Genomic DNA, 56,881 nt, shown 5'->3' with positions numbered 1-56,881 from the left:
CGGCTGGTGGATCGCCACGCCATCCGCGGCGAAATATTCCAGTTGCGCCAGGGGACCCATCGCCGCCATCACCTCACCCGCGTTCAGCGCCGCCATCGCCGCTTGCATGGACGGATAGCGCCGCACCCCGGCCGCAGTCTGCCCGCCGGCAAAGGAGGTCAGGTAGAAATCGGCGATCGAATCGTTCTCGACCGCAACCGTGTCGAAACGGAAATAGGCCGGCACCGGCTTGCTGTCCGGATAAGACGCCTCGGAATAGGCGATGGCCAGCGATTCCACCTGGTACTGGCCGGGAAACACGACCTGCTCGACCCGGCATTGAAAGCTGGAATCGTAAGGCACGCGCAGCATGACATTGCTGACCGCCCCGCCCAGGATCGGCCCCTGCCAGATGTTGTGGCGCAGGTCGGCATCCAGGTTCTCGCCCGCGGCGACAAAGCGGAAACGCGCCTCGACACCGATATACGCCGCGATCAGCCGGGCGATTTCCACGTCGACGCCGCGCGGTTGACCGCGGTCTTCCCAGCTGTAGGGCGCATGATCCTCGTAGACCGCGAAGGTCATGTAGCCGCGCTCGGTGATCTGGTCGATGTCCTGACCGACGATGTCACGGCTGGCATTCTGCGGCTTGGGCTGGGGCACATGATCGGCGCACGGATCCGCCGCCAGAGCAGCCCCGGCCGTCAGCGCCGCAAAGGCCGCCGGCGCGAAAAGCCTTGCAAGGCTTTTGCAAAAATCTGACCAGATTTTTGTCACCCGGCTCTCCCCTGCCGCGTTGACGAACGCTGTCAGTTTGCCGCCGACAAGCCGATGGTCAAGGCCTCGGCCGCCCGTGCATAGGCACCTTCCGTACCGTCGATCAGCGCGTAGGCGCGGCTGGCCGCACTGTCGGCCACCGGCGCGCCCGACAAGGTCTCGATGCTGCCCGCGATCTCGTCGAGCCGCGTCTTCACGGCGTCGGGATCGGCGCCGCCGGGATCGGTCGCCCAGCCTGCAAGCGTGTCGCGGATGGCCTTCAACTCGTCCGCCACGTCTTCCATGCTGCCATCGTCGGGGCGCGTCTCGATATAGGTGCGGATCGCCCAGGCGGCTTCCTGCCCCAGCAATTCGCCGAAGGCCGGCATCTTGGTGATGCCATTCTGGGTGTAGCCCTCCCTGAAACGCTCGACATACCATTCGTCGCCGTATTCCTCGGCCTCCAGATAGCGCAGGTCCGGTGCGAGCCCGCCCGAAATCGCCTCGAGCCCGTGGCACCGCGCGCAGTTCTGGTTGTAGCCGGACGCGCCGATCTCGATCGCCAGCGCCCAGGTCTCCTCGCCCACCGCCTCGGCCCGATAGGGGTTTTCGGTCAGCCATTCCTCGCCCGTTTCCGGCAGACCCGTGGTGTCCACAGCCTGCGGCGCGACATCGCCATGACCCAGGCCCTGCCCCGCCATCGCAACCGACATCGCCGTCGCCAGCGCCGTGATCCGCATCGTCTTTCCCATCTTTCCGTCTCCTCTTTGCACGCGCCCGTTTGCACGCGCCTGCGCCTTGACGCCTTGATAGGAAACCGCGCGCGATGCGGAAATGGGACTTTCGTGGCGCGCCCGCGGGAACCGGCGCCACCGCGCTGCGACATTGGTCGTATTGAGCGCGCGCCCGCAACCGATACCGTCCTCGAAAAGGGAGGCGCGATGAAAACCCTGCTGGCCGCATTGTCGGTCCTGGTCGGTCTGTCCGCTGCGGCGGCAAGTGCGGTCGAGGTGTCGATGCACTACCTCCGCCTCGAGGTGGAGCCGCCGCCGACCTTGTCCAATCTCGATCCGATCCCGGAAGACCTGGGGCTGGCCGGGGCGCTTCTGGCGGTGGACGACAACGCCACGACCGGGCGCTTTCTGGGGCAAAGCCACACGCTCGCGGTCACCTCGGTCGCACCGGGCGGAGATCTGTTGGCCGCGGCGCGCGCGGCGCTCGGCGAAAGCCGGCTGCTGGTGCTGGATGCGCCGGCGGCGACCCAGCAGGCCATCGCCGATCTGCCCGAAGCCGCCGGGGCGTTGCTGTTCAACACCAGCGCCGCCGAAACCGACCTGCGCGATACGGGCTGCCGCGCCAATCTGCTTCATACCCTGCCCTCGCGCGCGATGCTGGCCGACGCGCTGATGCAGTTCCTGGTCGCCCGTCGATGGACCGCATTGGCGCTTGTCCGGGGCCAATCACCCGGTGACGCTGCATTCGCGGAGGCGCTCGACCGCTCGGCCACCAAGTTCGGCCTGAAGATCGGCGCGGCCAAGGTCTGGGCCTTCGACGCCGACATGCGCCGCAACGCGGCCCAGGAAGTGCCGCTTTTCACCCAGGATCTCGGCCGTCACGACGTTCTGCTGGTCGCCGACGAGGCCAACGATTTCGCCCGCTACATCGCCTACAACACGTGGGAGCCGCGCCCGGTCGCCGGGTCCGAAGGGCTGATGCCGGTGGCGTGGGACCGGGTGGTCGAACAATGGGGTGCTGCGCAGCTTCAATCGCGCTTCGTCAAGGCCAATGCCCGCGCCATGCAAAGCCGCGACTACGCCGCCTGGGCCGCCGTGCGCGCCATCGGCGAGGCGGTGACGCGCACCGGTTCGGCCGACCCCGCCACCCTGCGCGCCTTTCTGCTGGGCCCGGATTTCGAACTGGCCGGCTTCAAGGGCCGGCCGATGACCTTCCGGCCCTGGAACGGCCAGTTGCGCCAGCCGATCCCGCTGGTCACCGGCTCGGCGCTGGTGGCACAGGCGCCGCTCGAGGGGTTCCTGCATCAGGTCAATGAACAGGACACGCTCGGCGTCGATGCCCCGGAAAGCCGCTGCGAGGCCTTCACGCCATGATCTTCTTCTCTTTCGAAAATACGCGGCGCAACACCGGCCAGTGGACCCACGCAATGAACCTTTCCCCGATCCTGCTGATGCTTGCTTTCGCGTCCCCGGCCCTGGCGGACGAAATCTGGGTGACCAACGAAAAGGACGACACGATCAGCGTGATCGATATCGAGACGCTGGAAGTGACCCGCACCATCCCGACCGGCGAGCGCCCGCGCGGCATCACCTTCTCCAAGGATCATTCGGTGGTCTATATCTGCGCGTCGGACAGCGACGCGGTGCAGGTCATGGACCCTGATACAGGAGAAATCCTGCACGACCTGCCCTCGGGCGAGGACCCCGAGCAATTCGTGCTGCATCCCGACAACCGCCATCTCTATATCGCCAACGAGGATGACGCGATCACAACGGTGGTCGACACGCAGACCCGCACCGTGGTGGCGCAGATAGATGTCGGCATCGAACCCGAAGGCATGGCGGTCAGCCCCGACGGCAAGATCGCCATCACCACGTCGGAAACCACCAACATGGCGCATTGGATCGACACCGAAAGCCAGTCGCTTTTTGCCAACACGCTGGTCGCTTCGCGTCCGCGCCACGCCGAGTTCGTCAAGGACGGCACGGAATTGTGGGTGTCTTCCGAAATCGGCGGCACGATCACGATCTTCGACGTCGCCACACAGGCCGAAAAGGCCAAGATCGAATTCGCGGTCAAGGGCGTGCATCCCGACCGCGTCCAGCCGGTCGGGTTCGAATTCACCGCCGGCGACAGCCACGCCTTCGTGGCTCTTGGACCCTCGAACCATGTCGCGGTCGTGAACGCCGCGACATACGCGGTCGAGGACTACATCCTGGTGGGCCGCAGGGTCTGGCACATGGAATTCAATGCCGACCGGTCGCTGTTGTTCACGACCAACGGCGTGTCGGGCGATGTGACCGTGGTCGACGTGGCCAAGCGCGAGGCGATCAAGACCATCAAGGTCGGCCGTTTTCCCTGGGGCGCGGCCTTTCGGCCCACCGATTGAACCGCCGGGCACGGTGGGGTGGAAAACCACCCTACACCCGGCCCCCCGGGGACCTGCGACCCCGGACAGCCACCGCAAGGACACGACCATGACCAAGACGACACTCTCCGCCCTGTTGATCGCCGCGCTGCCGTTCGGCGCCCTGGCAGACGATGATGACGACCGCGGCTTCGGCCTGGCGGGATTGTTGTCGGCCAAGAACAAACAGGACCTCGAGCCGATCCAGCTTTCCGCGGGCATGCCGCTGACCGGCGCGCCCTGGGTGCTCAAATCCGGCACCTATTACGAATTCGAGATCCAGGGCGACGGCAGCCAGGAGCTGGCGCTGGTCGGGCCGGAATTCTTCCGGGCGATCTGGATCGACGAGATCGTGGTGGAGGGGCTGGAGATCCGGCCGCTGGGACTGGACAGCATCGAATTCGACGAGGCGGGCGAGATGGAGATCGGGTTCGTGGCGATCAAACCGGGTTCCTATTACCTCAAGGTGCCCGGTTCGACCGGCGAGACGCAACGGCTGGAGATCACCATCGAATGAGGGATTGCGCCGCGCCTTGCGCGTCGCCCGGGGGCGGGCGCCGGGCGGATGCCCGGCGCCCGCCTCGTCTCTCGGCCTCGAACGCCCTGTCCGGTGTCACGGGTGCGGGGGGCGCTGCCCCCGTCCGCCAGGGGCGGACTCCCCCGGAGTTTTTTCCGCAAGATGAAGCCGACGGACGGCTTGCGGCCTTGGCGTCGCGCGATAGGCTGCAGCGATGAGCCTGCGCGTGTCCGACCTGAGTTTTTCCTATGGTGCCAAGCCGGCCCTGGCGGCGGTGTCTTTCGCGCTGGAGCCGGGCCGGTTCGCGGCGCTGCTGGGGCCGAACGGCGCCGGCAAGTCGACCCTGTTCGCCCTGCTCACCCGGCTGTTCGTGGCGCCGCACGGCCGGATCGAGATCGCCGGGAACGATCTGGCGCGCGCGCCCTATGCGGCGCTGGCCCGGATCGGCGTGGTATTCCAGCAACCAACGCTGGATCTCGATCTGAGCGTGGTACAGAACCTGCGCTATTTCGCGGCGCTGCACGGGTTGGGCGGTCGCGGCGCCATGCGCCGGATCGACGCCGCCCTGGAGCGCATGGAGATGCGCGAACGGGCGGGCGAACGCGTGCGCGTGCTGAACGGCGGACATCGGCGGCGGGTCGAGATCGCCCGTGCGCTGCTGCATGACCCCGCCGTTCTGCTGCTGGACGAGCCCAGCGTCGGGCTGGACCCCGGCACCCGGGCCGCGCTGGTCGACCATGTCCACGCGCTGGCGGCGCTGGATGGGCTGACGGTGCTTTGGGCCACCCATCTGACCGACGAGGTTCGGCCCGATGACCGCCTGTTGCTTCTGCATCGCGGTCGGCTGCAGGCGGACGGCACGGCGCACGCCCTGCAAGGCGATGCCACGTTGGAGGCCTGGTTTCTCGCCCGAACACGGGAGACCGCCTGATGCACCGCTGGCGGGCGTTCCGCGCGATCGTCTGGCGCGAAGCGCTGCGATTCATCCATCAGCGCGAACGGTTCGTCGCCGCGCTGGTGCGCCCCCTGGTCTGGCTCCTGGTCTTCGCTGCGGGGTTCCGCGCAGCGCTCGGCCTGTCGATCATCCCACCCTACCAGACCTACATCACCTATGAGACCTACATCGTACCCGGCCTGTGCGGCATGATCCTGCTGTTCAACGGCATGCAAAGCGCGCTCAGCCTGGTCTACGATCGCGAAATGGGATCGATGCGGCTTTTGCTGACGGCACCTGTGGCGCGCTGGTTTCTCCTGTTTTCAAAGCTTTGCGGGGCGACATTCATTTCGGTCCTGCAGGTCTATGCCTTTCTCGCCGTGGCCTGGGCCTTTGGCATCACGCTGCCGGGATGGGGATATGTCACGGTGCTGCCGGCGCTGGTCCTGGGCGGGCTGATGCTGGGCGCGCTCGGGCTGGCGCTGTCGAGCCTGATCCGGCAATTGGAGAATTTCGCCGGCGTGATGAATTTCGTCATCTTCCCGATGTTCTTTCTCAGCTCCGCGCTCTATCCGCTTTGGAAGATGGCGGAATCCTCACGTCTTCTGCACGACATCTGCGCCCTGAACCCGTTCACGCACGTGGTCGAACTGATCCGCTTTGCGCTCTACCTCCGGCTGGAACCGCTGGCATTGGTCGTGGTCATCGCCGCCACGGCGGCGTTTCTGGGCGCGGCGCTGTGGGGCTACGACCCGGCGCGCGGCATGATCCGCCGCAAAGGCTGAGCTACGACCATAAGGGCGCTGCGGCAAAGACGCATACGTGATATGGGTTTGCGCAGGAGGACTGCCATGCTGATCCGGATCGCCCTGTTGACCACCCTCGCCGCTGCGCCGATCAGCGCGACCGAGGCCGAAGACGACCTCGGTACGCTGAACCCCGACGAGATGACCTGGGAAAGCTTCATCGACCGCGCCGCGCGCGGCGAGACCGACATGGTGCTGTGTTCGACCGGCTATGCGCTGACCAAGATGGGCGCGCATCTGGACGCCCGCAAGCTGTTCACCAATTGCGCGACGCAAGGCTATACCGGCGCGATGACCTGGATGTCCTACATGGAACAGAACGGCAATGGCGGCGAATTCAACCCCGACGCTGCCGCCGAATGGGACCGGCAGGCCGCCGAGGCCGGCGACCCGGTCGGCAAGTTCAACCACGGCCTGAACCTGATCCGCGGCTTCGGCATCGGACAGGACGAGGCCCTGGGGCGGCAATTCGTCGATGAGGCCGCGAAAGACGGGCTGCCGGTCGCGCAACGCCTGCAGGCGGCGGGATACGACCTGGACGAAGTCACGCCGGATGCCGACAACTGGCGCTACGCGCCGTCCTTCTGAACCCGATCAGCCGGCCGTTTCCACCAGCCGCGCCGGATGGCCCTCCAGCCGCAGGATGCGGCGGGCCAGCCGTCGCGCCTCGTCTTCGCTGTGGGTGACGACCAGCGTGGCCATGCCACGGCCGGCGCGCAGCGTCTCGAACAGGGTCATCATCTCGTCGGCCAGCGCCGGGTCAAGCGACACGAAGGGTTCGTCCAGCAGCAGCAGATCGGGGTCGGCGGCGAAGGCGCGGGCCAGCGACAGGCGGCGCTGCTGGCCCAGCGAAAGCTGCCGGGGAAAGTCGTCGCCGCGCCCGCCCAGCCCGACCTCGGCCAGCGCCTTGTCGGCCTGCCCGGCCGGAACCCCGGCGGTCAGCACGATGTTGTCACGCAGGCTGCACCAGGGCATCAGCGTCGGTTCCTGAAAGACGTATCCCAGACGGTCCGGCACCTGCCTTTCGCCGGAAAAACCAGGGCCGAGCCCGGCCAGGGCGCGCAGCAGCGTCGTCTTGCCGATGCCCGACGGTCCGGTCAGCGCCGCCGTTTCGCCTGCGCGCAACGTCAGGTCGATGGCGCCGAGCACCGGCCGGCCCTGCAGCGACAACCCGTCGATCCGCAGACGCGCGACGACCGGGGCGCCGGTCGCCCCGGTTCCGACCAGGCGCAGGGGCACCTGTTCAGCTGCCGGGCTGGACAAAGACACCCTCGGGCAGTTCGGTGACCGGGCCCAACAGCTCTTCGCCGCCCAATTCGGCCATCAGCTTCAGCATCTTGGCCGCGGCTGCCTCGTCCACCGGGCCCGGATTGGGGATACCGGCCCGGTAACCTTCGACCAGCTTGGCGAATTGCGCATCGGTCTCGGCGTTCATTCGCGGACGCAGCCGCTCCCATTCGGCATCGTCGCCGGCCAGCATTTCCTTGGCGGCGCGCGAGGCCGCGGCAAGGCCATGAACCAGTTCGGGGTTGTCGCGCAGCATCTCGCCGCGCATCACATAGCCCAGCAGCGGCGTTTCAGGGTCAAGTCCAAGCGCCTGCGCGGCCTCGTCGACGGTGACCAGCTTGCGCATGCCCGCCGCCTCCATCTTGGCCAGGAAGTGCCAGAAGTTGATCGCGCCATCCAATTCACCCTGCAGCGCGGTCTTGAAGATCAGCGGCGGCGCGCCGAAAACCTGTTCGGTCGAGGCCACGAGGTCGACGCCCTGCTGCGCGGCGAAGGCCTGAAGGATCAGCCAGGACTTGTCCAGCGGCCCGCCCGCGATGCCGATCTTGCCGCGCGCGAGGTCGGCCAGCGATTGCGCCGGGCTGTCGCCGGGCACCATTAGCGCGCCCACGGCCTTGGAATAGGGGATGAAAACGTAATCCTTGCCCGCCGCGCGCTGTCGCGCCACCCACAACCAGTCGGACACGATCACATCCGCCTCGCCGCCCTGGAACGCGATCTGCGCGGCGGACCCGCCCGCCATGCCCTGAACCTGCAACGCGAACCCGTTGGCCTTGTCCAGGCCATGATGGGTGATGCTGTCCAGTTCCCAGTTCACCGTGCCGAATTCCAGGACCGCGGCACGCAGCACCGGCATTTCCGCCAGCGTGGCGGATGCGGTCAGAACCAAGGCCGCGCCGGCGGCGCGGATCGTAGCCAGAATGCTCATGAGACTCCTCCCAGTCTGTCCGCGCCAGCCTAGCAGCGGAAAACCGCACCAAAATACGACCAAAGGACAGGCGCGCGGAGCGCCGCTTTTGAGTTGGATCAAATCCGGACCCGCGGCGGGCGCCTAGCGTCGCTGCATCATAGGAAGGACCAGACCATGACCCGCCTGACGACCCTTGCCGCCCTGTGCCTCGCCACGTCCCCCGCGCTGGCAGACACCTTCGACATGATCAAGATCGACGCCGGCGAAACCCTTTTCGACCGCGAATGCCGCCGCTGCCACGCGGTGGACTCGACCGACCCGTCCTACGGCCCGCCGCTGGAAGACGTGGTCTATCGCGCTGCGGGCAGCTACGAGGGATACGATTATTCCATCGCGCTCGAAGCGTCGGGCATCGTCTGGACCCCCGCGGCCCTGCGCGCCTGGATGGAAGACAACAAGGGTTTCATGCCCGGCACCAAGATGCGCCATGTCGGCATCGAGGATCGCACCGTCCAGGACTTCATCCTGGCCTACCTGACCTCGATCAGCGACGTCGAAAAGAACAAGGCGATCTCTGATTGAACGTCAGCGCGCGGCATAACGACCGCGCGCAACCTTGCTCACGCGCCCCGCCGCGACCAGCCGCGTCAGCGCCCGCGCGCAGGCCTCCTGCGTCAGACCGATCTCGGCGGCAAAGGCGGTGACGGTGCCGGGCTGGCCTAGCCCCACCAGCGCCGCAAGCACCCGGTCCTCGGCCGACCGGATCGCGATGATCTCGCGCCGCAGCCGTTCCTGCCGCACCTGGCCCGCCAGATGCGCGCACAGCGTTTCCGCGAAATCGCCTCCTGCCCGCAACGCCGCAAGCACCGCCGACTTGTCGATCCGCCACGCCATTGCCGGCTCGATCGCCACCGCGTCGCAATGATAGCGGTCCGCGAAAAGCGCCGCCTCGGCCAAGGTCGCGCCCGGCCCGGCGCGCGCGATCACGACACGCTGGCCCTCGACGGTGACCCGGACCAAATGCACCGATCCGGTCTCGATCGCAAAGATCGCGTCGGCACGGTCGGCTTCGGCGAACAGCCGGTCGCCCTGGGCCAACGCGACGCGGCGCAAGGCGGCTTCGGGAAGGCTGTCGAAAGGCGGACCGATCATGATCGGGATCATAAGCCCGGCGCCGCCGGACGTCTATCGTCAAACGCCCAAGTCAGCCGGAGGTCCCGATGATCCGCCCACTCGCTATTGCCCTTGCCGTTGCCACCACCTTCGCCGTCCCCGGCGTGGCGCAGCACGCGACCCACACGGTCTACCGTGCGCCGGACGCGGTACAGGAACCCGGACAAGGCGCCTTTGCCGCGATCGCCGAGATCGTCGCGCTGCTGCGAACCGATCCCGCGACCGACTGGAGCCGCGTCGACATCGCCGCGCTGCGCCTGCATCTGCAGGACATGAACACCGTGGCGCTGACCCTTGTCGTATCCGAGGACGCGGTACCGGACGGGCTGCGCATGACTGTCGCCGACGGGGCGCCCGGCGCCGATGCGGCGCAGCGCATGGTGCCGGCGCACGCAGCCGTGCTGGCGGCCGAGACCGGCTGGCGGTCGGAGGTCGAGATCGGCGCTCGAGGGCTGGTCTGGATTGTCACCGACCCCGAGGAGGCCGCGGCGATCCGGGCGCTTGGCTTCTTCGGATTGCTGGCCACCGGCAACCATCATCCGGCGCACCACCTGGCGCTGGCGCGCGGCGATCCGATGCATCGCTAGCGCGGGCTTTCAATCCGGCAGCACCCGCAACACCGGCAGCCAGTGGCTGTCGGGGTCGGCCTGGTGCAGGTCGCCGGGTGCGATCGGGCGCAGATCGCCCGCAACCGGCGGCACCGCCAGCATGTCCATGTTCATTTCATGCACCGCGCCGGTCAGGCCGCTGCCGTCGCGCGCCAGCGCGTAATAAAGCCCGTTCCACATGTCGATGCCGTAATCGCCCTTGCCCTTCCAGACGAACAGCAGGTCGTATTCCAGATCGGTCGGCCCGGCGTTCAGGTCATGCCGGTTGGGATAGGGATAGGGTACGTGGCACCACATCTTGTCCGGCCCTTCGAGGCATTTGAACGGCCGCATCGACAGGAACTGGTCGGTAAAGGGCGCATCGTTCATGGACAGGCGATAGGCGCCCGCGCCAACCTCCAGCGCGCCGATCCGGATGCGTGCGCCCTGCCCGTCTTCCAGCCAGATGCCATAGCCGCCATCGGCCAGCAGCGGCGCGGCGACCGTCGGCTGGGCAAGGGCCGCGATCGCGGCCAGGACTGGCATCGCCTTGCGGCGCAAAGTGGACATGCCCGCCAGTTGAGCCGATTCGTCCCCCGCCCTGTCAAGCCCGCGAAGGTCGTAAGACTCACGTCGCATATGGCGCACGGGGCGCATGACTATACTCGGGCTCGGGAAAGACCGGCCGCCATTCACCCGGCGGCCATTTCAACGGCGTGTTCACGGGAGGAAACACATGAACAGATTCGTCGCCGCCGTCGCGTTCGGAATGCTGGCCACGATGGGCCAGGCCGAAGTGACCGAGGATATGCTGGCCAACGACCAGACCATGACCGACCAGGTCGTGACCAACGGCATGGGCCGGCACCTGCAGCGCTATTCGCCGCTGGACATGCTGAACCGCGAAAACGTCAAGAACCTGGTTCCGGCCTGGGCCTTCAGCCTGGGCGGGGAAAAACAGCGCGGGCAGGAAACCCAGCCGCTGGTCTATGACGGGATCATGTACATCACCGGGTCGTATTCCCGGCTTTACGCCATCGACGTGAAGACCGGAAAAGAGATCTGGCAATACGACGCCCGCCTGCCCGAAGGCATCCTTCCCTGCTGCGACGTCATCAACCGCGGTGCCGCGCTTTATGGCGACAAGGTGATCTTCGGCACGCTGGATGCGCGCATCGTGGCGCTGAACGCCAAGACGGGCGACGTGGTCTGGCGCGACCAGATCGACGATTACAAGGCCGGCTACAGCTACACCGCCGCGCCGCTGATCGTGAACGGGCTGGTCATCACCGGGAATTCCGGTGGCGAATTCGGCATCGTCGGATCGGTGCAGGCGCGTGACGTGAACACCGGCGACCTGGTCTGGGAACGCCCGGTGATCGAAGGCCATATGGGCACGCTGAATGGTCAGGAAAGCACCATGACCGGTACGCTGAACGCCACCTGGCCGGGCGACATGTGGAAGACCGGCGGCGGGGCGACCTGGCTGGGCGGTTCCTATGACGAACGCACCGACACGCTGATCTTCGGCGCAGGCAACCCCGCGCCCTGGAATTCGTGGCTGCGCGATGCGGGCCAAAAGAACGACGGCACCGGCGACAACCTCTATGCGGCCAGCCGGATCGGCATCAACCCCGCCGATGGCGAGATCAAGTGGCACTTCCAGACCACTCCGCGCGAAGGCTGGGACTACGACGGCGTGAACGAAGTGGTCGCCTATAACGACCGCGCCGGCAACCAGCGCCTGGCCACGGCCGACCGCAACGGGTTCTTCTACGTGCTCGACGCGGCCGATGGCGGCTTCGTTTCGGCCATGCCTTTCGTCAAGGATATCTCCTGGGCCAGTGGCATCGACGAGAACGGCCGCCCGATCTTTGTCGAGGAAAACCGCCCCGGCGACCCGGCCGAAGCGGCCGACGGCAAGAAGGGCGCGGTGATCTTCGCCTCTCCGTCCTTCCTCGGCGGCAAGAACTGGATGCCGATGGCGTTCTCGCAGCGCACCGGCAATTTCTACGTGCCCTCGAACGAATGGGGCATGGACATCTGGAACGAGCCGGTGACCTACAAGAAGGGCGCGGCCTACCTGGGCTCGGGCTTTACCATCAAGCCGAACTACGAGGACCATATCGGCAGCCTCAAGGCGATCGACCCCGACACGATGGAACTGAAATGGGAGGTCAAGAACGACGCTCCGCTCTGGGGTGGCGTGATGACCACCGCGGGTGGCCTGGTGTTCTACGGCACCCCCGAAGGCGAGTTCGTGGCGCTGGATGACGAAACCGGTGAAAAGCTTTGGTCGTTCCAGACCGGCTCTGGCATCGTCGGCCAGCCGATCACCTGGGAACAGGATGGCGAACAGTATGTCTCGGTCATCTCGGGCTGGGGCGGCGCGGTGCCGCTCTGGGGTGGCGAGGTCGCCAAGAAGGTCAACTACCTGAACCAGGGCGGTCTGCTCTGGACCTTCCGCCTGCCCAAGGAACTGGCTTCGGCTAACTGATCCGGACGGATTTGCAGGAACGGGGCCCGGCCGCATGGCCGGGCCCTTTGCCGTCTTGCCGCCCCAGATGATTCGAAACGACCAGGCCGGAAAGTCGCGGATTTGTCCAGCGCAATCAGGGGGAGTGTTGGGCGATGCCGCCTCTACCAAACGGATGAACAATTCGGTCCGATTCGATCGATTGTGCCCGAGTCACTGCCGATTTAACCGAATGTGTTAAGAAAGTGTTAAGAATACGGCGCTTTCCGGCCAACACTGTCGGGCATCCCCTGCGGAGGTTCGGCTCATGGAATTCTTCTTGCTCTTGTTGCTTGGTGGCGGCGCGATGGCCCTTGCCTCGTCCGGTGGAAACGGCGGCTCTGACCGCGATGACGATGACTTGGACGGCGGCGACACCGATGGCGGCGACGACGGCGGTGGCGGCGACGACACCGGCGGCGGCGGAACCGGTCTTGACGACATCCTGAGAGGAACCGGCGGCAACGATCTGCTCGAAGGTACCGACGGCGATGACACGATCGCCGCGGCCGGCGGCGACGACACCCTCCTGGGCGGCGATGGCGACGACGTGCTCGACGCCGGACCGGGGGCGGATCAGGCTGATGGCGAGGCGGGCGACGACACGGTTTTCGGCGCGGCAGGTGACGACACCCTGTCCGGCGGCGCAGGCGACGACGTGGTCGCAGGCGAAGACGGCGACGACGTCATCGATGGCGGCACCGGGAATGATCAGCTGTTCGGCGACAACGGCCAGGACACCCTCACCGGAGGGCAAGGCGACGACGAGATCGTGGGTGGCGACGGCGACGACGTGATCGACGGCGGAGACGATGACGACGACCTGTTCGGCGGCGACGGCGACGATTCGATCGAAGGCGGACCCGGATTCGACGACCTTCTGGGCAATGCGGGCGCAGACACCTTGTCGGGCGGCGATGACGGTGACCAGCTGTTCGGCTTTTTCGACGGCGATGATGACGGCTTGCTCAGCGAAAGCGACATCTACGACCCGGATCTGCTGCTGGGCGGCGATGGCGATGACAGGATCGAACTGGGCAGCGGCGATACCGCGGTGGGCGGGGAAGGAACCGACCTGTTCTTCACCGGCATCTGGGTCGATCCCGCGAATCCGCCGGAGATCCAGGATCTGACCGCCGATGAACTGATCGTGGTCCTGTTCCCCGAAGGCGGCGACACCGAACCCGTCACGACCGAGATCGACCCGGCCACCGGCGATACCCTGATCCTGGCGGGCACCCAGGTGGTGGCCACCGTGCCGGCTTCGGCCGGACCGGTCCTGCCGGGTCAGGTCGTCATTTTCGAAAGCCCGCGCTTCGCCTGACGAGACGCGAGAGAAGATTGGGCCGCCCTGGCCATGAAAGGAGTTGATCGATGAAGCATTACTCTTGTGCAACCCGTCGCTTGCAGCACGCCTTGTGCGCGGTTCTGGCGATTGCGGCGGTCAGCATGGCAAGCGTCGTCGTCGCGTTGGACGATCCGCCCGAGCCGCCCAGCTACGACCGTCCCAGCTTCGATCCGCCCGATGTCGAACCGCCGAAGGAACGCGAGGTGTCCAATGAAGGCGAGGAAGGCGAAGAGGGCGAACGCCCGCGCCGTCCCGTCCCGCCGAAACCGCTGGTCGACTTGGTGCAATGCATCGAAAAGGACGGACTTGTTCACGCGGCGTTTTCGCCGGGCCTGAACCGCCAGGCGATCCGGGAAGGCCGCAAGTTCTGCAAGGCGACGGGGGCCAAACCCAATGCCACGGTGCGTTGCGTGACCGAAAACGGCGAGCGCCGCATCCAGGTCCTGCCCGGTCTGTCAAAGCATTCGACGAAATGGGCACGGAATTTCTGCATGTGTGCCTGGGGACTGGCCTGAAATCCGCACCTGCCGCACACGCACACCCACACACAAAAGCAAAAGCGCCCGGACCGATGGCCCGGGCGCTTTTGCATGGTTTGTCGCGCTCAGCCCGTCGCGGGCGTGTATTTCGCCACCCCCGCGCCGGCTTTCTTCATCGCCGCCTGCGCCTGCGCGCTGGTCAAGAGTTTGGTCGTCGCACCACCGGACATCGCGCCGGATGCACCCACGATCATCGTGCAACCAGCGGCGGTTTCGTCGTCCGGTGCTTCGATCAGTGCCACGACGTCATCGTGACCGAAGCAGAAGAACATGTGGTGCAGTTTGCCGCCCATCGCCTCGATCATCGAGCGCGCCGCGACTTCGCGGTCTTGCGGTTTGGTGATCATCGCCTTGATGGCGTCCGAGGTGTAGCGGCCTTGAAACAGATAAAACGGCATGGGGTCCTCCCGAATGGGTTGGTTTGAAAAGGAACGGTTGTCGCAAAATCACAGCCCGGCAGCGCGCAAACGCGCGACAGGTCTACGGGGATCAGGCAACCGGCCGAACCGGTAACGATCAGGAAAACCAACGCGCCACCGACTCGGCCGGCGCACCTCCCCGCGCGCCGAACCTATCACAAAAGCCGTGATCGGAACATGGCGGACCCGCCGGGCCTCAGCGCGCCTTGAAAAGACCGCCCAGGATGCCGCGCACGATCCGGCGCCCGGTGGTGCCCTTGAGCTCCTTGATGACCACCTTGGCCACCTCGGCGCCGAAACCGCCGCTACTTCGGGTCGCGCGCGCCGTCGACCGGCCGACGCGGGTGCCGGAATAGCGCCGCCCGGCCTGGTATTCGCGCTGCGCGGCTTCCAGTTCAGCCTCATGCCTTTCGGCTTCTTCCGCCGCTTTTGCCGCTGCCGCAGCGCGCTCGGCCAGCATTTCATGCGCCGAATGCCGGTCGATCGCCTGGTCGTACTTGCCCGCCAGGTCGGATCCCGCCAGCACCGCAGCGCGATCGGCCTTCGAGATCGGCCCAAGCTGCGACGACGGCGGGCGGATCAGCGTGCGTTCGGCCACGCCCGGCACGCCCTTCGGCTGCAGCATCGAGGTCACCGCCTCGCCCACACCGACCTCGCGGATCGCGGTTTCGATGTCGAACCGCGGGTTTTCGCGATAGGTCTGGGCCGCCATCCGCAACGCCTTCTGGTCGCGCGCGGTGAAGGCCCGCAGGGCGTGCTGCACCCGGTTGCCCAACTGGCCCAGGATGTCCTCGGGCACGTCGTCGGGGTTCTGGGTGATGAAATAGACCCCCACCCCCTTCGACCGGATCAGCCGCGCCACCTGTTCCACCTTGTCGACCAGCGCCTTGGGCGCGTCGTCGAACAGCAGATGCGCCTCGTCGAAGAAGAAGACCAGCTTGGGCTTGTCCGGATCGCCCACCTCGGGCAGTTCCTCGAACAGTTCCGACAACATCCACAGCAGGAAGGTCGCGTAAAGCCGCGGCGCCCCCATCAACGTGTCGGCGGCCAGGATGTTCACCTGCCCGCGCCCGTCCGCACCCACCCGCATGAAATCGTGCAGATCCAGCGCCGGTTCGCCGAACAGCTTGGACCCGCCCTGGTTTTCCAGCACCAGCAGGCGACGCTGGATCGCCCCGATCGAGGACGTCGCCAGGTTGCCATAGCGCAGGCTGAGGGCATCGCGGTTCTCGCCCAGCCAGACCAGCATCGCACGCAGGTCGTCCAGATCGAGCAGCGGCATCCCCTCTTCGTCCGCGACCCGGAAGGCGATGTTGAGAATGCCCTCCTGCGCCTCGCTCAACTCCAGCAGCCGCGACAGCAGCAGCGGGCCCATTTCGGCCACGGTCGTGCGGATCGGATGGCCCTGTTCGCCGAACAGATCCCAGAAGGTGACCGGAAAGGCGTCATAGCCGAAATCGTCGAAACCGATCTTGGCGGCGCGTTCCATGAAAGGGCCGTGCAGCTTGAATTCGGCGCTTCCCGGTCGCGCAAGGCCCGACAGGTCGCCCTTGACGTCGGACATGAAGACCGGAACGCCGGCGGCCGAAAAGCCTTCGGCCAGGATCTGCAGCGTGACGGTCTTGCCGGTGCCGGTTGCGCCCGCGATCAGCCCGTGACGGTTGGCGTATTTCAACGACAACCACTGCTTCTCGCCGTATTCCGGACCGCCACCGCCAACGAAAATACCTTCGGTCACGCCCTGTCCTCCGCTGTCGTCCCGGGCTGAACATACATCCTTAAGCTTTTGATGCCAGTATCATTCCTGTCCGGGGCGACATGTCCTCTCCTGCTTCGGACTGACTTCCTCCCTGTCAGACTGGCCGCGCCGAAAGGCGCGGTCTTTTTTTCCCGCGATCGGTGCGGGCTTCCCGCGGCTTGTTGTGGAAAAGCCTGTTGACCGACGCCTCATACTTTCGTAGCGTCTGCGCAATGACAAAGTCGGCCGGTCCGACAGGGAGTGAAACGGGAAGGGGCCTAGCGGCCCCTTTCTCTTTGTTTTGAAGTGGTTGCGCGACGTTCCCCCTGCAAAACAGGGTCCGAAAAGCGGCCCGCAGCGGATTTCCGCGTCACCCTGCCGCGAGGTCGGGTTTTTCCACCCTGACAGCGCTGCGCGCCCATGTTAATCGGGGCGCAAACAGACACCGATCCAGAGGATTGTTCATGAAACATGCGTTGCTCATTGCCGCGGCCCTGGCGGCACTGACCGCCGTCCCCACGCTGGCCCAGCAGACCGAAACGACCAGCGAAACACCCGCCGAGGCACCGGCCGAAACGCCACCGGCGGATGCGCCCGCGGATCAGACGGCCGACGCACCCTCGGGTGAACCGGCGGTCGGCGATGTCTACCAACGCCAGGAAGGCGACTGGCGGCTGGTCTGCGAGAAAACGCTGAGCGGCGAAGACCCCTGCCGGATGGCGCAGCTCATGCGCGACGCCAACAACAACCCGGTGATGGAGGCCGAGCTGACCCGGCTGGCGGGCGAAAACCTGCCCGCCGCGGTGATGGTGATCAACACTCCGCTGCTGACGCTTCTGACCGAAGGCGTGACGCTGACCATCGATGGCGGCAGCCCCGCCAAGATCCCGTTCATGTTCTGCGACAACCAATCCTGCGTGGCGCGGGTGAACCTGCGCGAACAGGACGTGTCTACCTTCAAGCGCGGCAACGTCGCCCGGGTCCGGATCGTGCCGTTGGCCGCGCCGGACAATTCCGTGACCGTGGACATGTCGCTCAAGGGCTTCACCGCCGCTTTCGACAGCATTCCCGCCCTCGCGCAGAACTGAGCCTTCGGGCCTTGCCGGGCCGGGCGTCAGTGCCCTGGCCCGGCCGCCTCGGCGATGCCGTCCAGCACCGCCCGTGCCGCCCGCAGACCGGGTGGCTCGCCGCCCTGCCCCAGTCGATCCATCGTGACCGCCATCGCCGCCTGTTGCGCGTCCGGCGCATTTAGCGTGTCCAGCACCGCGCGCGCGATGGAGTCGGGTCGGCAGGCCTGGCCGATGAATTCCGGAACCGCGCGGGTTTCCGACACCAGGTTGACCAGCGTCACCGTATCGACCCGCAACATCCGTCCGATGATCTGCCGCGACAGCCAGTTCATGTCATAGGCGATGACCATGGGCGTGCCGGCCGCGGCCAGTTCCAGCGACACCGTACCCGAAGCCGCGACGGCGACATCCGCCGCGGCAAAGGCGGCGCGTTTCATCGCGCCATCGGGGTCCTGCGCCGGATCGACGATATGCGGCGCCGCCGGCCAGTCCTTCATCGCCAGACCGATCATGTCCCGCACCGGTGCCGCGACCGGCAGCACCAGCCTGATTTCCGGCCGCGCCGCGACCAGCCGTTGCGCCACCGCGCGAAAGACCGGCAGCAGCCGCGACACCTCGGAGCGCCGCGAACCCGGCAGGATCAGCGCCAGCGGCGCGTCGCCGATGCCCAGCCCGTCGCGAAATGCCCGCGCCTCGCCGGCGCCGGCCTGCGGATCGGTCACCACCGGGTGCCCGACGAAATCGCAGCGCATGCCCGCGGCTTCCATGTAGGGCGGCTCGAACGGCAAGAGCGCCAGCACCTGGTCGACATGCGCGGCCATCCGCGCCGCGCGCCCGGGCCGCCACGCCCAGACCGTCGGCGCCACGTAATGCACCACGCGGATATCCGACGCGGCCTTGACCAGCCGCGCCACCCGAAGGTTGAATTCCGGCAGGTCGATAGTCACCAGCACGTCCGGCCGTGCGGCGATCACCGCCTCGGCGGTCTGGCGGATCCGGCGCTTGAGCGCGCGGTATTGCGACAGGATCTCGGTGATGCCCATGATCGAGATTTCGGACATCGGGAACAGGCTGGTCAGGCCTGCGGCCTCCATGCGCGGGCCGCCGACACCGTCAAAGGCGACGCCCGGCACCAGGTCGCGCAGGCCGGCCATCAGCGCCGCACCCAGCTTGTCGCCCGATGGCTCGCCGGCGATGACGAAGACCTTCACGACGCGGGCCTTTCGCGGACCCACAGGAACAACCCGGCCCGGTCCAGAGCCGCCACGGTCGCGGCGCGGTCCAGCACCATCACGCCGCCGGCTTCGATCACGATGCCGGCCAGTCCGGCGCGGATCGCGGCCATGGCAGTGCCCGGCCCGATCACCGGCAGATCGGCACGGCGGTCCTGCCCCGGTTTCGGCGCCTTGTAAAGCAGACCGTCACCCGCCCGGTCGATGCCCGACAGCCAATCCGCCGCATCGCCCAGCAGATCGCCGGTTCGGTCCATCAGCCAGCTGACCGGATCCGCCGCCTGATCGCCCGAAAGCCGCGCCAGCATCGCATCGGTGCCGGCCATGTCCTCGCGCGCGACGACACGGCCGCCGCGGATCACGCAGGCCTGGCCCAGATCGGCCGCGCCCATTTCCACCAGGGCGGCGTCACCAAGCGCGGCGGCCGGCGCCGCATCCGCATCCGGCTGGGCCCGCGTCGGAACCCCGGCCGGTGGCAGCAGGGACGGCGCCGCCTCGTGCGCGGCCAGCACCGCAAATCCCGCCTCCTCGAACAGCGCCAACACGATCCGCAAGGCTGCGTCATCGCCCTGCCCCAACGCCTCGGACAGCCGCGGCACCAGCGGCACCGTCGCGGCGTCGATGGCAGCCGGATCGATCGGGGGCCGGCGGATATGGCCGCACAAGCAGACCCGCGTGACGCCGCGGGCCTTCAGCCACGCCATCAGGCTGCCCAGCGTTTCCATCCGGAAGGTCAGTTCGGGCTGCAACCCCGCGGGTGCGAAACCCTGCAACGCGCAGATCACCGGTGCGACCGACTGCGCCGCGGCCACGGCCGCAGGCAAGTGCCCCGCCCCGCAGATCAGCGCCAGCACCGGCCTAGCCCGGTGTCAGGAACGACCGATCGCTGTCGCCCAGGATGAAATCGACGATTTCGCGCACATAGGCGCTGTCGGTCTCGCCGCCCAGCCGTTTCGCCCGGTCGACGAACGCGCCCTCGCCCTGCGCCAGCATCTGGAACGCCGCGCGCAGCGCGGTGATATCGGCGCGTGCCACGCCCTTGCGTTTCAGCCCGACCAGGTTCAGCCCGTGCAATTCGCCGCGCGGTGCCTGCACCAGGCCGTAGGGGATCACGTCGTTGGTCACCATCGTGACCGCGCCGATGATCGCTCCGCGGCCGATCCGCACCCATTGGTGCACGCCCGACAAACCGCCCACGATCACGTCATCCTCGATGACGCAATGCCCCGCCAACGCCGAGTTGTTGACCAGGATCACCCGATCACCGACCTGCGCGTCATGGGCCACGTGGCAGCCCGCCATGAACAGACCGTCATCGCCGACCCGTGTCACGCCGCCGCCGCCTTCGGTGCCGGTGTTCATCGTCACATGCTCGCGGATGCGGTTGCGCTTGCCGATCTGCAAACGGGTCTTCTCGCCCTTAAACTTGAGGTCCTGGGGAATTTCGCCGATCACCGCGAAGGGAAAGACCACGCTGTCCTCGCCGATCTCGGTCAGGCCGGTGACAACCACATGCGACTTGAGCGTGACCCGGTCGCCCAGCACCACGTCCGGACCGACGTGACAGAACGGGCCGATCACGCAGCCCGCGCCGATCCGCGCACCGTCCTCGACCACGGCCGAGGGATGGATCACGGCATCGCTCAAGACGGCAGGTCCATCATCGCGGTGAATTCGGCTTCGCATGCCATTTCGCCGTCAACCTGCGCCACTCCCGAGAATTTCCAGACCTTGCCGCCGGGCTTGCCGCGCAGCGTGGTCAGCCGCATCTCCAACTGGTCTCCGGGGATCACCTTGCGGCGGAACTTGCAGTTGTCGATGGCCATGAAGTAGATCAGCAGGTCCTTGTCGGCCAGATCCATCGCCACACCCACCATCACCGCCGCGGTCTGCGCCATCGCCTCGACGATGGTCACGCCCGGCATGATCGGGGTGCCGGGAAAATGGCCTTGGAAATGCGGCTCGTTCATGGTGACGTTCTTGATCCCGAGCGCCGAGGACGTGCCGTCGATCTCTTCCACCCGGTCGACCAGCAGAAACGGGTAGCGGTGCGGCAGGATGCGCTGGATCATCTGGATGTCGGCGCGGCGAAGGGCTTCGGTCATGTCGGTCTTTCCAATTCGTCTGCGCCCCGGTCCTAGCAACCCCGCCGGGTCGGGGCAAGCCGCTCAGCGGCTGTCGTCGGGGGACAGCCCGCTGCCATCTCCGATCGCCGCATCGACCCGGGATATGGCGATATCGGTGATGTCGACATCGTCGGCGGCCAGCAGCACGCTGCGCCGTTCGACCAGCACCGCGGCCCCGGCCTCGCGCATCAGTTGTTGCAGAACCGGTTGCGCCGCCGCCAGGAACCGCCGTTGTTCTTCCTCCGACCGCGCACCCAGGGCGCGCGCCTTGCTGTCCTGTTCGCGGCGCAGGCGCTGGACCTTTTCGTCAAAGGCATCGGCCAGCGCGCGGAACGCCTCCGAGCTGAGGCTCGCGCGCTCTTCGGTCAGGCGGCGTTCCTCCTCGGTCAGTTCCGCTTCGATCCGGCGGTTTTCCGCGGCGATCTCGGCCCCTTCGCTTTCAAGCGCGGCGGCGACGCGGCGGCCGAACGCGCTTTGCTCGAAAACCCGTTCGAATTCGATGACCAGGATCGGGCTTTGCACCATGCCGCCAGACACCGTCTGCGCCGTGGCGGCCGGCGCAGCCAGGCTCAACGCCAGCACGGTCAGCCAGCGACGCAGCCGACGCATCGCGTCAGAACCGGGTCGAGATGGTCAGGTCGAAGGCTTGCGGCTCGTCGTGTTCTTCCTTGACCAGCGCCTCGCTGAAGTTCAGCCGCAGCGGTCCCAGAACGCTGTCCCAGAAGATCGAAAAGCCGACCACATGGCGGGCGCTGAAATCCTCGTAGATGACGTTCGGCGACGACCGGTCCAAGCCCCAGACCGAGCCGACATCGTAGAACAGACCGCCGGTGATGCCGTATTCCTCGGGCAGGCCCAGCGGGAACTCGGCCTCGAACCGCGCGACGGCGAATTTCGTGCCGCCAAGCGCATCGTCGATGCCGCCGGTGCGTTCGCGCGGACCGATGCCGCCGAACTCGAAGCCCCGCATGACGCTCGACCCCAGGAAATAGCGGTCGACCGACCGGCTCTTGCCGCTTGAATAGTTCAGCAACCCGCCTTCCAGCGTCGCGCGCAGGGTGACTTCCTCGTTCAGGATGGTCGTCTGCGCCACCGCGCGGACCGAGGTCTTGGTGAAGGACGAGTCGCCGCCAAGACCGCCGAAATCGGTGCCGAATTCCAGCAATACCCCGGCATTGGGGTTCAGACCGGTCCGGCGGGTGTCATAGCTGTAGGTAAAGCCCACCGAACTGTCGATACGCTCGCCCTCGGCGGCTTCCTCCTTGACGATCTGGCCGACCGAAGTGCTGTCCTCGTCGACATCGACCATGTCGCTCAGGCGCGTCGTGTAGCGCAATTGCAACCGGCCGTTTTCGGACACCGGAAACGTGAAGCTCGGCTGGAACACACCGGTCTTCGTGTCGTATTCGGCCGAACCCTGGTTGTCGGTTTCGGCATAGTTCAGACCAAGGTTGAACGCCAGGTCGCGTGCCAGAAACGACGGTTCGGTGAACGAAAAGCTGTAGTTGCGCGTGGTCGACGCGGTGTTGATCGCAAAGCGCAGCTCCTGCCCGCGGCCCAGGAAGTTGCGTTCCGAGAACGAGATCGCGGCGCCCAGGCCGCTTGATGTCGAATACGACCCGCCAAAGCTGAGCGAGCCGGTCGGCTGTTCCTCGACATCCACGTCGACGATCACCTGGTTGGGGCTCGAACCCTCGCGCGCGTTCACATCGGAACTGCTGAAGAAACCGAGCGCGCGGATGCGTTCGGCGCTTTCGCGGATGGCGCGCGGGTTGAACGGATCGCCCTCGACCACGTCGAACTGGCGGCGGATGACACGGTCCAGCGTGGTGGTGTTGCCCTCGATGTCGATGCGCTCGACAAAGATGCGTTCGCCCCGGGTCAGCACGTATTCCACGTCCAGCGTCAGATCGCGGTCGTTGCGCGAGATCCGCGGATCGACGCGGATGAAGTTCAGCCCCTCGCGGATCGCCAGCCGTTCCAGCCGCGCGATGTCGACCTCGACCCGGGTGGGTGAATAGACCACGCCTTCGCGCAGCTTGACCGCGTCCTGGAACAGATCGGGGTCAACATCCGGCAGGTCCGATGTCACGGTCACGGCACCAACCCGGAATTGCTGACCTTCCTCGACGTTGAAGGTCACGAAATAACCGTCGCGTTCCTGGGCCAGTTCGGCGTTGACGCCGGTGATACGGAAATCGACATAGCCGCGCGCGGCGTAGAAATCGCGCAGCAACTGGCGATCGAATTCGATCCGGTCCTCGACAAAGGTGTCGCGGCGGATCACCGCGCGCAAAAGGCCGGCCTGCTTGGTTTCCAGAACCCGGCGCAGGCGCCGGTCGGAATAGGCCTGGTTGCCGACAAAGGCGATGCGCTCGATTTCCGACACACCGCCTTCGAAGATCTCGAACACCAGATCGACGCGGTTGTCCGACCGGCGGATGACCTTGGGTTGCACCCGGGCCGCCAGACGGCCCTGCTGCCCGTAGGCTTCGGAAATCGACTGCGCGTCCTGTTCGGCCAGGCGCGGGTTGAACACCCGGCGCGACTGCGACTGGACGATATTGGCCAGATCCTCGTCCTTGATCCGGTTGTTGCCCTCGAAGGCGATGCGGTTGATCGTCGGATATTCCACGACCGAGATCACCAGGCGCGAGCCCTGCGGTTGCAAGTCGACGGATTCGAACAGGCCCGAGGCCGTGAGCCGCTGGAACGCGTCGTTGAGTTCGGCCGCCGACACCGCTTCGCCGCGGGCGATCCCGGCATAGCTCAGGATGGTGCCCGGCTCGACCCGCTGGTTGCCTTCAATGGTGACGGATTGGAAACGGTAATCCTGCGCCAGCGCGGCATCGGGAACCGCCGAGAACGACAGCCCCGCCGCGATGGCGATCGCGGCCGCGCCCCTGGTCATCCTGCCTGTCCGCGCCCGAAGTTTCAGAGACGGCTTTCCGATGACCTGTCGTGCCATAACGCAATCCAATCTGACGTGCCTGTTGCACCGTCAGTATCGGGATTGCCCAAAGTTGTCAAAAGCCGAAAAGCAACGTCCGCGCGCGTTGTGTTCGGCAGGTTACGGCATCATCTGAACCGGCTCGTGAAAGCTGCCGATGAAGGCGCCGAAGAACAGCGCGAAAAGGATCGTGCAGACATAAAGCAGACGGTCCCAGTTGATCACGAAAATCAGCTGCAGGCTGCGGTATCCGGCGTTGATCGTTTGCATGGGACAAGCTCCCTTTTTTGCGCTTGTCCTCGATCTTAACCAGGAAATCTGGCCGAATTTTGACGCTCAGACCGGTGATTGTTTCACGGACAGAACAAATCGTTGCTCAGAGCGAAGACCATCAACCCAAGCACCAGCGTCAGTCCGATCGACATCAGCACCCGCAGCGCGCGGTCGCTGGGCGGCCGGCCCGACACCGCCTCGTAGGCGTGGAACACCAGGTGGCCGCCATCCAGAACCGGCACCGGGAACAAGTTCAGCAGACCCACCGCCGTCGACAGCACGGCGATGAACCAGATGAAGCTGGTCGTGCCCTGGCTGGCCATGTCGGCCGAGGTCTCGGCGATGCCGATCGGCCCCGACAGGTTGCAGGTGCTGATCGCGCCGGTGATCATGTGCCACAGGCCCGACAGCGACCCCTGCATGATCGTGCCCACCTGCACGACACCCGAAGTGAACGATTCCACGAAGCCGGCGGATTCGGTCGCCGGCTCGAACGCGATGCCCCCGATCACGCCGATCCGGAAGACCGTGCGAAAACTGTTGTCGGGCTGCGGCTCGTCGATACGCTTGGGGCTCAGCGTGATGGGAACGATATCGCCGCCCCGCCAGACCTCCAGCGCCAGCGGCGCGCCGTCCGAGCCTTCGACCTCGACCTTGAGCTGGTCGAAGGCGAACACCTCTTGCCCGTTGATGGTGACGATCACATCGCCCTGCTGCAAACCGGCATCACCGGCCGCCGAGCGCGGCACGATGCTGGTCACGATGGGCGGATAGACATACGGACCGCTCACCGTGTCGCGGCGCCCGCCGCGTTCCACGAGATACTCCAGCCTGGGCTGCTGCGGCAGCGCCTTCATGAACGCCTCGTAGGCGACCGGGTCGTCGAAGGACGGCGGGGCCTTGCCCTCGATCTGCAGGATCACGTCGCCTTCCTGTAATTGCTGCGCCACCGGCAGCGTGCGCAGTTCGCCCACCGTCAGCGGCTCGGACACCACGCCGCGCGCCATGAAGACGCCGGTGAAGATGATGATCGACAGGGCAAAATTGAACGCGGGGCCGGCCGCCACCGTCGCCGCCCGCGCCCAGAGCGGGGCGCCGTTCATCGTGCGCCGGCGCTCGGCCGCATCCATGTGCGACATCGCATCCAGGTCCAGGCCGCCCGATGCGTTGGCATCGCCCTTGAACTTGACGTAGCCGCCCAGCGGGATCAGCGCGAACTGCCATTTCGTGCCGCGCCGGTCATAGCGCGAGAACAGCACCGGCCCGAACCCCAGCGAAAACACGTCGGCGTCGATCCCCGACCAGCGCCCGACGATGTAATGACCATATTCATGGATGGCGACGATCACGGACAAGGCCACGATAAACGCGAAAATCGTCCACAGGACGCCTCCGAATTGCGGGATCAGCGTGGTCAGGTCCAAAGGGGCCCCCTATCTGCGTTCTGCTACGGTCTCGTCCGCGGTCACCCGGGCGAGATGGTCTGCCTCGCGCACGTTATCAAGATCAAACGGGGCATCAATAAGGCCCGTCCGTGCCCATAGACGCTCCAGAACCGCCTCGACAACCGCGCTCATCTGGGGAAACGAGATACGCCGCGCAAGGAAATGGTCCAGCGCCCGTTCCTTGGCGGCGTTGAACACCGCCCCCGACAGGCCGCCGGTTTCCATCACCGCCCGCGCCAGGCGCAAGGCCGGCCATCGCACCTCGTCGGCGGGCCGGAAATTCAGTTGGCCAAGGGCGGCCAGGTCCAGCCGCGCCACCGGCAGGTCGCGCCGTTCGGGATAGTGCAGCGCAAAGCCGATCGCGTGGCGCATGTCGGGCGGGCCGACATGGGCCATCAGCGCCCCGTCGCGGAATCCCACCAGCGCATGGATCAGGGATTCAGGGTGCACAACGGCCTCGATCCGGCTGGGCTCGACCCCGAAATATTCTTTTGTTTCAATAAGCTCCAGCGCCTTGTTGAACATGGATGCCGAATCGATCGTGATCCTCTGACCCATGTCCCAGTTGGGATGCGTCGCCGCCTCTTCCGGCGTCGCATGCTCCAGCGCCTCCAGCGGCCAGTCCCGGAAGGCGCCGCCCGACGCGGTGATCACGATGCGCTCGACCGCCGCCATGTCCTCGCCGACCAGGGCCTGGAACACCGCCGAATGCTCGCTGTCCACCGGCAGCACCCGTGCGCCGCAGTCTCGCGCCGTGGCCATCACCAGCGGCCCGGCGCAGACCAGGCTTTCCTTGTTGGCCAGCGCCAGGGTCGCGCCCTGTCGCAGCGCCGCCAGGCCCGGTGCCAGCCCGGCAAAGCCGACGATGGCCGACATCACCCAATCCGCCGGGCGTGACGCAGCGTCAACCAGCGCGGTCTCCCCCGCAGCGGCCTCGATCCCCGTGCCCGCCAGCGCCGCGCGCAGCGCCTCGAGCTTGCCTTCGTCCGCCGTTACCGCAACGTCCGCCCCAAGCCGGATGGCGTCCCGGGCCAGCTGCGTGATGTTCTGCCCGCCGGTCAGCGCGACCACGTCGTAGTCGTCGGGCGCCCGCGCGATCAGGTCGATGGTGTTCTGCCCGATCGATCCGGTGGCGCCCAGGATCGTCACGCGCTTCATGGCGCCCCCGGGGGAAAGTCCGCGATCTGGCCGGCGATGACGATGAACAGCGCCGCGCCCAGCATGCCGTCGAACCGGTCCATCAATCCGCCATGCCCGGGGATCAGCGACGAGCTGTCCTTCACCCCTGCCCGCCGCTTGATCGCGCTTTCCGCGATATCGCCGATCTGGCTGGCCATGCTGACCGCGACCGAGATGCCGGCCAGCCCGTAACCGGCCGCGGTCGACTTCGCGAAAAGCAGCCCGACCAGCGCCGCGCCGGCCCAGCCCGCCACCGTGCCGGACCAGGTCTTTTTCGGACTGACCCGCGGCCACAGCTTGGGCCCGCCGATGGCGCGCCCGGCAAAGTAGCCCGCCACGTCGGTCACCACCACGACCATCACCAGCCACAGCATCCAGACCAGGCCGAAATCGTCGCGCAGGTCCATCATCCCGTAGCCGGCCAGCAGGATCAGCGCGGCGAAGATCGCGAATGTCGCCTCGCCGCGTTCCATGCGCGACAATCCCAGCAGCGACGGAAACATCAGCAGCGGCAACGCGAAGGCGGGTGGCAGTTCGATCGCCGCCAGCGCCGCGACAAAGGCCACCCCGGCCAGAACGTAGGGGCTGCGGGTCCGGCCGGTATCCAGCATGCAGACCAGTTCCCACACCATGACGCCGCAGATCACCGCGATCAGCACGTGAAACCAGTCGCCGCCCAGCCAGACAGCGCCGAGCCCGACCGCGATCATCGCCGCGCCCGAGCCGATGCGCACGCCCAGGTCTTCCCAGGAGGCGCCGCTCATGCCTTGACCGCGCCGTAACGGCGGTCGCGCGCACCGTATCCCTGCACCAGACGCGCCAGTTCGGCGGCGTTGAAATCGGGCCACAGCGTGTCGACGAATTCATACTCCGCATAGGCCGATTGCCACAGCAGAAAATTCGAAATCCGCGCCTCGCCGCTCGTGCGGATCACCAGGTCGGGATCCGGCAAAACATAAGTATCCAAGTACTTTGGCAGGGTTTCTTCACCCACGTCTTCGGGCCGCAGCTTGCCGGCGGCCACGTCATGGGCCAACCGCCGCGTGGCCCGGGCGACTTCGTCACGGCCGCCGTAATTCAGCGCGATGGTCAGGTTCACGCCACTGCAATCGGCGGTCATCAGTTCCAGTTCGTCCATCAGCGTGACCAGCTTGTCGTCCAGCTTGACCCGGTCGCCGATGAAACGCACGCGGACATTCTCGCGCTTCAGCGCCTTGGCTTCCTGGGTGATATACCGCCGGAACAGGCTCATGAGCCCGGCCACCTCGGTCTGGGTGCGTTTCCAGTTCTCGGTGGAAAAGGCGAAGATCGTCAGATACTTGACCCCCAGATCGGGACAGGCTTCGACGACCTCGCGCACCCGCTTGGCGCCGGCATGATGGCCGAACAGCCGCGGCCGCCCGCGTTGCGTGGCCCACCGCCCGTTGCCATCCATGATGATCGCCACATGCCGTGGCCCGCCGGTCTCCCGGATCGTCTTGACCATTTCTGGTCCCCGTTCTGCCTGCCTGTCCGGCCTTTATCCGCTCGTCTTAGCCCAGGTCACGGGGAAACCCCAGAGAAAAGCCTCTGCAAGACGGGTCGCGGCGGCTCGCTGCCGGGAAATTGCGGAAGCGTATCGGCGGCAAGGGATGCGGCGAGGTTAGGCCATCCGGGGCTCCGCCCTTTGGTCATCCGGGGCTCCGCCCTTTGGCCATCCGGGGCTCCGCCCTTTGATCGGCCGAAACGCGCCACTGGCGCGTTTCCGAACAGGCCGATCAAACCTGCATGATTTCCTGTTGCTTGGTGTCCAGCGCGTCGTCGACCTTCTTGATGTAGGTGTCGGTCAACTCCTGCACCTCGGCTTCCCAAAGCTTCTGGTCGTCCTCGCTCAGGCCGTCGGCCTTGGCCTTCTTGATCTGGTCCATGCCGTCGCGGCGGACGTTGCGGATCGCCACGCGGGCATGTTCGGCATATTGCCCGGCCACCTTCGACAGCTCGCGGCGACGCTCTTCGTTCAGTTCCGGGATCGGCAGCATGATGATCGTGCCGTTGAGCTGCGGGTTGATCCCCAGACCCGATTCGCGGATCGCCTTTTCCACCTTGCCGACCAGGCCCTTGTCCCAGACGTTGACCGTGACCATCCGCGGTTCGGGCACGTTGACCGTGCCGACCTGGTTGATCGGGGTCATCTGGCCATAGGCATCCACCATCACCGGCTCGAGCATCGAGGCACTGGCGCGGCCGGTCCGCAGCGATGCGAACTCGGTTCGCAGATTGGCCATCGCGCCATCCATGCGGCGCGTCAGATCATCCGTATCCAGTTCGAATTCGTCGGACATTGCTTGGCAAACCCTCTCATTCCCTCGCGCCCATCGGCAGATACACGCCAGTGCGAAGCATTGCAATCAGCGCGTTTCAGCCCGTCGCCACACTGACGCCACAAGCGTTGTTTACGTGAGTCGCCTGACATGGAACTGGGGTGGCATGCGCTCGTCGGGGATGGCGGGCGATGGGCAGTCAGGCAAAGGGTATTGCTGATGATACAAGCCGATCAATACGAACGCTACATGCTCGAACTGATCAACGCCGAGCGGTCGAAAGTCGGGGCCGATCCGCTGCAACTGGAACTGAACCTCAACGAATCCGCCGAAGACCACTCACTCTGGATGCTTCAGACGGACATCTTCTCTCATACCGGCGTCGGCGGCTCTTCTGCCACGCAGCGCATGAACAACGCCGGTTTCGACTTCAGCGGAAGCTGGCGGTCGGCCGAGAACATCGCGGTCCAAAGCGAACGCGGCTCGTCCGGCATCATGGACGACGTCTATGACCTGCATGTCAGCCTGATGAACAGCAGCGGCCACCGCGCCAACATCCTGAACCCCAATCTCGACTATATCGGAATCGGGATCGAGGTGGGGTATTTCCGGTTCGACTCGGGCAACTACTATTCCGTGATCGTGACGCAGAACTTCGCCTCGACCGGAGGTCAGGCCGACCTCGACACCGGGCAGACCGCTCCCGATCCGCAACCGCCGGCTGACCCGCCGCCGCCGCCGCAAGAGCCCGAACCGCCGGCCCCCGGCCCGCTGGTGCTGAACGGCAGCGCGCAGAACGAGGTGCTGGACGGCGGTACCGGCAATGACACGATCACCGCCTTCGCGGGCAACGACACGCTGAACGGCGGCGACGGTGACGATGTGCTGAAAGGCAACGAAGGCGCCGACCGCATCAACGGCGACGGCGGCAACGACCTGATCCACGCCGGCGACAACAACGATACCGTGCTGGGCGGCAGCGGGAACGACCAGATCTTCGGCCAGAACGGCCGCGATCTGCTGCGCGGCGGTGACGGGTTCGACACCCTGTGCGGCGATGGCAGCGACGACACCGTCGAAGGCGGCGTCGGGCGCGACAAGCTGTTCGGCGGGTCGGGCAACGACGTGCTGCGCGGCGGCCTTGGTAACGACGCGGCCTATGGCGGCACCGGAAATGACCGCATCTTCGGCCAGTCCGGCGACGACAAGATGCTGGGCGGGGATGGCGACGACACGATGTCGGGCGGCCACGGCAACGACACGATCGAAGGCGGGCGCGGCATCGACTGGCTGTTCGGCGGTGCCGACGCCGACAGCTTCGTCTTCGCCCGGGGATGCGGGGTCGATCGTATCCGCGACTTCGAGAACAACCTCGACGAAATCGACCTGCGCGACTTCAACTTCGCAACCGCGTCGCAGGCGCTGCAATTCGCCGATCAGGTGGGCGCAGACGCGATCTTCGATTTCGGCAACGGCGACCGGCTGATCGTGGAAAACATCGCCGTTTCGGCCTTGGCGGACGATCTGCTGGTATGATCTCCTGCCGCCCGTCGCCTTGGCGCACGGGCGGCCGGCTCACCCGGCCTACCCGCCGACCCGCGTATAGGTGCCCGTGCCGGCAAGAATGCCCTTGAACCCGCCGGGCTCGTCCAGCGAAAAGACGATGATCGGCAGGTTGTTGTCGCGCGCAAGCGCGATGGCGCTGGCATCCATCACCTTCAGGTGCTTGGCCAGGCAGTCATCGTAGCTGATCGTGTCATAGCGCACCGCATCGTCGTGCTGCATCGGGTCCTTGTCATAGACCCCGTCCACCTTGGTGCCTTTGAAGATCGCCTCGCAAGCCATTTCGTTCGCACGCAAAGTCGCCGCCGTATCGGTGGTGAAATAGGGGTTGCCGGTGCCCGCGGCAAAGATGCAGACGCGCTTTTTCTCGAGGTGCCGGACCGCGCGGCGGCGGATATAGGGCTCGGCCACCTCGTCCATGCGGATGGCGCTGATGACCCGGGTGAACACCCCCAGCCCTTCCAGCGCCGATTGCATCGCCAGCGCGTTCATCACCGTCGCCAGCATGCCCATGTAGTCGGCGGTGGTGCGCTCCATCCCCTGCGCGCTGCCTGCCAGCCCGCGAAAGATGTTGCCGCCGCCGATCACCATGCAGATCTCGACACCCAGCTCATGCACCGATTTCACTTCGGCCGCGATGCGCTGCACCGTCGGCGGATGCAGGCCGAAACCCTGGTCGCCCATCAGCGCCTCGCCCGAGATTTTCAGCATCACGCGCTTGAACCGCGTGTTTTCGGCCGGATCACGCGTGTCGCTCATGTTGCGCTCCATCTCGTCGGGGGTCTAGGATCGCTGGCATGAATGGCGGAAAAAACCGCGCCCTGCAATGCATCGCGGCAGGCTTTCTTCACCGCAACCGCCAGCCAAGGCCGCCGAACCGGCCGCAGGGGCCGGACCGAAGGGTTAACGACAGGCGTCATGCCGGACCAACTGGACAACGTACTGGACGGCATCGCGCCCGACCGCCCGGTGCTGATCGCCGGCCCCACCGCCAGCGGCAAGTCGGCGCTGGCCCTGGCGCTGGCCGAACGGCAGGGCGGTGTGATCGTCAATGCCGACGCGATCCAGGTCTTCGCCGACTGGCGCGTGCTGACCGCGCGGCCTTCGCCCGAAGACGAGGCGCGCGCGCCGCACCGGCTCTATGGCCATGTGCCGGGCGACCGGCCCTATTCGGTCGGCCAGTGGCTGCGCGATCTCGATCCCGTTCTCGCCGGACCCGACCGGCCGATCCTCGTCGGCGGCACCGGGCTGTATTTCACCGCCCTGACCGAAGGGTTGGCGGACATCCCCGAAACCCCGCCCGAAATCCGGGCCGAGGCCGATGCGCTGCTGGCCGGCGGCGGGCTTGCGCGGATGATCGACGCGCTCGACCCCGCGACACGGGCGCAGATCGACCTGGCCAATCCCGCCCGCGTCCAGCGCGCCTGGGAGGTGCATCGCACCACCGGGCGCGGGCTGGCCGCCTGGCAGGCCGACACCCCGCCGCCGCGCCTGCCGCTGGCACAGGCGCAGCCGCTGCTGGTCGACGCGCCCAAGGCCTGGCTGACCCCGCGGATCGAGGCACGCTTTGCCGGAATGCTGCGCGAGGGCGCGCTGGACGAGGCCCGGGCCAACGTCGCCGCCTGGTCGCCCGCCCTGCCCTCGGCCAAGGCCATCGGCGCGGCCGAACTGATGGCGCATCTGCGCGGCGAGATCCCGCTGGACGAAGCCGCCGCAAGGGCGACGATCCTGACCCGGCAATTCGCCAAGCGCCAGCGCACCTGGTTCCGGGCCCGGATGGGCGCCTGGACGCGGGTCGCCGCGGCCGATCTGGGTTGACGCGATGACGACCGCCGCCAGACCGGTCTTTGCCCGCTCGACCGGCACAGCTGACGAAGGCGGCGAAGCATCCGGCATCCGCTGCGGATCGCTGGGGCTGGCGATGCAGCCCGCGCCGTGGCGCTTCACCCTGGCCCATGACCGGCCCACCAACCTGCTGATCTGGTTCACCCGCGGCCAGGGCCGGGTGATGGTCAACGGCCTGCGCCGCGGGGTGTCCGCCCATGCCGCGCTCTACCTGCCCGCGGGCACGCTCTTTGCGCTCGACCCCGGCCCGCAGGCCCAGGCGCTGATGGTCGAAAGCCCGGCGGGCCTGACCGGACGGCTCCCGCGGGAACCGCTGCTGCTGCGCGTCCGCGACGGTCTGGCCCAGGCCGAACTGACCGGCACCATCGACGCCATGACCCGCGAACTGGCGCAGAACCGTCCGCTGATGGCCGACGCGCTCGAGGCGCATATCCGGCTGATCGCGGTCTGGCTGCACCGACAGGTCGCCGCCGGGGCGCTGGACGCGCCCAAACCCGATGCCGCCCAGCGCCTCGCACGCCGGTTCGCACGGCTGGTCGTCCAGGATTTCCGCACCCCGCGCGTGATGGCCGACTACGCCGCCGCGCTGGACGTCACGCCCACGCACCTGACCCGCGTGCTGCGCCGCGCCAGCGGGCGCACCGCCGCCGATCTGCTGACCGACCGCAAGCTGCACGAGGCCCGGCGCCTGCTGGCGCTGCCGGCGCCCCCGGTCAAGGACGTGGCGGCGATGCTGGGCTTTCAATCGGCGGCCTATTTCACCCGCTTCATCCGCAACCACACGGCGCACAGCCCCTCGGCGCTGCGCAAGCGCGCGCAGACCGGCCCGGCAAAGGCGACGTAGGGTCAACTCCCCGGCATCAGAGCAATCGGCCCTTGCACGACGGGTCTTGTCGTTTTTGAATAGAGTCGATGTCGCTTTTGGGCTCCATTATGGCGAAACCGGTCGTTGACTGTCCACGCCATCTGGGGCGCAATGGATCGGCAACGGCCAAGCCAATCAACCGCCGTCCGGGAAACGGTGCAAAACGAATAACGGCCGGACAAGACAACCAAATGTGTCACAGGGAGACGAAGATGACGCACATGAACAATCCGCGGCGGGTCCACCCCGCTGCAGAGATGTACGCGCGTGAATTCAAGCAGGGCCTCATGGACCGCCGCGAATTCCTCACGCGCGCCACGGCGCTCGGCCTCAGCGCCGGCGCCGCCTATGCGCTTGGCGGGCTCGGCAGCCCGGCCCAGGCCGCGGCGCATGCCCAGCAGGGCGGCACGATGCGCATCCAGCAGGAAGTGCGCGCCATCAAGGATCCGCGCACCATGGACTGGACGCAGATCTCGAACTTCACCCGCGGCTGGCTGGAATACATGGTCGAGTACAACCGCGATGGCAGCCTGCGCGGCCTGCTGCTGGAAGGCTGGTCGACCAACGACAACGCCACCGAATACACGCTGAACGTCCGCCCGGGCGTGACATGGAACAACGGCGATCCCTTCACCGCCGATGACGTGGTGCGGATGTTCGAATACTGGTGCGACAAGGAAGTCGAAGGCAACTCGATGGCCGGCCGCATGGCCACGCTGATCGACGCCTCGACCAACAAGCTGATCGCCGGCGCGGTGACAAAGGTCGACGACATGACCGTCAGCGTCAAGCTGCCCGCGCCCGACATCTCGATCATCGTCGGCATGGCCGACTACCCGGCCGCGGTCGTCCATTCCAGCCATTCCGGCGATGCCGCCGACATGCTGGCCAACCCGATCGGCACCGGCCCCTACCTGCCGGAATCGCTCGAGGTCGGCGTCAAGGGCGTTCTGGTGCGCAACGAGAACCACAACTGGTGGGGCGCGACCGCAGAAGGCATCGGCGGTGCCTATCTCGACCGGATCGAATACATCGACTACGGTACTGATCCGGCCAGCTGGATCTCGGCGGTGGAATCCGACGAAGTCGACATGCTCTACCAGAACGTCAACGAGTTCATCGACATCGCCGACGCCATCGGCTGGGAGAAATCCGAGGTCGTCACCGGCGCCACCGTCGTGTGCCGCTTCAACCAGCAGACCCTGGTGGGCGACAGCGCGCCCTATGCCGATGTGCGCGTGCGCCAGGCGGTCAGCCAGGCGGTGGACAACTCGGTGGTGCTCGACCTGGGCTATGCCGGGCTGGGCGTGCAGGCCGACAACCACCACGTCGCGCCGGTGCATCCCGAATATGCCGATATCGGCCGCCCAATCTTTGACCCCGCCGGGTCGGTGGCGCTGCTCGAAGAGGCCGGCATGGCCGATTTCGAGCACGAGCTGATCACGCTGGACGACGGCTTCACCAAGAACTCGGGCGACGCCATCGCCGCGCAGATGCGCGACGCCGGCATCAGCGTCAAACGGACGATCCTGCCCGGCTCGACCTTCTGGAACGACTGGGCCAAGTACCCGTTCTCGATCACCGAATGGAACCACCGCCCGCTGGGTGTCCAGGTCCTGGCGCTGGCCTACCGTTCGGGCGAGGCGTGGAACGAATCCGGCTATGCCAACCCGGAATTCGACGCCCTGCTGAACGAGGCGATGTCGATCGCCGACGCCGATGCGCGCCGCGTGGTGATGGAAAAGATCGAAACGCTGTTCCGCAACGACGCGGTCATCATCCAGCCCTACTGGCGGTCGCTCTACCGCCACTACAAGGCCGGCGTGGTCGGGGCCGAGATGCACCCCTCCTTCGAGATCCACGTCTACAAGCTGGGCTTCGCGGCCTGATCCGAAACCGCCAGCGGGCCGTCCCATCGGGGCGGCCCGCGCACTTTCCGGCCCGTGCCGGAACAACAACGACGACCGGCGGGACGAACCCGGCCGCAACAGACCGATAGGGGCGCCTGATGGGACTATTCCTCTTACGCAGGATCTCGGTGATGATCCTGACGGCCCTTTGCCTGACGTTCATCGTGTTCTTCCTGACCAATCTCTACCCGAACCTGGAAAAGCTCGCGAAATCCGAGGGCAATTTCCGGATGCACGAGATCGAGGTCGCGACCTGGCTGTCCAACCGCGGCTACCGGTCGCCCGTCGATCCCGAGCTTCTGCGCCAGTTCCGCGCCCAGGAAATCTCGCGCGACGAAGCCGCCGCACAGGTCAATACCGGCTTTGACGCCCGCCTGTTCCGCAGCTACGGCGAATGGCTGGGGGTGCTGCCCGGCCACATCACCCAGGGCGCCGACGGCAAGGTCCGGTCGCGCTGCTTCGGCGAGATCGCCTCGGTCGACGCGATCCCCGAGGGGCAAGGCCGCTTCTGCGGCGTGCTGCAGGGCGATTGGGGCTTTTCCACCGTCTTCAAGGACGAGGTCGGCACGATCATCGCCACCCGCCTCGCGCTGACCGGCAAGCTGATGTTCTGGGTCATGATGCTGATGGTGCCCTCGGCGCTGATCCTGGGCGTGCTGGCTGGCATGCGCGAAGGCTCGACCACCGACCGGGCGCTGTCGACCGTCGCGATCACCACCACCGCCACGCCGGAATACGTCTCGGGGGTGATCTTCATCGCCGTCTTCACCTCGTCCGCCGTCGGCCTGCAATGGTTCAACGGCTCGGCCACGCAGGCGATGGACAACGCGACATTCGAGAATTTCTTCCTGCCGGTGCTGACCATCGCGCTGTACGGCATGGGCTATATCGCGCGGATGACACGGGCCAGCATGGCCGAGGTCATGACCGCGCAATACATCCGCACCGCGCGGCTCAAGGGCGTGTCCTTCCCGAACATCGTGATGAAACACGCCTTGCGCAACGCGCTCATCGCGCCCTTCACCGTCATCATGCTCCAGTTCCCCTGGCTGCTGAACGGCGTCGTCATCGTCGAGACGCTGTTCAACTACAAGGGCTTCGGCTGGACGCTGGTGCAGGCGGCGGGCAACAACGACATCGAGCTGCTTCTGGGCGTCTCGGTCGTTTCGGTCATCGTGGTTCTGGTGACGCAGCTGATCTCGGATATCGGCTATGTCTACCTGAATCCGCGGATCTCGGTCAGTTGAGGGGGGCGGTCTGATGGAAGTTCTTACCTGGGGCGGCATCATCGCCCGCGTTCTCGCCCAGTTCACCCCGGTCTGGATCGCGCTGGTGCTGCTGTTCACCGTGTCGATCCTGTTCAAGCGGCGGCTGGGGCTTTACGGCAAGCTGTTCGACAGCCCGATCGGCATGGTCGGTTTCGCGCTGGTGATGTTCTGGGTCTTCACCGGCATCTTCGGCGCCTTCGACCTGATCGTCACCCATGACGCGCTGGCGCAGGTCGCGCAGCTCAAGAACAAGGTGCCCGGCACGCCGCTGCCCAACCCCGAGGACGGGCTCTATCCCTACTACCTTCTGGGCGGCGACAATCTGGGCCGCGACGTGTTTTCCCGCATGATCAAGGGCGCCTGGGTGGTGGTGCAGATCGCACCGCTGGCCACTCTGTTTGCCTTCATGGTCGGCATCACGCTGGGCCTGCCCGCCGGCTATTACGGCGGCCGGCTGGATACCGGCCTGTCGTTCCTCGCCAACCTGATCCTGGCCTTCCCGGTGATCCTGCTGTTCTACCTGCTGGTCACGCCGGAAATCATCGCCACCGGCATTCCCAACTACATGGCCGTCGTGCTGTTCGTCTTTCCGCTGGTCTTCGCGCTGGTGCTGCTGAATTCGCGCTACCACACGCGGCCCAGCCTGCGCACGCCGCTGCTGGTGGGTGTGCTGGGGCTGATGGCGTGGCTCTACCTGTCGCTGGTCTCCGAAGTCGGATCGCCCGTGCAGGTGATCCCCGGCTTCGCCGATCTGTTCGACGTGCCGGGCGGCATTCTGGTGGTGTTCGTCAGCGTGGTCTTCGTCAACTCGCCCACCGTCTTCCGGATCGTGCGCGGGCTGACCATGGACATCAAGACGCGCGACTACGTGGCCGCCGCCCAGACCCGCGGCGAAGGGCCGTGGTACATCATGCTGTGGGAAATCCTGCCCAACGCGCGCGGGCCGCTGATCGTCGATTTCTGCCTGCGCATCGGCTATACCACGATCCTTCTGGGCACGCTGGGCTTCTTCGGGCTGGGCCTGCCGCCCGAAAGCCCCGACTGGGGCACCACGATCAATGACGGGCGGCGGCTGTTGCGGGTGTTCATGCATCCCGCGCTGGTGCCCGCCGTGGCGCTGCTGACGCTGGTGCTGGGCCTGAACCTGCTGGCCGACGGGCTGCGCGAGGAAAGCCTGCGAGACTGATGAACGGCGGACCAGGGGCCAGCCCCCCGCGCGCCAAAGGCGCGCAAACGTAAAATGGGAAGGCGCCCCTTTGGGGCGACACCCCGGAGTTTACCTGGCAAGATGAAGACCTGTCGCGGTCTTCCTGCCCCCGAACCGGGAGAGCGACATGAAAGACGCCTATGACGGCCCCATCCTCGAGATCGACAAGCTGTCGATCTCGTTCTTCACCCGGTTGCGGGAAATCCCCGCGGTGATGGATTTCTCGGTCTCGGTCATGCCCGGCGAGGCGGTGGGCCTGGTCGGGGAATCCGGCTGCGGCAAGTCCACCGTGGCGCTCGGCGTGATGCAGGACCTGGGCAAGAACGGCCGCGTCGTCGGCGGCTCGATCAAGTTCAAGGGCCGCGACCTGAGCACCCTCTCGCCCGAGGAATTGCGCGACATCCGCGGGTCCGAGATCGCGATGATCTACCAGGAACCGATGGCCAGCCTGAACCCGGCGATGAAGATCGGCCGGCAATTGATGGAAGTGCCGCTGATTCACCGGCAGGTCAGCGAAAAGGAGGCCTACGAGCGCGCGCTTCAGGTCGTGACGGACGTGAAACTGCCCGACCCCAAGCGCATCCTCGACGCCTATCCCCACCAGCTGTCCGGCGGCCAGCAGCAGCGCATCGTCATCGCCATGGCGCTGATGGCCGAACCGTCGCTGCTGATCCTGGACGAACCCACCACCGCGCTGGATGTCACCGTCGAGGCCGCGGTGGTCGAACTGGTCAAGGAGCTGGGTCAGAAATACGGCACCTCGATGCTGTTCATCAGCCACAACCTGGGCCTGGTGCTGGAAACCTGCGACCGGCTTTGCGTGATGTATTCCGGCGAGGCGGTGGAGCGCGGCTCGATCGAGGATGTGTTCGACGAGATGCAGCACCCCTATACCCAGGCCCTGTTCCGCTCGATCCCGCTGCCCGGCGCCGACAAGAACGCCCGTCCCCTGGTGGCGATCCCCGGCAATTTCCCCCTGCCCCACGAACGCCCGCCCGGCTGCAATTTCGGCCCGCGCTGCGACTATTTCGAGCCCGGCCGCTGCGACGCGCAGGCCATCCCGATGTTCACCGTGCCCGGCAACGACCGCCACGCCACGCGCTGCCTGAAATTCGCCGAGATCGACTGGAATGCGCCGCTGGCCGGGATCGTGACCAAGGACAAGGCCGAACCGGGCCGCGTCGTGCTGAAGATGGACGCGCTCAAGAAATACTACGAGGTGGCCGCCAACGCGCTGTTCGGCGGATCGGCCGGCAAGAAGGTGGTCAAGGCCAACGAGACGCTCAGCTTCGAGGCCCGTGAAAGCGAAACGCTGGCGATCGTGGGCGAATCGGGCTGCGGCAAGTCGACCTTCGCCAAGGTGCTGATGGGGCTGGAAACCGCCACCGACGGAAAGATCATCCTGGACAACCGCGAGATCCAGGACATCGCGATCGAGGCCCGCGACACCAAGACCATCGCCGATGTGCAGATGGTCTTCCAGAACCCCTTCGACACGCTGAACCCGTCGATGACGGTGGGCCGCCAGATCATGCGCGCGCTCGAGATCTTCGGCGTCGGCGACAGCGAGGCCGCGCGCCGCAAGCGGATGCTGGAGCTGCTCGACCTCGTGAAACTGCCGCGCGCCTTCGCCGACCGGATGCCGCGGCAATTGTCCGGCGGGCAGAAACAGCGCGTCGGCATCGCCCGCGCCTTTGCCGGGGATGCGCGCATCGTGGTGGCCGATGAGCCGGTCTCGGCGCTGGACGTCAGCGTGCAGGCCGCGGTCACCGACCTGCTGATGGAAATCCAGCGCGAAAAGAAGACCACGCTGCTGTTCATCAGCCACGACCTGTCGATCGTGCGCTACCTGTCGGACCGCGTGATGGTCATGTATCTGGGCCACGTGGTCGAACTGGGTTCGACCGAACAGGTCTTCTCGCCGCCCTACCACCCTTATACCGAGGCGCTGCTGAGCGCCGTGCCCATCGCCGACACCCGCGTCGAGAAAAAGCACATCGTGCTCGAAGGCGACATCCCGTCGGCGATGAACCCGCCGCCGGGCTGCCCGTTCCAGACCCGCTGCCGCTGGAAGGACAAGGTCGCGGGCGGGCTGTGCGAGAAAGAGGTGCCGCCGGTGCGCCACCTCGCCGACGGTCACCAGATCAAGTGCCACCTGCCGGACGCCGATCTGGCCGACATGGAACCGGTCATCAAGATCGCCGCGGAATAGGCGCGGGTCGGCACGGGTATCGGTCCGGTCGCCGCGCCGGAACCGGCGACCGGAATGGCAGGCCCGCTTGCGCCGGTCAGACCATGCGCATCACGTCGGCGACCGGGCGCCGCAGCGACCGCGGCATGGCCGGCCCGCGTCCGAACCGCACCAGCAGGTCCGGTCTTCGATCGGTCACGCCCAGCAGCCCGGCCAGCTGCGGTCGGTATTCCGGCACCTCGAGCGGCTGGTTCAGGAACGCGGTCTTCAGATCCAGCGCCGTGGCCTGCAAGGCAAAGCGCTGATAGCTGCGCCCGGCGGCGACCCAGTGTTCGGCATCGTCGCGGTCCGAGACGAAGATCGCCAACCCGGCCGACGACCGCACCTGAGCCGCGGTCTTCTCGTTCTCCGCCTCCGGCGTGAAGACGCGCGGAAACATCCTCTGGCCGATCCATTGCGGCATGGTCGGGTTGCCCGAACAGGCGCTGAACAGCCCGTCGCCGGTATCGACCGCGGCCGCTGCGCTGAACCGCAGCCAGTCGCCCAGTTCGGCGACAAAGGCCGGGTCGGCGATCTGCACCGCGTTGGCGGCCAGGATCAGGTCCAGGATCGCCGCGACCTCGGCCGGTTCGGTGACCAGCAGAACGCGGCAGCCGTCGACCTGCGCGGCGCGCTCGAGCAGCGACAGGTCGGCGGCGGACACCGTGCTGCCGTCATACAGGCTGCGGCTGCATTGACGCGCGGTGATGGCCGCGAAAAGCGGGTCCTCGGCGCCGCCGGGTGCCAGGTCGACCGCAATCGCCCCGTCCGCCCCGAACGACAAGGCCGACGCCTTGCCCTCGGCGCCCGCCGCCAGCATCAGGTTTTCCGCGGCGCAGCCCAGCGTCGCGAACAGGTGATGGTCGTCGGGATCGGCGACCGGCGTGCGCCGCGTGGTGTCGGGCAGGATGCGGATCGGGCCGGACCCGGCCTCGAAAATCCACGGTTGGGTGTTGTGGCTGTTGGCGGCCAGCGTCGCGTAATGCACCAGCCGGCCGATTTCCGGCGCCGCCGGGTCGGCGGGCTGCCACGTGGCGGCGGCCACGGCCTCGTAATCCGGGCCGCCCAGCAAGGCATATCCGCCCGCCGCGACCACGGCGGCGGCGCTGGCCCCGGCAAGCACCTGTCTGCGTTTCATCATCGGACGTCTCCATCAATGACCGATCACGGTGCGGTCTTACGCCCGGTCGCCGGGCGGCGCGTTGCGACAGGTCAAACGCGCGCGACGGACCTCGAAAAAACACCGCTGCAAGGCCGGTCCTGCACGGAATTTCGGCACGGTCCGACAGCCCCCGTCCCGGGCCGGGCCGGCTGCATCGGGTGGGGTCGGTGAATCGAGTCGGTGGATCGGGCTCCGCGCTGGCTGGACGGCGCGGTCCGGGCCTCAGCTGCCCCAGATCTTCTTCACGTAGTTCCTTGTCTCGCGATAGGGCGGCACGCCACCGTGCTTTTCCACCGCGCCGGGCCCGGCATTGTAGGCCGCCAGCGCCAGCCGCCACGACCGGAACTTGCCGTGCATCATCTTGAGATAGCGCGCGCCGCCATCCAGGTTCTGCGCCGGGTCATGCGGGTTCACGCCCAGCAGCTTGGCCGTGCCCGGCATCAGCTGCGCCAGCCCGATCGCGCCCTTGTGCGACCTGGCCTTGGGATCGAACCGGCTTTCCTGGTTGACCAGCCGCAGGAACAGGTCCTCGGGGATGCCGTGGCGGCGCGCGGCGGCGCGGGCCATCTCGGCATATTGCCCGTTATAGCGGCCGCGATAGGACGGAACCGTGCCGTCATCCTCGATCACGCCATACTTGGTGGGCGTGATCACCTTGGGCGGCTGAAGCCGGACCGAATTGTTGTATTGCTGCGCCGCACGACTGTCCAAGACCCGGGTCTGGCTGGAAAACAGCCCCGCGCGGTTCTTGGTGGAAATCGTCTCGGCCTCGGCATAGCCCGCCGCAAGAACTCCGCTCGCCGCCAATACGGCGATTGCCTGCCTGACACCCATGCGCTGTCTCTGTCCCTCGGGTCAACCGCGCGCACTATACCGGCATTTTCCGAAATCTCCAGATGCACCGGTTCACCCCTTATTTACCCTGTTGCGCTGGTGTAACCTCGCACGACCAAATTCCGGCGCGGATTCGCCGGCAGATATCCAAGACGACCCGGAACCCGGGCGGAAAAGGGGGAAATCCATGGCAGGTTCGGTCAACAAGGTCATCCTGATCGGCAATCTCGGGCGCGACCCCGAAGTGCGGACGTTCCAGAACGGCGGCAAGGTGTGCAACCTGCGCATCGCGACCTCGGAGAACTGGAAGGACCGCAACACCGGCGAACGGCGGGAAAAGACCGAATGGCATTCGGTCGCGATCTTCTCCGAACCGCTGGCCCGCATCGCCGAACAATACCTGCGCAAGGGCTCCAAGGTGTATATCGAGGGCCAGCTGGAAACCCGCAAATGGCAGGACCAGTCCGGCCAGGACCGCTATTCGACCGAGGTCGTGCTGCGGCCCTACCGGGGCGAACTGACCCTGCTCGACAGCCGCGACGGCGGCGGCGGCGGTGGTGGCGGCGGCGATTACGGCGGCGGCTATGGCGGCGATTACGGCGGCAGCGACGACTATGGTGGCGGCAGCGGCGGCAGCAGCGGCGGCGGCTCGGGCCCGTCGCGGGCGCCCGCACGCGATCTCGACGACGAGATCCCGTTCTAGAACACAGCGGTCCCACCTCCGCCCCGGGCAGGCCCTGGTCCGCTCCGGGCGCATGATCGCGCGCAGCACCGGGCGCAGCGGCAAACCGCCCTGCCCGCTGGCACATCCCGCCCGCGCGCCTTATGTCTAGGCCATGAGCTGGTCTTTCCCCATCGGCCGCCTGCTCGGGTCCGAGCTGCGCGTGCACGCCACCTTCTTCCTGCTGCTCGCCTGGGTGGCCTTTTCGGCCTATGGCAGCGGCGGCAGCCAGGCCGCGCTGGCCAACACCGCCTTCATCCTGGTGCTGTTCGCCTGCGTCGTGGCGCATGAATACGGCCACGCGCTGATGGCCCGGCGCTTCGGCATCCGCACGCCCGACATCACGCTGCTGCCCATCGGCGGGCTGGCGCGGCTGGAACGGATGCCCGAAAAGCCCGGCCAGGAACTGGCCGTGGCGCTGGCCGGCCCGGCGGTCAACGTGGTGATCTGGGCGGCGCTGGTGGTGATCGTCGGCGTGCCCACCGATGTCCGGAGCCTTGCCGATTTCTCGGCCGGTCCCGCGGAATTCCTGGGCCGCGTCGCCGCGGTCAACCTGTTCCTCGCGGTGTTCAACCTGATCCCGGCCTTCCCGATGGATGGCGGCCGGGTGCTGCGCGCCGTGCTGTCGATCTTCACCGGGCGCGTCCGCGCCACCCGCATCGCCGCCACCGCCGGTCAGATCGTGGCGCTGCTGTTCGGCTTCTGGGGCGCCAGCAGCGGCAATATCGTGCTGATCCTGATCGCGGTCTTCGTCTTCCTCGCCGCCCAGGCCGAAGCCGCGGATGTCCAGAACCGCGCCATCGCCCACGGTCTCAGCGCCCGCGACGCCGTCATCACCAGCTTTGAACCGCTGTCGCCCGACGACACGCTGGCGATGGCCGGCCAGGCGCTGATCCGCACCACCCAGCACGAATTCCCGGTACTCGCCGCCGATGGGCGGCTGGCCGGGTTCCTGACCCGCTCGGCGCTGCTGCGCGGCATGGCCGAAGGCGCCGCCACGCGCCCGGTGTCGGACATGATGGAAACCGACGTGCCCGTCCTGCCGCTTTCGGCGCCGCTGGAACAGGTGCTGGATGCGCTGGCCCAGGCCCCGGCGGTGGCGGTGACCGACCGGTTCGGCGCGCTGGCGGGCTACATCACGCGCGAAAACATCGGCGAACTGATGGTGCTGCGTCAGCCGCGCTAACGCGCGATTTCAACGGCTTGTCAGCTGTTCCTCAAGCAGTCCCAGCACTGCGCCCGCCGGCACGTCCGCGGTCACGAAGGCCGCGCCGATACCGCGCGCCAGGATGAACCGCAACTGCCCGTCGATCACCTTCTTGTCCTGCCCCATCAGTGCCAGCAGCGCGCCCGCATCCGGCAGATCGCCGGGAATATCGGCCAGGTCGCGCTTCATCCCCATCGCCGCCAGATGCGCCCGCACCCGGCTGGGATCCTCCTGCGCGCACAGCCCCAGCCGCGCCGACAGCGCAAAGGCCAGCGCGCAGCCGATCGCCACGCCTTCGCCATGCAGCAGCCGGTCGGAATAGCCCGTCGCCGCCTCCAGCGCGTGACAGAATGTATGGCCCAGGTTCAGCAGCGCCCGGTCGCCCTGCTCGGTCTCGTCGCGCACGACGATCTCGGCCTTCATCTCGACCGACCGGCGCACCGCATGGACCCGCGCGGCCATGTCCCCGCCGGCCAGCGCCGGGCCGTTGACCTCGAGCCAGTCGAAGAAATCCGCATCCCCCAGCAGCCCGTATTTCACCACTTCGCCATAACCGGCCAGGAAATCGCGCCGCGGCAGCGTGTCCAGCACCGCGGTATCCGCCAGCACCAGGGCGGGCTGGTGGAACGCGCCCACCAGGTTCTTGCCCGCGGGGCTGTTGATCGCGGTCTTGCCGCCGACCGAACTGTCGACCTGCGCCAGCAGGGACGTCGGCACCTGCACATAGGCCACGCCGCGCCGCAGGATCGCGCAGGCAAAGCCCACCAGGTCGCCGATCACGCCGCCGCCCAGGGCGACGACCACGTCGCGCCGTTCGACCTTTTGCTCCAGCAGCCATTCCACCACCTGCTGCAACGGCCCCCAGCTTTTCGTGGCTTCGCCCGCGGGCAGGGTCAGCGCGACGCTGTCGATCCCTTCGGCGCGCAAGGCCGCCTGAAAGCGCTCCAGATGCGCGGCGCCGACATGGGCGTCGGTGACGATGGCCAGCCGCTTGCGGCGCAGCAGGGGCGCGATTTCGGCGCCTGCGCGGTCCAGCAGCCCCGGGCCGATGCGCACATCGTATTCCCGCCCCGGCAGGGGCACATGCACCGTTTCGATCATGCCGCCTTCTCCAGCACGCCGCCGTGATCCTTCAACGCCTCGATGACCTTGTGCGCCATCGCGTCGATCGACAGGCCCGGTTCGGCCTTCACCCGCACCGCGGCCTTGGCATAGACCGGCGTGCGCGCCTCGTAGAGGCCGCGCAGCGTGCCCAGCGGGTCGGACGTCTGCAACAGCGGCCGCGTCGCCTTGTGCCGCACCCGGTTCCACAACAGGTCCAGATCGGCATCCAGCCAGACCGACACCCCCTCGCGGGCGATCAGGTCGCGATTGGCCTCGCTCAGGAACGCCCCGCCGCCGGTCGACAACACGCCCGGCGTGGCGCGCAGCAGCCGTTCGATCACCTGGCTTTCCTTGCGGCGGAAAAAAGCCTCGCCGTCGCGGGCGAAGATCTCGGCGATGGACATGTTGGCGGCGGCCTCGATCTCGTGATCCGAATCGCAGAACGCCACGCCCAGCTTGGCGGCGACGGCGCGGCCCACGGCGGTCTTGCCGGCACCCATCATGCCCACCATGACCACGGTCTTGACCAGCCTGACCGGAAAAGTCCCTTGTTTCTCGGCCATCTGCCGCCCATTTGATTGCCTGAGCGGTTGAATGACGTGATCTGGCGCAAAAGGCCAGCTATAAAGCGGAAAAAAGGCGGGGCAGGATCGGGGCGAAACCATGGGTCGATTGCTGAAATGGCTGTTTTACCTGCTGGTGCTCGGCGCACTGGCGCTGACCGCCTATGCCTATGTCGGGCCGTATTTCGGTGCCGATTTCACCCCGCCGCAGACCGAGCGGCGCCTGCCCGTCACGCTCGATGCGGACTAGGGCACTCGGCCTGATCCTCGCCCTCGCGGCGGCGCCGGTCCTGGCCCAGGACGACCCGCTTTCGGCGATCGACTGGCTGGGCACCGATCTCTTGCCGCGCCAGACCGCGCGCCCGCTGCCCGCGCCGGTGAACCCGGCCGACGAACCGCCGGTCGCCGACAGCGCGCTTGCGCCGCAAGTCGACGCACAGCCGCTCGATGCGCCCAACCCCGCCGCCGCCGGCCTGCTGCCTCCGGCGGCCACCGGCCTGCCGGTGACGCTCTGGCAGGGCTCCGATGCCGCGCGGCTGTCCGACCTGGTGCAGGCCACCGACCTTGCCGTGCCCGCGATGACCGGGCTCATGACCATGCTGCTGCTGGCCGAAGCCGACCCGCCCTCGGGCCCCGGCAACGGCGTGCCCTTCCTCGCCGCGCGGCTGGACCGGCTGCTCGATCTGGGCGCCGTCGACCAGGCCGGGGCGCTTCTGGACCGGGCCGGACCGCGCCAGGCAGTGCTGTTCGACCGCTGGGCGCAGATCGGCCTGCTGACCGGCGACGGCGTGCCCGCCTGCCAGGCGCTTGCGGCCGAACCGCGGCTCAGCGCCGACACCGCGCTGCGGGTCTATTGCACCGCCCGCGACGGCGACTGGACGCGGGCGGCGCTGATCCTGCAGACCATGGGCGCGCTCGGCGACATGCCGCCGCGCACCGCGACCCTGCTGGCGCTGTTTCTCGACCCCGAACTGGCCGATGACATCGCCGCCCCGCCGCCGCCCGCGCGGCCCAGCCCGCTGGAATACCGCCTGTACGAGGCTTTGGGCGAACCGCTGCCCACCGCCGCCCTGCCGCGCGCCTTCGCGGTGCTGGACCTCGCCGGCAACAATGGCTGGAAGGCCCAGATCGAGGCCGCCGAACGGCTGGCCCGCGCCGGCACCCTGCCGGCCAATCGCCTGCTCGGCCTCTACACGCTGCGCCAGCCTGCCGCCTCGGGCGGGCTGTGGGACCGCGTCGCGGCCTTCCAGGCATTCGAGGCGGCGCTCGACAGCGACGCCGCCGGCACGCGCTCGCGCGCGCTGGAACAACTCTGGCCGCAGATGCGCAGCGCCGGGCTTCTGGTGCCGGTCGCGGCGCTGTTCGCCGACCGCATCGCGGGCCTGGAATTCGAGGGCCGCGCCGCGCTGATGGCCCGCTACGCGCTGCTGCTCTCGCCCGAATACGAGGCACTCGGCGCCCGCGACGACGACACCGATCCGCGCCTGCGCTTCCTGTCGGACATCGCCCGCGGCGCCGCCCCCGGCGTCATCCCCGACCTGCCCCATGCCGACCCCGTCGCCGCGGCCTTTTCCGGCGCGCCGATGCCCGAGACCCTGCAATCCCAGCTGACCCAGGGCCGCCTGGGCGAAGTCATCCTGCGCGCCATGGCGCTGTTCGCCTCGGGCGCCGAGGGCAACACCGAAGACCTGACCGACGCGCTGGCCACCCTGCGCCGGGTCGGGCTCGAGGACGCCGCCCGCCGCGCCGCGCTGCAACTGGTGATCCTCGACGCCGAACGGGCGCGGCGATGACCGCGCGCTGGCTGCCGGTCTTTCTCGAAGCCATGGCGGCGGAACGCGGCGCCGCCTCGAACACGCTGGCCGCCTATGCCCGCGACCTGCAGGATTTCACCGCCTGGCTGGCCGCGAAGAATCTCGGCCCCGAGACATGCCAGCGCGCCGATGTCGAAGCCTACCTGGTCGATTGCGACGACGCCGGGCTGGCCAAGGCGACCCGCGCGCGCCGGCTGTCGGCGATCAAGCAGCTCTACCGCTTCGCCTTCGAGGAAGGGCTGCGCGCCGACAACCCCGCCGTGCAGATCACCGGCCCCGGCCGCGACAAGCGCCTGCCCAAGACGCTTTCGGTCGACGAGGTCGACCGCCTGCTCGCCGCTGCCGAAACCCTGGGCCGCAACGACGCCGATCGCGCCCGCGACACCTGCCTGATGCAGCTGCTCTACGCCACCGGCATGCGGGTCACCGAACTGGTCTCGCTGCCCGCCGCCGCGGCGCGTGGCGATCCGCGGATGCTGCTGATCCGTGGCAAGGGTGGCAAGGAACGCATGGTGCCGCTGTCGCCGCCCGCCCGCGCCGCGCTGGCCGATTGGCTCGCGCTGCGCGACCGCGCCGAAGACGCGGCGCGTGCCGCCCGCAAGCCGTCCTCGCCCCATCTCTTCCCCTCGCGCGGCAAGGCCGGCCACCTGACCCGCCACGCCTTCTACATGCGCATCAAGGATCTCGCCGTGCATGGCGGCGTCCCGCCTGCCAAGGTCACGCCGCACACCCTGCGCCACGCCTTCGCCACGCATCTGCTGCAGAACGGCGCCGACCTGCGCGCGATCCAGACCTTTCTCGGCCATGCCGACGTCGCCACGACCGAAATCTACACCCACGTGCTCGAGGAACGGCTCAAGGACCTGGTGCTCGACCATCACCCGCTGGCGCGCGACTGATTCCGCATCACAGGCGGCAGCACGTCGCTCGACGGCCAGCGCCCGCTGACCAGCGCATCGTGATAGCCCTGCACCAGCCCCGCCGCGACCATCGCCGCGCGCGCCGCGCGATGGTCGTAATCCAGCCGCTCCAGCGTGATCCGCCCATCGCCGTGCAGCAGCGCGAACCGGGTCTGCGCGCGCCCATCGTCGGGCGGCAGGCCGATCGCCCCGGCATTCACCCACAAAACGCCATCGATCGCGCGCTGGAAGGCGACCCCGCAATGGCCCGCGAAAACCACGTCAATGTCGCCGCATAACGACCTGACAAGGCTCAACTCCTCAAGAAATTCCGCCTCTGGTGACGCCGGCCACAGGAACCGCGCCACATCCGACACCCCGCCATGCAGCGCGACGCAGCGCCGGCCGCGCCAGTCAAAGCGCACCAGGTCCGGCAGCGCCGCCATCCAGCCGCGCTGCGCCGCGCCGCACGCCGCATCGGCGAACCCGAACCAGCCCGCCGACAGCCGGTCGCAGACCGTGCCTTCGGCAAAGCCGCACCCGCAATCGCCCGCGCCCGTGCCCAGCTGCTTTTCGACATTTCCCGCGATGCAGGCCACATCCCAGTCGCGCATCGCCGCGACGCAGCCCAGCGGATCGGCGCCATAGGCCACCACGTCGCCGGTGCAGACCACGTCCCCGCGCCCGACGCCCAGCGCCCCTGCCCGCGCCCGCAACGCCGCCAGCGCCTGCCGGTTGGAATAGACCCCGCCGAAGACCAGCGCCCGGTCCGCCACCGCTCCCAGCTCCGCGATCCGCATGTCCAGCCCCTTGATTGCCGGGCGCCCCACCCCCATAACCAGCCGCAGATTACAGGATTTGCCCCACCATGGAAGCTTCCACGACCCTCGATTCGGCCTTCTGGATGACCGCGGCCGCCATCCTGGCGCTGCTGACGCTGTCGGCCTTCTTCTCCGGCTCGGAAACCGCGCTGACCGCCGCGTCGCGCGGCAAGCTGCGCGCGGCCCAGGACCGCGGCAACAAGGGCGCGGCCCGGGCGTTGCAGATCACCGAGGACAACGAACGCCTGATCGGCTCGGTGCTGCTGGGCAACAACCTGGTCAACATCCTGGCGACCTCGCTGGCCACCGCGCTGCTCACCCGGGTCTTCGGCGAAAGCGGCGTGGCGCTGGCGACGCTGGTGATGACGCTGCTGGTGCTGATCTTCGCCGAGGTGCTGCCCAAGACCTACGCCATCACCAACCCCGAAACCGCCGCCTCGCGCGTCGCCGCCCCGATCGGCGTGGTGGTGCGGCTCTTCGCGCCGGTGGTCAGCGCCGTGCGCCTGCTGGTGCGCGGCGTGCTGCGCATCTTCGGCGTCAAGACCGACCCCGACAGCCACATCCTGGCAGTGCGCGAGGAAATCGCCGGCGCGCTGCAACTGGGCCATTCCGAAGGCGTGGTCCAGAAAGAGGACCGCGACCGCATCCTCGGCGCGCTCGATCTTTCCGAACGCACGGTCGAGGAAATCATGCTCCACCGCTCCGGGATCGAGATGATCAATGCCGACAGCGAACCCCAGGCGATCCTGCAGCAATGCCTGGAATCCAGCTTCACCCGCCTGCCGGTCTACCGCGACGACCCCGAGAACATCATCGGCATGATCCACGCCAAGGACCTGCTGCGCGCCATGTACAAGCGCATCTCGGATGCCGGCGAAACCGGCAGCTTCGACGCGCTGGCCGATTTCAACATCTCCGAAGTGGCGATGAAGCCCTATTTCATCCCCGACACCACCACGCTCGACGACCAGATGCGCCAGTTCCTGCGCCGCCGCACCCATTTCGCGCTGGTGGTGGACGAATACGGCGCGCTGCAGGGCCTGATCACGCTCGAGGACATCCTCGAGGAAATCGTCGGCGAGATCACCGATGAATTCGACCCCGATGCCGACCACCCGGTGCGCATGGCCGACGATGGCCATTACTGGATCGACGGCGCCATGACGATCCGCGATCTCAACCGCGCCACCGACTGGAACCTGCCCGACGACGAGGCCAACACCATCGCCGGGCTGGTCATCCACGAGGCCCAGATGATCCCCACCGTGGGCCAGGTCTTTTCCTTCCACGGCTTCCGCTTCGAGGTGACGGGCCGCGAACACAACCGCATCACCAAGCTCAAGGTCCGCCCGCTCTGACGGCTCCCGTGCCGGGGGGCCAGCCCCCCAAGGGCGGCAAGCCGCCCTTTCCCCCCGGAGTTTTTCGGGCAAGATGAAGGGCGCGGGATCGTCTTCATCTTGCCCGGCAAACTCCGGAGCGCGAGGCAGCGCCTCGCACGGGGGGTGTGGGGGGTCTCCCCCACGAAAGGAACGCGGGTGTGGGGGTCTCCCCCACAAAGGAACGCGGGTGTGGGGGTCTTCGCACGCAAGGAATGCGGGAATGGGGCGCAGCCCCAGCGGCAAAGAGTGCGCCGAAGGTGCCCATTTTCGACAAGGCCTGTCGCTTTCTGACACGATCCGGCGTCGGGCCCGCGCTTGACTGGCCCAAACCGGCAAGCGAGGCGTCCCCATGAAAACCACCACCCGTGTCGTCGTCATCGGAGGCGGCGTCGTCGGCGCCTCGGTGCTCTACCACCTGACCAAGCTCGGCTGGTCCGACGTCATGCTGGTCGAACGCGCCGAACTGACCTCGGGTTCGACCTGGCACGCCGCCGGCGGCTTCCACACGCTCAACGGCGACACCAACATGGCGGCGCTGCAGGGCTACACGATCAACCTCTACCGCGAGCTGGAACAGATCACCGGCCTCAGCTGCGGGCTGCACCATGTCGGCGGGCTGACGCTGGCCGATACCGACGAACGGCTGGACCAGCTCAAGGCCGAGCGCGCCAAACACCGCTACATGGGGCTGGAAACCGAGATCCTCGGCGTCGACGAGGTCATCGCCCGCGCGCCCATCATCAATCCCGACGGCATCAAGGGCGCGCTCTTCGATCCGCTCGACGGCCATCTCGATCCCTCGGGCACCACCCTGGCCTATGCCAAGGCCGCGCGCATGGGCGGCGCCACCATCGAGACCCATTGCATGGTGCGCGAGACCACCCAGCGCCCGGACGGCACCTGGGACGTGGTCACCGACAAGGGCACCATCCACACCGAACACGTGGTCAATGCGGGCGGGCTCTGGGCGCGCGAGGTGGCGGCGATGGCCGGCATCTACGCGCCGCTGCATCCGATGGAACACCAGTACCTGGTGACCGACGACATCCCCGAGATCTACGAACGCGCCAGCGAACACCCCCACGTGATCGATCCCGGCGGCGAAAGCTATCTGCGCCAGGAAGGCCGCGGGCTGTGCATCGGCTTCTACGAGAAACCCTGCCGCGCCTGGGCCATCGACGGCACGCCCTGGAGCTTCGGCGCCGAGCTTCTGCCCGACGATTTCGACAAGATCGAGGACAGCATCGCCTTTGCCTACAAACGCTTTCCGATCCTCGAACGCGCCGGGGTCAAGCGGGTGATCCACGGCCCCTTCACCTTCGCCCCCGACGGCAACCCCCTGATCGGCCCGATCCCCGGCCTGCAAGGCTATTGGTCGGCCTGCGGCGTCATGGCCGGGTTCAGCCAGGGCGGCGGCGTGGGCCTGATGCTGGCGCAATGGATGATCCACGGCGAATGCGAACGCAACACCGCCGCCTTCGACGTCGCCCGGTTCGGCGACTGGATCAGCCCGGGCTATACCCGCCCCAAGGTGATCGAGAATTACCAGACCCGGTTCTCGGTCTCCTACCCGAACGAGGAAAAGCCCGCCGCGCGCCCGCACCGCACCACGCCGATGCATGACATCTTCGATCGCATGGGCGCGGTCTGGGGTCATCAATACGGGCTCGAGGTGGTCAACTACTTCGCCCGGGGCGACGAGCCGCGCTACGAAACGCCCTCCTTCCGCCGCTCCAACGCCTTTGCCGCCACCGCCCGCGAAGTCGCCGCCGTGCGCGGCGGCGTCGGCATCAACGAGATCCACAATTTCGGCAAGTATCGCGTCACCGGCGCGGGCGCCCGTGCCTGGCTCGACCGGATCATGGCCGGCCGCATCCCCCGGCCCGGCCGGCTGTCGCTCACGCCCATGCTGTCGCCCGCCGGGCGCATCATCGGCGACTTCACCGTCTCCTGCCTGGCCGAGGACCGCTTTCAGCTGACCGCCTCCTACGGCACGCAGGCCTATCACCTGCGCTGGTTTCTGCAGAACCTGGACGACGGCGTGAGCGTTGAGAACATTTCGGACCGGCGCACCGGTTTCCAGCTGGCCGGGCCGAAAGCGCGCGCCGTGCTGGCCGCCTGCACCCGGACGGATATCTCGGACATGGCGTTCCTGGACGTGCGCGAACTGGTCGTCGGCCAGGTCAACACGCTGGTGCAGCGGGTCAGCTATACCGGCGACCTGGGGTTCGAGATCTATTGCGACCCGATGGACCAGCGCCAGCTCTGGGCGACCCTCTGGCAAGCCGGCCAGCCGCACGGCATGGCGCCCTTCGGGATGCGCGCGATGATGTCGCTGCGGCTCGACAAGGCGTTCGGGTCCTGGGGCCGCGAATACTCGCCCGACTACACCGCGGCAGAGACCGGGCTCGACCGGTTCATCGCGTTCAAGAAGACCGCCGATTTCATCGGCCGCGCCGCCGCCGAGGCCGAACGCGCCAGCCCGCCCGAACGCACCGCGGTGGTCTTTGCCGTCGATGCCGGGGATGCCGATGTGAACGCCTACGAGCCGGTCTGGGTCGACGGCAAGGTCGTGGGCTTCTGCACGTCGGGCGGCTATTCGCACCACACGCAGACCTCGGTCGCGCTGGCGCTGATCCCGCGCGCGCTGCTCCGCGACGGGCTGCAGGCCGAAATCGAGATCCTGGGCGAGATGCGCAAGGCCCGGCTGCTCACCGAACCGCTGTTCGACGCGGACGGGGCGCGGATGCGGGGAGACGGTTCGGGCATCGGAAACGCGCCGGCTTTCGTCGCGCCAACACCGAATTCTCCGCGAATTAACCTTTCCTGACCGTTCCTTGACGGTTTTGACGCCTGACCTGACGCCGATCCGCAGCAATCCGTCCTGAACACGCGGGAAACGAGTCGTATCGCAAGAAATCGCGCATGGCGTGTGCCCGGGTCGGACCCGGCAATCTGTCCCGAATTTCAGGTGTTTGGGACGGATTGCTGTCGTTGCGCCCCGACCGTTCGGCGCGTTCACCCCGCCGCGCGCCGCGTTTTCCTTGCGTCAACTACGCCCGCTTGCGCTATGGTCCCGGCATGGGAGGCATCGCGATTCTGATTCCCGCCGCGGGCGCAAGCCGGCGCATGCGGGGCATCGACAAGCTGCTGCAGCAGGTCGACGGCCTGCCGCTTTTGCGGCGGCAGGTCCTGCGTGCCTGCGCGGTCGCCGATCATGTCACCGTCACCTTGCCCGATGCCGATCACCCGCGCGCCGCTGCCCTTTCCGGGCTGGGCGTGCAGCTTGTCGAAGTGCCGGATTCCGATCTCGGCATGTCCGCCTCGATCCGGCGCGGCGTGGCGTTCCTGCCCCGATCCCTGGACGCGGTGATGATCGTTCCCGCCGATATGCCCGAGATTAGCGAAGACGATTTACGCAGTATCATCAAGGGCTTTCGCTCCGAAGCGCATGCAACGCTTCAGCAGGGAACATCGCAGGACGGCCAGCCCGGCCATCCGGTCCTGTTTCCCGCCGACTGCATCCCTTCGTTGATGTCGTTGAACGGCGACCGCGGCGCGCGGGCAGTGATCGACGCAAACCGCCATCGTCTGCGGCACGTCGCCTTGCCGGACGATCATGCGCTGACCGATCTCGACACGCCCGAGGCCTGGGCGGCCTGGCGCGGCGCGGAACCGGCGCTGCCCTGACCCTCTCTGTCTTTGCCTTTAAAAGGCCCTGATTTCAGCATCTTGCCGCCTGCATTTCAGGCGATAAACAGGTATCGGCGCCGCAATGGAAAACGGGGCCGCCAAGATCGGCAGCCCCGTCGCCACGGTGTTCCAGTGCGCTCCCCCAGGCACCGGAACACGCTGCATGAACGGTGTTCCGGTCCGGAAAGGACCTAGCGGGTCAAAAGCTGCGCTTCATGCCGCTTCAACGACCTCCGCGCCGAGGAATAAGCCTTTATGCCATCGGCATTTTCCAGCTCCGGGAACAGTTCCAAGATTTCCTGGCGCTGCGCGTTGCCGATGCCGTTGAGGCTGTAGTCGCCCGGCTGGAAGCTTTCGGTCCACGCCCCGTTGCCCAGCACCACCTCGTGCTGGTCGAACATGAAGTGGATATAGCTCACCCCAAGCGTCCGCACCTCGTCCACACCCGGCAGGCCGGTCAGGTGTTTGGCCGCGACAAGCACCTCGCGCTCTTCAAAATACAGCGCCGTCTTGTCATTGGCCACCAACATCCTGTGGTTCGGCGACACCAGCATGTCGTGTTCCGGCAGGTTGTGGCCCAGCGATCCCTTCTGGATCAGGATCGGTTTCATGTGCGGCTTGCGCGCCAGCACATGCCCGGTCAGATCCTTGCGGCCGACCCAGCGGATTTCCTGGATGCCGTTGTCGCGGGTGATGACCTTGTCGCCCTCGCGCAGATCGTCGACCAGCCGCTCGCCTTGCGGCGTGGCGATCAGGGTGCCCGGCGTGAAGCAGGGCACGATCTCTTCGATGTTGAAGAAATCGAACGATCCCGTGACGTTACCGTCGCCATCCAGGAATTCGACCGTGCCGTCGATACCATTCGGATCGCGGCCCGGGCCGTCATCGTCGGGTCGCGCATTGACGATCCGCCAGTCTTCGCCGCGGGTGCCGACGCCGGTCAGGTCCAGCGTGTCGAAATCGTCGCCTTCGAAACCGCCCTGCACCGTGTCGCCGGCGCCGTCGGTCGGGCTGTCGACGATGATCGTGTCGCGATCCGCCCCACCATCGATGCTGTCATCCCCGGCGCCGCCGTTCAGCGTGTCGTTGCCCTGGCCGCCCAGCAGCGTGTCGTCGTCGCCGCCGCCCAGCAGAACGTCATCGTCGATGCCGCCATCCAGCAGATCGTCGCCCGACCCGCCGATCAACGTGTCGTCGTCGTCGCCGCCGATCAGCGTGTCGTCGCCCAACGCACCGATCAGGCTGTCGCGGTCATTGTCCGGAACCGGGTCGATATCGTCGGTCAGCTCCAGCACCGGGATGTTGGAACCGTCAATGAAATCATTGCCTTGTCCGCCATCCAGCGTGTCCGAACCGTGCCCGCCGATGATCGAATCGTCGCCCTGGCCGCCCATCACCATGTCGTCGTCGATGCCGGCATCGATGGTGTCGTTGCCGCCACCACCATCGATCGTGTCGGCATCGTCGCCGGTGAAGATCAGGTCGTTGCCCTGGTTGCCCTGCACGCTGTCCCGACCGTCATCCGGGTTCGGATCGGCGGTGAAGCCCAGGTCGTTCAGCAACGTGCCGGGCTCAAAGTTCGGATCGTCACCCGCGTAGTCGCTGAAGGTATCGGTTCCGGCCAGGATCGTGTCGTTACCCTGCCCGCCCAAGATCGTGTCGGCGCCCTGGATATCCGTGATCAGGTCGTCGCCGGTGCCGCCATCGACCAGGTCGTTGTCGATGCCGGGCTCGATCGTGTCATTGCCGGCGCCGCCAAAGATCGTGTCGGCATCGTCGCCGGTGGAGATCAAGTCGTCGCCGGCCGTACCGGTCACGCTGTCCAGGTCGTCCGAAGGATCGGGATCTTCGTCCAGACCGTTCAGCGGGTCGCGGTCCTGATCGGCCGGGTCGACGGGGAACACATCGGTGTCGATGCGACCGCCATCCGGTCCCTCGACCGTCACCGTCACGGTCGCGGTATCGGTGCCGCCATTGCCGTCCGAAATGGTGTATTCGAACGTATCGGTGCCGCTGAAACCGGCATTCGGCGTATAGGTGATCGTTCCGTCCGGATTGATCGAGGCCGAGCCGTTCGCGCCATCGGTGTTCGAGACCACGGTCAGCGGGTCGCCATCGGGGTCGCTGTCATTGCCCAGCACATCGATGACCACGGGCGTGCCCTGTTCGGTGCTGTCGGCGTCGTCCGCCGCCACCGGCGCGTCCTGCACCGGCGTCACGGTGATGACGATCTGGGCGGTATCGGTGCCGCCATTGCCGTCGTCGATGGTGTAGCCGATCGTGTCCTCGCCGGTGAAATCCGCATCCGGCGTGTAGGTCACGGTGCCGTCCGGATTCAGGACCGCCGTGCCGTTCGCCGGCTGTTCGATCGCCGTCACCGTCAGGGGATCGCCATCCGGGTCGCTGTCATTGGCCAGCGGCGTGACGGTGATCGGGGTGTCCTCGGGCGTGCTGTCGGCGTCGTCCGCCGCCACCGGCGCGTCCTGCACCGGCGTCACGGTGATGACGATCTGGGCGGTATCGGTGCCGCCATTGCCGTCGTCGATGGTGTAGCCGATCGTGTCCTCGCCG

General features: G+C 67.0%; 53 protein-coding genes and 1 pseudogene (1 of these 54 only partly in view). 27 read left to right on the top strand and 27 right to left on the bottom strand.

The window, feature by feature from the left end; genetic code table 11:
• Both KUH32_RS13990 and pedF read right to left on the bottom strand, forming a co-directional pair.
• Positions 1-687, bottom strand: the 5' portion of a protein-coding gene (locus tag KUH32_RS13990; protein WP_254899231.1) for a substrate-binding periplasmic protein. The gene continues 171 nt to the left of window position 1, outside the view; the window shows 687 of its 858 coding nt (coding positions 1-687); the start codon lies at positions 685-687; the stop codon falls past the left edge of the window.
• 101 nt (positions 688-788) lie between these two features.
• The gene (gene pedF, locus KUH32_RS13985) at positions 789-1,487 is read right to left on the bottom strand and encodes a cytochrome c-550 PedF (protein ID WP_431358193.1); all 699 of its coding nucleotides are present in this window, start codon (positions 1,485-1,487) and stop codon (positions 789-791) included.
• A gap of 189 nt (positions 1,488-1,676) precedes the next feature.
• Between pedF and KUH32_RS13980 the strand changes: the two genes are divergently transcribed.
• From KUH32_RS13980 to KUH32_RS13955, 6 genes are all read left to right on the top strand, one after another.
• The gene (locus tag KUH32_RS13980; protein ID WP_217779221.1) at positions 1,677-2,843 is read left to right on the top strand and encodes an ABC transporter substrate-binding protein; all 1,167 of its coding nucleotides are present in this window, start codon (positions 1,677-1,679) and stop codon (positions 2,841-2,843) included.
• Positions 2,844-2,896: 53 nt separating this feature from the next.
• On the top strand, positions 2,897-3,859 hold the full coding sequence (locus tag KUH32_RS13975; RefSeq protein WP_217779220.1) for a YVTN family beta-propeller repeat protein: 963 nt from the start codon (positions 2,897-2,899) through the stop codon (positions 3,857-3,859).
• 88 nt (positions 3,860-3,947) lie between these two features.
• A complete protein-coding gene (locus tag KUH32_RS13970; protein WP_217779219.1) occupies positions 3,948-4,394 on the top strand; it encodes a hypothetical protein in 447 nt (148 codons plus the stop codon).
• 214 nt (positions 4,395-4,608) lie between these two features.
• Positions 4,609-5,325, top strand: coding sequence for an ABC transporter ATP-binding protein (locus tag KUH32_RS13965; RefSeq protein ID WP_217779218.1), 717 nt, complete (start codon positions 4,609-4,611; stop codon positions 5,323-5,325).
• A complete protein-coding gene (locus KUH32_RS13960) occupies positions 5,325-6,113 on the top strand; it encodes an ABC transporter permease (protein ID WP_217779217.1) in 789 nt (262 codons plus the stop codon). Before KUH32_RS13965 ends, KUH32_RS13960 begins: the two co-directional genes overlap by 1 nt.
• 66 nt (positions 6,114-6,179) lie before the next feature.
• Positions 6,180-6,722 carry a tetratricopeptide repeat protein gene (locus KUH32_RS13955; protein ID WP_217779216.1) on the top strand — a complete coding sequence of 181 codons (543 nt, stop codon included), beginning with the start codon at positions 6,180-6,182 and terminating at the stop codon, positions 6,720-6,722.
• A gap of 6 nt (positions 6,723-6,728) precedes the next feature.
• On the opposite strand, the gene KUH32_RS13950 is transcribed toward KUH32_RS13955, so the two are convergent.
• Entirely contained in the window at positions 6,729-7,373 is a 645-nt protein-coding gene (locus tag KUH32_RS13950) for an ATP-binding cassette domain-containing protein (RefSeq protein WP_348541121.1), read from the bottom strand.
• Positions 7,374-7,377: 4 nt separating this feature from the next.
• Positions 7,378-8,349: an ABC transporter substrate-binding protein gene (locus tag KUH32_RS13945; protein ID WP_217779215.1), complete on the bottom strand. Its 972-nt coding sequence runs from the start codon at positions 8,347-8,349 to the stop codon at positions 7,378-7,380.
• Positions 8,350-8,505: 156 nt separating this feature from the next.
• Here KUH32_RS13945 and KUH32_RS13940 point away from each other — a divergent pair, with 156 nt between their 5' ends.
• Positions 8,506-8,913, top strand: a complete 408-nt coding sequence (locus KUH32_RS13940; protein WP_217779214.1) for a c-type cytochrome — start codon at positions 8,506-8,508, stop codon at positions 8,911-8,913.
• A gap of 3 nt (positions 8,914-8,916) precedes the next feature.
• Here KUH32_RS13940 and KUH32_RS13935 read toward each other — a convergent pair whose 3' ends face one another.
• Complete coding sequence (locus KUH32_RS13935) at positions 8,917-9,483, bottom strand: Crp/Fnr family transcriptional regulator (RefSeq protein ID WP_217779213.1); 567 nt, start codon at positions 9,481-9,483, stop codon at positions 8,917-8,919.
• 68 nt (positions 9,484-9,551) lie between these two features.
• On the opposite strand from KUH32_RS13935, the gene KUH32_RS13930 reads away from it, so the two are divergent.
• Positions 9,552-10,091 (top strand): hypothetical protein, encoded by a 540-nt coding sequence (locus KUH32_RS13930; RefSeq protein WP_217779212.1) that lies wholly within the window; start codon positions 9,552-9,554, stop codon positions 10,089-10,091.
• A gap of 9 nt (positions 10,092-10,100) precedes the next feature.
• Here KUH32_RS13930 and KUH32_RS13925 read toward each other — a convergent pair whose 3' ends face one another.
• A complete protein-coding gene (locus KUH32_RS13925) occupies positions 10,101-10,661 on the bottom strand; it encodes a hypothetical protein (protein WP_217779211.1) in 561 nt (186 codons plus the stop codon).
• A 166-nt stretch (positions 10,662-10,827) separates the two neighbouring features.
• Between KUH32_RS13925 and KUH32_RS13920 the strand changes: the two genes are divergently transcribed.
• The 3 genes from KUH32_RS13920 to KUH32_RS13910 all read left to right on the top strand — a co-directional run bounded on the left by KUH32_RS13920 (position 10,828) and on the right by KUH32_RS13910 (position 14,469).
• Positions 10,828-12,588 (top strand): PQQ-dependent methanol/ethanol family dehydrogenase, encoded by a 1,761-nt coding sequence (locus KUH32_RS13920; RefSeq protein WP_217779210.1) that lies wholly within the window; start codon positions 10,828-10,830, stop codon positions 12,586-12,588.
• Positions 12,589-12,874: 286 nt separating this feature from the next.
• Positions 12,875-13,930: a calcium-binding protein gene (locus tag KUH32_RS13915; RefSeq protein WP_217779209.1), complete on the top strand. Its 1,056-nt coding sequence runs from the start codon at positions 12,875-12,877 to the stop codon at positions 13,928-13,930.
• Positions 13,931-13,980: 50 nt separating this feature from the next.
• On the top strand, positions 13,981-14,469 hold the full coding sequence (locus KUH32_RS13910; protein ID WP_217779208.1) for a hypothetical protein: 489 nt from the start codon (positions 13,981-13,983) through the stop codon (positions 14,467-14,469).
• A gap of 89 nt (positions 14,470-14,558) precedes the next feature.
• Here the strand turns inward: KUH32_RS13910 and KUH32_RS13905 are convergent, their stop codons facing one another.
• Both KUH32_RS13905 and KUH32_RS13900 read right to left on the bottom strand, forming a co-directional pair.
• Positions 14,559-14,891 (bottom strand): GYD domain-containing protein, encoded by a 333-nt coding sequence (locus KUH32_RS13905; RefSeq protein ID WP_217779207.1) that lies wholly within the window; start codon positions 14,889-14,891, stop codon positions 14,559-14,561.
• 217 nt (positions 14,892-15,108) lie between these two features.
• Positions 15,109-16,650, bottom strand: a complete 1,542-nt coding sequence (locus KUH32_RS13900) for a helicase HerA-like domain-containing protein (RefSeq protein WP_217779206.1) — start codon at positions 16,648-16,650, stop codon at positions 15,109-15,111.
• Between the two features lie 464 nt (positions 16,651-17,114).
• On the opposite strand from KUH32_RS13900, the gene KUH32_RS13895 reads away from it, so the two are divergent.
• Positions 17,115-17,738, top strand: coding sequence for an invasion associated locus B family protein (locus tag KUH32_RS13895; protein ID WP_217779205.1), 624 nt, complete (start codon positions 17,115-17,117; stop codon positions 17,736-17,738).
• A 26-nt stretch (positions 17,739-17,764) separates the two neighbouring features.
• Here KUH32_RS13895 and lpxB read toward each other — a convergent pair whose 3' ends face one another.
• The 12 genes from lpxB to frr all read right to left on the bottom strand — a co-directional run bounded on the left by lpxB (position 17,765) and on the right by frr (position 29,246).
• Positions 17,765-18,931: a lipid-A-disaccharide synthase gene (gene lpxB / locus KUH32_RS13890; protein WP_217779204.1), complete on the bottom strand. Its 1,167-nt coding sequence runs from the start codon at positions 18,929-18,931 to the stop codon at positions 17,765-17,767.
• Positions 18,928-19,806 (bottom strand): LpxI family protein, encoded by an 879-nt coding sequence (locus tag KUH32_RS13885; RefSeq protein ID WP_217779203.1) that lies wholly within the window; start codon positions 19,804-19,806, stop codon positions 18,928-18,930. Before KUH32_RS13885 ends, lpxB begins: the two co-directional genes overlap by 4 nt.
• A 4-nt stretch (positions 19,807-19,810) precedes the next feature.
• Positions 19,811-20,638 (bottom strand): acyl-ACP--UDP-N-acetylglucosamine O-acyltransferase, encoded by an 828-nt coding sequence (gene lpxA / locus KUH32_RS13880; protein ID WP_217779202.1) that lies wholly within the window; start codon positions 20,636-20,638, stop codon positions 19,811-19,813.
• Positions 20,596-21,057, bottom strand: coding sequence for a 3-hydroxyacyl-ACP dehydratase FabZ (gene fabZ, locus KUH32_RS13875; protein WP_217779201.1), 462 nt, complete (start codon positions 21,055-21,057; stop codon positions 20,596-20,598). The genes lpxA and fabZ overlap by 43 nt, the downstream gene beginning before the upstream one ends.
• 63 nt (positions 21,058-21,120) lie before the next feature.
• Entirely contained in the window at positions 21,121-21,687 is a 567-nt protein-coding gene (locus KUH32_RS13870) for an OmpH/Skp family outer membrane protein (RefSeq protein WP_217779200.1), read from the bottom strand.
• Between the two features lie 4 nt (positions 21,688-21,691).
• Positions 21,692-23,989 (bottom strand): outer membrane protein assembly factor BamA, encoded by a 2,298-nt coding sequence (gene bamA, locus KUH32_RS13865; protein WP_217779199.1) that lies wholly within the window; start codon positions 23,987-23,989, stop codon positions 21,692-21,694.
• A gap of 159 nt (positions 23,990-24,148) precedes the next feature.
• On the bottom strand, positions 24,149-24,298 hold the full coding sequence (locus KUH32_RS13860) for a hypothetical protein (protein WP_217779198.1): 150 nt from the start codon (positions 24,296-24,298) through the stop codon (positions 24,149-24,151).
• Between the two features lie 83 nt (positions 24,299-24,381).
• Complete coding sequence (gene rseP, locus KUH32_RS13855) at positions 24,382-25,725, bottom strand: RIP metalloprotease RseP (RefSeq protein WP_217779197.1); 1,344 nt, start codon at positions 25,723-25,725, stop codon at positions 24,382-24,384.
• Between the two features lie 9 nt (positions 25,726-25,734).
• A complete protein-coding gene (gene dxr / locus KUH32_RS13850) occupies positions 25,735-26,904 on the bottom strand; it encodes a 1-deoxy-D-xylulose-5-phosphate reductoisomerase (protein ID WP_217779196.1) in 1,170 nt (389 codons plus the stop codon).
• The gene (locus tag KUH32_RS13845; RefSeq protein ID WP_217779195.1) at positions 26,901-27,689 is read right to left on the bottom strand and encodes a phosphatidate cytidylyltransferase; all 789 of its coding nucleotides are present in this window, start codon (positions 27,687-27,689) and stop codon (positions 26,901-26,903) included. Before KUH32_RS13845 ends, dxr begins: the two co-directional genes overlap by 4 nt.
• Positions 27,686-28,411: an undecaprenyl pyrophosphate synthase gene (uppS, locus tag KUH32_RS13840; protein ID WP_217779194.1), complete on the bottom strand. Its 726-nt coding sequence runs from the start codon at positions 28,409-28,411 to the stop codon at positions 27,686-27,688. The genes KUH32_RS13845 and uppS overlap by 4 nt, the downstream gene beginning before the upstream one ends.
• A gap of 271 nt (positions 28,412-28,682) precedes the next feature.
• Positions 28,683-29,246, bottom strand: a complete 564-nt coding sequence (frr, locus tag KUH32_RS13835; protein WP_217779193.1) for a ribosome recycling factor — start codon at positions 29,244-29,246, stop codon at positions 28,683-28,685.
• Positions 29,247-29,444: 198 nt separating this feature from the next.
• Here frr and KUH32_RS13830 point away from each other — a divergent pair, with 198 nt between their 5' ends.
• Positions 29,445-30,761 carry a CAP domain-containing protein gene (locus KUH32_RS13830; RefSeq protein WP_217779192.1) on the top strand — a complete coding sequence of 439 codons (1,317 nt, stop codon included), beginning with the start codon at positions 29,445-29,447 and terminating at the stop codon, positions 30,759-30,761.
• A gap of 48 nt (positions 30,762-30,809) precedes the next feature.
• On the opposite strand, the gene pyrH is transcribed toward KUH32_RS13830, so the two are convergent.
• On the bottom strand, positions 30,810-31,547 hold the full coding sequence (gene pyrH, locus KUH32_RS13825; RefSeq protein ID WP_217779191.1) for a UMP kinase: 738 nt from the start codon (positions 31,545-31,547) through the stop codon (positions 30,810-30,812).
• A gap of 159 nt (positions 31,548-31,706) precedes the next feature.
• Here pyrH and miaA point away from each other — a divergent pair, with 159 nt between their 5' ends.
• The 6 genes from miaA to KUH32_RS13795 all read left to right on the top strand — a co-directional run bounded on the left by miaA (position 31,707) and on the right by KUH32_RS13795 (position 40,095).
• Positions 31,707-32,606, top strand: coding sequence for a tRNA (adenosine(37)-N6)-dimethylallyltransferase MiaA (gene miaA / locus KUH32_RS13820; protein ID WP_254899172.1), 900 nt, complete (start codon positions 31,707-31,709; stop codon positions 32,604-32,606).
• A 4-nt stretch (positions 32,607-32,610) separates the two neighbouring features.
• Entirely contained in the window at positions 32,611-33,477 is an 867-nt protein-coding gene (locus KUH32_RS13815; RefSeq protein ID WP_254899171.1) for a helix-turn-helix transcriptional regulator, read from the top strand.
• Between the two features lie 233 nt (positions 33,478-33,710).
• Positions 33,711-35,387 carry an ABC transporter substrate-binding protein gene (locus KUH32_RS13810; protein ID WP_217779189.1) on the top strand — a complete coding sequence of 559 codons (1,677 nt, stop codon included), beginning with the start codon at positions 33,711-33,713 and terminating at the stop codon, positions 35,385-35,387.
• Between the two features lie 119 nt (positions 35,388-35,506).
• Positions 35,507-36,655, top strand: a complete 1,149-nt coding sequence (locus KUH32_RS13805; RefSeq protein WP_217779188.1) for an ABC transporter permease — start codon at positions 35,507-35,509, stop codon at positions 36,653-36,655.
• A gap of 13 nt (positions 36,656-36,668) precedes the next feature.
• Positions 36,669-37,862 (top strand): ABC transporter permease, encoded by a 1,194-nt coding sequence (locus tag KUH32_RS13800; protein WP_217779187.1) that lies wholly within the window; start codon positions 36,669-36,671, stop codon positions 37,860-37,862.
• A 148-nt stretch (positions 37,863-38,010) separates the two neighbouring features.
• Positions 38,011-40,095, top strand: coding sequence for a dipeptide ABC transporter ATP-binding protein (locus tag KUH32_RS13795; protein WP_217779186.1), 2,085 nt, complete (start codon positions 38,011-38,013; stop codon positions 40,093-40,095).
• A gap of 76 nt (positions 40,096-40,171) precedes the next feature.
• Here KUH32_RS13795 and KUH32_RS13790 read toward each other — a convergent pair whose 3' ends face one another.
• Together KUH32_RS13790 and KUH32_RS13785 are read right to left on the bottom strand one after the other, a co-directional pair.
• A complete protein-coding gene (locus KUH32_RS13790) occupies positions 40,172-41,254 on the bottom strand; it encodes an Acg family FMN-binding oxidoreductase (protein WP_217779185.1) in 1,083 nt (360 codons plus the stop codon).
• Positions 41,255-41,497: 243 nt separating this feature from the next.
• Complete coding sequence (locus KUH32_RS13785) at positions 41,498-42,109, bottom strand: lytic transglycosylase domain-containing protein (RefSeq protein ID WP_217779184.1); 612 nt, start codon at positions 42,107-42,109, stop codon at positions 41,498-41,500.
• 187 nt (positions 42,110-42,296) lie between these two features.
• Between KUH32_RS13785 and ssb the strand changes: the two genes are divergently transcribed.
• Positions 42,297-42,812 (top strand): single-stranded DNA-binding protein, encoded by a 516-nt coding sequence (gene ssb / locus KUH32_RS13780; protein WP_217779183.1) that lies wholly within the window; start codon positions 42,297-42,299, stop codon positions 42,810-42,812.
• A gap of 133 nt (positions 42,813-42,945) precedes the next feature.
• Positions 42,946-44,016 (top strand): site-2 protease family protein, encoded by a 1,071-nt coding sequence (locus KUH32_RS13775; RefSeq protein WP_217779182.1) that lies wholly within the window; start codon positions 42,946-42,948, stop codon positions 44,014-44,016.
• Between the two features lie 9 nt (positions 44,017-44,025).
• On the opposite strand, the gene aroB is transcribed toward KUH32_RS13775, so the two are convergent.
• Positions 44,026-45,138, bottom strand: coding sequence for a 3-dehydroquinate synthase (aroB, locus tag KUH32_RS13770; protein ID WP_217779181.1), 1,113 nt, complete (start codon positions 45,136-45,138; stop codon positions 44,026-44,028).
• On the bottom strand, positions 45,135-45,704 hold the full coding sequence (locus KUH32_RS13765) for a shikimate kinase (RefSeq protein WP_217779180.1): 570 nt from the start codon (positions 45,702-45,704) through the stop codon (positions 45,135-45,137). Before KUH32_RS13765 ends, aroB begins: the two co-directional genes overlap by 4 nt.
• Before the next feature lie 100 nt (positions 45,705-45,804).
• Between KUH32_RS13765 and KUH32_RS13760 the strand changes: the two genes are divergently transcribed.
• The 3 genes from KUH32_RS13760 to KUH32_RS13750 are packed head-to-tail and all read left to right on the top strand — an operon-like array spanning position 45,805 to position 48,417.
• Positions 45,805-45,954: a hypothetical protein gene (locus KUH32_RS13760; RefSeq protein ID WP_217779179.1), complete on the top strand. Its 150-nt coding sequence runs from the start codon at positions 45,805-45,807 to the stop codon at positions 45,952-45,954.
• Complete coding sequence (locus KUH32_RS13755) at positions 45,944-47,497, top strand: hypothetical protein (protein ID WP_254899170.1); 1,554 nt, start codon at positions 45,944-45,946, stop codon at positions 47,495-47,497. Before KUH32_RS13760 ends, KUH32_RS13755 begins: the two co-directional genes overlap by 11 nt.
• Positions 47,494-48,417, top strand: coding sequence for a site-specific tyrosine recombinase XerD (locus KUH32_RS13750; RefSeq protein ID WP_217779178.1), 924 nt, complete (start codon positions 47,494-47,496; stop codon positions 48,415-48,417). The genes KUH32_RS13755 and KUH32_RS13750 overlap by 4 nt, the downstream gene beginning before the upstream one ends.
• Here the strand turns inward: KUH32_RS13750 and KUH32_RS13745 are convergent.
• Positions 48,396-49,217: a metallophosphoesterase family protein gene (locus KUH32_RS13745; protein WP_217779177.1), complete on the bottom strand. Its 822-nt coding sequence runs from the start codon at positions 49,215-49,217 to the stop codon at positions 48,396-48,398. The genes KUH32_RS13750 and KUH32_RS13745 overlap by 22 nt on opposite strands.
• Before the next feature lie 68 nt (positions 49,218-49,285).
• Here KUH32_RS13745 and KUH32_RS13740 point away from each other — a divergent pair, with 68 nt between their 5' ends.
• The 3 genes and pseudogenes from KUH32_RS13740 to KUH32_RS13730 all read left to right on the top strand — a co-directional run bounded on the left by KUH32_RS13740 (position 49,286) and on the right by KUH32_RS13730 (position 54,307).
• Positions 49,286-50,596 carry an HlyC/CorC family transporter gene (locus KUH32_RS13740; RefSeq protein ID WP_217779176.1) on the top strand — a complete coding sequence of 437 codons (1,311 nt, stop codon included), beginning with the start codon at positions 49,286-49,288 and terminating at the stop codon, positions 50,594-50,596.
• Positions 50,597-50,966: 370 nt separating this feature from the next.
• A pseudogene (locus KUH32_RS13735) lies at positions 50,967-53,372 on the top strand (GcvT family protein); the annotation flags it as partial.
• 326 nt (positions 53,373-53,698) lie between these two features.
• Positions 53,699-54,307, top strand: coding sequence for a nucleotidyltransferase family protein (locus KUH32_RS13730; protein WP_217779174.1), 609 nt, complete (start codon positions 53,699-53,701; stop codon positions 54,305-54,307).
• 194 nt (positions 54,308-54,501) lie between these two features.
• Here the strand turns inward: KUH32_RS13730 and KUH32_RS13725 are convergent.
• A partial coding sequence (locus KUH32_RS13725; protein ID WP_217779173.1) for a Hint domain-containing protein occupies positions 54,502-56,881 on the bottom strand: 2,380 nt, incomplete at its 5' end.

It is taken from the genome of Thalassococcus arenae, from assembly GCF_019104745.1.
GTDB classification, from domain to species: Bacteria; Pseudomonadota; Alphaproteobacteria; order Rhodobacterales; family Rhodobacteraceae; genus Thalassococcus_B; species Thalassococcus_B arenae.
This window is presented reverse-complemented; position numbering and strand designations above follow the sequence as displayed.

Bases quoted from the DNA above. Each gene is read 5' to 3' on its own strand.
- KUH32_RS13830 (WP_217779192.1), top strand. From the start codon at position 29,445: ATGATACAAGCCGATCAATACGAACGCTACATGCTCGAACTGATCAAC.
- KUH32_RS13935 (WP_217779213.1), bottom strand. From the start codon at position 9,483: ATGATCGGTCCGCCTTTCGACAGCCTTCCCGAAGCCGCCTTGCGCCGC.
- dxr (WP_217779196.1), bottom strand. From the start codon at position 26,904: ATGAAGCGCGTGACGATCCTGGGCGCCACCGGATCGATCGGGCAGAAC.
- KUH32_RS13785 (WP_217779184.1), bottom strand. From the start codon at position 42,109: ATGGGTGTCAGGCAGGCAATCGCCGTATTGGCGGCGAGCGGAGTTCTT.
- pedF (WP_431358193.1), bottom strand. From the start codon at position 1,487: ATGGGAAAGACGATGCGGATCACGGCGCTGGCGACGGCGATGTCGGTT.
- bamA (WP_217779199.1), bottom strand. From the start codon at position 23,989: ATGACCAGGGGCGCGGCCGCGATCGCCATCGCGGCGGGGCTGTCGTTC.
- KUH32_RS13740 (WP_217779176.1), top strand. From the start codon at position 49,286: ATGGAAGCTTCCACGACCCTCGATTCGGCCTTCTGGATGACCGCGGCC.
- KUH32_RS13925 (WP_217779211.1), bottom strand. From the start codon at position 10,661: ATGTCCACTTTGCGCCGCAAGGCGATGCCAGTCCTGGCCGCGATCGCG.
- ssb (WP_217779183.1), top strand. From the start codon at position 42,297: ATGGCAGGTTCGGTCAACAAGGTCATCCTGATCGGCAATCTCGGGCGC.
- miaA (WP_254899172.1), top strand. From the start codon at position 31,707: ATGCCGGACCAACTGGACAACGTACTGGACGGCATCGCGCCCGACCGC.
- KUH32_RS13790 (WP_217779185.1), bottom strand. From the start codon at position 41,254: ATGATGAAACGCAGACAGGTGCTTGCCGGGGCCAGCGCCGCCGCCGTG.
- KUH32_RS13965 (WP_217779218.1), top strand. From the start codon at position 4,609: ATGAGCCTGCGCGTGTCCGACCTGAGTTTTTCCTATGGTGCCAAGCCG.
- lpxA (WP_217779202.1), bottom strand. From the start codon at position 20,638: ATGCGAAGCCGAATTCACCGCGATGATGGACCTGCCGTCTTGAGCGAT.
- KUH32_RS13730 (WP_217779174.1), top strand. From the start codon at position 53,699: ATGGGAGGCATCGCGATTCTGATTCCCGCCGCGGGCGCAAGCCGGCGC.
- KUH32_RS13960 (WP_217779217.1), top strand. From the start codon at position 5,325: ATGCACCGCTGGCGGGCGTTCCGCGCGATCGTCTGGCGCGAAGCGCTG.
- KUH32_RS13845 (WP_217779195.1), bottom strand. From the start codon at position 27,689: ATGAGCGGCGCCTCCTGGGAAGACCTGGGCGTGCGCATCGGCTCGGGC.
- fabZ (WP_217779201.1), bottom strand. From the start codon at position 21,057: ATGACCGAAGCCCTTCGCCGCGCCGACATCCAGATGATCCAGCGCATC.
- uppS (WP_217779194.1), bottom strand. From the start codon at position 28,411: ATGGTCAAGACGATCCGGGAGACCGGCGGGCCACGGCATGTGGCGATC.
- KUH32_RS13805 (WP_217779188.1), top strand. From the start codon at position 35,507: ATGGGACTATTCCTCTTACGCAGGATCTCGGTGATGATCCTGACGGCC.
- KUH32_RS13815 (WP_254899171.1), top strand. From the start codon at position 32,611: ATGACGACCGCCGCCAGACCGGTCTTTGCCCGCTCGACCGGCACAGCT.
- KUH32_RS13765 (WP_217779180.1), bottom strand. From the start codon at position 45,704: ATGGCCGAGAAACAAGGGACTTTTCCGGTCAGGCTGGTCAAGACCGTG.
- frr (WP_217779193.1), bottom strand. From the start codon at position 29,246: ATGTCCGACGAATTCGAACTGGATACGGATGATCTGACGCGCCGCATG.
- KUH32_RS13970 (WP_217779219.1), top strand. From the start codon at position 3,948: ATGACCAAGACGACACTCTCCGCCCTGTTGATCGCCGCGCTGCCGTTC.
- KUH32_RS13870 (WP_217779200.1), bottom strand. From the start codon at position 21,687: ATGCGTCGGCTGCGTCGCTGGCTGACCGTGCTGGCGTTGAGCCTGGCT.
- KUH32_RS13755 (WP_254899170.1), top strand. From the start codon at position 45,944: ATGCGGACTAGGGCACTCGGCCTGATCCTCGCCCTCGCGGCGGCGCCG.
- KUH32_RS13955 (WP_217779216.1), top strand. From the start codon at position 6,180: ATGCTGATCCGGATCGCCCTGTTGACCACCCTCGCCGCTGCGCCGATC.
- KUH32_RS13930 (WP_217779212.1), top strand. From the start codon at position 9,552: ATGATCCGCCCACTCGCTATTGCCCTTGCCGTTGCCACCACCTTCGCC.
- KUH32_RS13915 (WP_217779209.1), top strand. From the start codon at position 12,875: ATGGAATTCTTCTTGCTCTTGTTGCTTGGTGGCGGCGCGATGGCCCTT.
- KUH32_RS13905 (WP_217779207.1), bottom strand. From the start codon at position 14,891: ATGCCGTTTTATCTGTTTCAAGGCCGCTACACCTCGGACGCCATCAAG.
- KUH32_RS13860 (WP_217779198.1), bottom strand. From the start codon at position 24,298: ATGCAAACGATCAACGCCGGATACCGCAGCCTGCAGCTGATTTTCGTG.
- KUH32_RS13760 (WP_217779179.1), top strand. From the start codon at position 45,805: ATGGGTCGATTGCTGAAATGGCTGTTTTACCTGCTGGTGCTCGGCGCA.
- KUH32_RS13810 (WP_217779189.1), top strand. From the start codon at position 33,711: ATGACGCACATGAACAATCCGCGGCGGGTCCACCCCGCTGCAGAGATG.
- aroB (WP_217779181.1), bottom strand. From the start codon at position 45,138: ATGATCGAAACGGTGCATGTGCCCCTGCCGGGGCGGGAATACGATGTG.
- KUH32_RS13800 (WP_217779187.1), top strand. From the start codon at position 36,669: ATGGAAGTTCTTACCTGGGGCGGCATCATCGCCCGCGTTCTCGCCCAG.
- KUH32_RS13920 (WP_217779210.1), top strand. From the start codon at position 10,828: ATGAACAGATTCGTCGCCGCCGTCGCGTTCGGAATGCTGGCCACGATG.
- KUH32_RS13980 (WP_217779221.1), top strand. From the start codon at position 1,677: ATGAAAACCCTGCTGGCCGCATTGTCGGTCCTGGTCGGTCTGTCCGCT.
- KUH32_RS13940 (WP_217779214.1), top strand. From the start codon at position 8,506: ATGACCCGCCTGACGACCCTTGCCGCCCTGTGCCTCGCCACGTCCCCC.
- KUH32_RS13895 (WP_217779205.1), top strand. From the start codon at position 17,115: ATGAAACATGCGTTGCTCATTGCCGCGGCCCTGGCGGCACTGACCGCC.
- KUH32_RS13910 (WP_217779208.1), top strand. From the start codon at position 13,981: ATGAAGCATTACTCTTGTGCAACCCGTCGCTTGCAGCACGCCTTGTGC.
- KUH32_RS13795 (WP_217779186.1), top strand. From the start codon at position 38,011: ATGAAAGACGCCTATGACGGCCCCATCCTCGAGATCGACAAGCTGTCG.
- KUH32_RS13775 (WP_217779182.1), top strand. From the start codon at position 42,946: ATGAGCTGGTCTTTCCCCATCGGCCGCCTGCTCGGGTCCGAGCTGCGC.
- KUH32_RS13750 (WP_217779178.1), top strand. From the start codon at position 47,494: ATGACCGCGCGCTGGCTGCCGGTCTTTCTCGAAGCCATGGCGGCGGAA.
- KUH32_RS13745 (WP_217779177.1), bottom strand. From the start codon at position 49,217: ATGCGGATCGCGGAGCTGGGAGCGGTGGCGGACCGGGCGCTGGTCTTC.
- KUH32_RS13975 (WP_217779220.1), top strand. From the start codon at position 2,897: ATGAACCTTTCCCCGATCCTGCTGATGCTTGCTTTCGCGTCCCCGGCC.
- KUH32_RS13945 (WP_217779215.1), bottom strand. From the start codon at position 8,349: ATGAGCATTCTGGCTACGATCCGCGCCGCCGGCGCGGCCTTGGTTCTG.
- pyrH (WP_217779191.1), bottom strand. From the start codon at position 31,547: ATGAGCGACACGCGTGATCCGGCCGAAAACACGCGGTTCAAGCGCGTG.